The 57671-nt window shown below is 68.9% G+C and carries 50 protein-coding genes (2 of these 50 only partly in view); 35 read left to right on the forward strand and 15 right to left on the reverse strand.

Going from position 1 to position 57671, the window contains the following annotated elements; genetic code table 11:
- The 14 genes from E8D38_RS16685 to E8D38_RS16750 form a co-directional block, all read left to right on the forward strand.
- Positions 1 to 216, forward strand: the final stretch of a protein-coding gene (locus E8D38_RS16685) for an XrtA-associated tyrosine autokinase (RefSeq protein WP_140633306.1). It extends 705 nt beyond the left edge of the window; 216 of the gene's 921 nt are visible here — the last part of the coding sequence; its start codon lies beyond the left edge, outside the window; the stop codon is at positions 214 to 216.
- On the forward strand, positions 188 to 1774 hold the full coding sequence (locus E8D38_RS16690; protein WP_140633309.1) for a TIGR03016 family PEP-CTERM system-associated outer membrane protein: 1587 nt from the start codon (positions 188 to 190) through the stop codon (positions 1772 to 1774). Before E8D38_RS16685 ends, E8D38_RS16690 begins: the two co-directional genes overlap by 29 nt.
- 79 nt (positions 1775 to 1853) lie before the next feature.
- Positions 1854 to 3023 carry a non-hydrolyzing UDP-N-acetylglucosamine 2-epimerase gene (gene wecB, locus E8D38_RS16695; protein WP_140633312.1) on the forward strand — a complete coding sequence of 390 codons (1170 nt, stop codon included), beginning with the start codon at positions 1854 to 1856 and terminating at the stop codon, positions 3021 to 3023.
- Entirely contained in the window at positions 3020 to 3871 is an 852-nt protein-coding gene (locus E8D38_RS16700; RefSeq protein WP_140633315.1) for an XrtA system polysaccharide deacetylase, read from the forward strand. The genes wecB and E8D38_RS16700 overlap by 4 nt, the downstream gene beginning before the upstream one ends.
- Before the next feature lie 41 nt (positions 3872 to 3912).
- Positions 3913 to 4932 (forward strand): FemAB family XrtA/PEP-CTERM system-associated protein, encoded by a 1020-nt coding sequence (locus E8D38_RS16705; RefSeq protein WP_219851776.1) that lies wholly within the window; start codon positions 3913 to 3915, stop codon positions 4930 to 4932.
- A gap of 4 nt (positions 4933 to 4936) precedes the next feature.
- Positions 4937 to 6121 carry a TIGR03088 family PEP-CTERM/XrtA system glycosyltransferase gene (locus tag E8D38_RS16710; RefSeq protein WP_140633318.1) on the forward strand — a complete coding sequence of 395 codons (1185 nt, stop codon included), beginning with the start codon at positions 4937 to 4939 and terminating at the stop codon, positions 6119 to 6121.
- A gap of 17 nt (positions 6122 to 6138) precedes the next feature.
- Positions 6139 to 8088 carry an XrtA/PEP-CTERM system amidotransferase gene (locus E8D38_RS16715; protein WP_140633321.1) on the forward strand — a complete coding sequence of 650 codons (1950 nt, stop codon included), beginning with the start codon at positions 6139 to 6141 and terminating at the stop codon, positions 8086 to 8088.
- Positions 8089 to 8115: 27 nt separating this feature from the next.
- A complete protein-coding gene (locus E8D38_RS16720) occupies positions 8116 to 9369 on the forward strand; it encodes a TIGR04063 family PEP-CTERM/XrtA system glycosyltransferase (protein WP_140633324.1) in 1254 nt (417 codons plus the stop codon).
- A 26-nt stretch (positions 9370 to 9395) separates the two neighbouring features.
- A complete protein-coding gene (gene asnB / locus E8D38_RS16725) occupies positions 9396 to 11321 on the forward strand; it encodes an asparagine synthase (glutamine-hydrolyzing) (RefSeq protein WP_140633327.1) in 1926 nt (641 codons plus the stop codon).
- Positions 11318 to 12541: a TIGR03087 family PEP-CTERM/XrtA system glycosyltransferase gene (locus E8D38_RS16730; protein ID WP_140633330.1), complete on the forward strand. Its 1224-nt coding sequence runs from the start codon at positions 11318 to 11320 to the stop codon at positions 12539 to 12541. The genes asnB and E8D38_RS16730 overlap by 4 nt, the downstream gene beginning before the upstream one ends.
- Positions 12538 to 13854 carry a nucleotide sugar dehydrogenase gene (locus tag E8D38_RS16735; RefSeq protein ID WP_140633333.1) on the forward strand — a complete coding sequence of 439 codons (1317 nt, stop codon included), beginning with the start codon at positions 12538 to 12540 and terminating at the stop codon, positions 13852 to 13854. Before E8D38_RS16730 ends, E8D38_RS16735 begins: the two co-directional genes overlap by 4 nt.
- Before the next feature lie 94 nt (positions 13855 to 13948).
- Positions 13949 to 15205, forward strand: a complete 1257-nt coding sequence (locus E8D38_RS16740) for a glycosyltransferase (RefSeq protein WP_246099534.1) — start codon at positions 13949 to 13951, stop codon at positions 15203 to 15205.
- A 7-nt stretch (positions 15206 to 15212) separates the two neighbouring features.
- Positions 15213 to 16604, forward strand: coding sequence for an O-antigen ligase family protein (locus E8D38_RS16745; protein ID WP_140633336.1), 1392 nt, complete (start codon positions 15213 to 15215; stop codon positions 16602 to 16604).
- Positions 16604 to 17563 carry a polysaccharide deacetylase family protein gene (locus tag E8D38_RS16750; RefSeq protein WP_219851768.1) on the forward strand — a complete coding sequence of 320 codons (960 nt, stop codon included), beginning with the start codon at positions 16604 to 16606 and terminating at the stop codon, positions 17561 to 17563. The genes E8D38_RS16745 and E8D38_RS16750 overlap by 1 nt, the downstream gene beginning before the upstream one ends.
- A 24-nt stretch (positions 17564 to 17587) precedes the next feature.
- Here E8D38_RS16750 and E8D38_RS16755 read toward each other — a convergent pair whose 3' ends face one another.
- The 6 genes from E8D38_RS16755 to E8D38_RS16780 form a co-directional block, all read right to left on the reverse strand.
- The gene (locus E8D38_RS16755; protein ID WP_140633342.1) at positions 17588 to 19429 is read right to left on the reverse strand and encodes an asparagine synthetase B family protein; all 1842 of its coding nucleotides are present in this window, start codon (positions 19427 to 19429) and stop codon (positions 17588 to 17590) included.
- Between the two features lie 8 nt (positions 19430 to 19437).
- Complete coding sequence (locus tag E8D38_RS16760) at positions 19438 to 20334, reverse strand: hydrolase 1, exosortase A system-associated (RefSeq protein WP_140633346.1); 897 nt, start codon at positions 20332 to 20334, stop codon at positions 19438 to 19440.
- On the reverse strand, positions 20327 to 21229 hold the full coding sequence (locus tag E8D38_RS16765) for a hydrolase 2, exosortase A system-associated (protein WP_140633349.1): 903 nt from the start codon (positions 21227 to 21229) through the stop codon (positions 20327 to 20329). The genes E8D38_RS16760 and E8D38_RS16765 overlap by 8 nt, the downstream gene beginning before the upstream one ends.
- On the reverse strand, positions 21226 to 21471 hold the full coding sequence (locus E8D38_RS16770) for an acyl carrier protein (protein ID WP_140633352.1): 246 nt from the start codon (positions 21469 to 21471) through the stop codon (positions 21226 to 21228). Before E8D38_RS16770 ends, E8D38_RS16765 begins: the two co-directional genes overlap by 4 nt.
- A 134-nt stretch (positions 21472 to 21605) precedes the next feature.
- Positions 21606 to 22862, reverse strand: coding sequence for a polysaccharide pyruvyl transferase family protein (locus E8D38_RS16775; protein WP_140633355.1), 1257 nt, complete (start codon positions 22860 to 22862; stop codon positions 21606 to 21608).
- On the reverse strand, positions 22859 to 23746 hold the full coding sequence (locus E8D38_RS16780) for a glycosyltransferase family 2 protein (protein WP_140633358.1): 888 nt from the start codon (positions 23744 to 23746) through the stop codon (positions 22859 to 22861). The genes E8D38_RS16775 and E8D38_RS16780 overlap by 4 nt, the downstream gene beginning before the upstream one ends.
- Positions 23747 to 23926: 180 nt before the next feature.
- On the opposite strand from E8D38_RS16780, the gene E8D38_RS16785 reads away from it, so the two are divergent.
- The 7 genes from E8D38_RS16785 (at position 23927) to E8D38_RS16815 (ending at position 31390) form a co-directional block, all read left to right on the forward strand.
- Entirely contained in the window at positions 23927 to 25210 is a 1284-nt protein-coding gene (locus E8D38_RS16785; protein WP_140633361.1) for an NAD(P)H-dependent oxidoreductase, read from the forward strand.
- A gap of 44 nt (positions 25211 to 25254) precedes the next feature.
- A complete protein-coding gene (locus E8D38_RS16790; RefSeq protein WP_140633364.1) occupies positions 25255 to 26049 on the forward strand; it encodes a sugar phosphate nucleotidyltransferase in 795 nt (264 codons plus the stop codon).
- A gap of 7 nt (positions 26050 to 26056) precedes the next feature.
- Positions 26057 to 26710 carry a PIG-L deacetylase family protein gene (locus E8D38_RS16795; protein ID WP_140633367.1) on the forward strand — a complete coding sequence of 218 codons (654 nt, stop codon included), beginning with the start codon at positions 26057 to 26059 and terminating at the stop codon, positions 26708 to 26710.
- Positions 26711 to 26840: 130 nt separating this feature from the next.
- Positions 26841 to 28160 (forward strand): glutamate-1-semialdehyde 2,1-aminomutase, encoded by a 1320-nt coding sequence (locus tag E8D38_RS16800; RefSeq protein WP_140633370.1) that lies wholly within the window; start codon positions 26841 to 26843, stop codon positions 28158 to 28160.
- Between the two features lie 36 nt (positions 28161 to 28196).
- On the forward strand, positions 28197 to 29276 hold the full coding sequence (gene rfbG, locus E8D38_RS16805; protein WP_140633373.1) for a CDP-glucose 4,6-dehydratase: 1080 nt from the start codon (positions 28197 to 28199) through the stop codon (positions 29274 to 29276).
- Positions 29277 to 29284: 8 nt separating this feature from the next.
- Positions 29285 to 29812, forward strand: a complete 528-nt coding sequence (locus E8D38_RS16810; RefSeq protein ID WP_140633376.1) for a dTDP-4-dehydrorhamnose 3,5-epimerase family protein — start codon at positions 29285 to 29287, stop codon at positions 29810 to 29812.
- Between the two features lie 318 nt (positions 29813 to 30130).
- The gene (locus tag E8D38_RS16815; RefSeq protein WP_181179182.1) at positions 30131 to 31390 is read left to right on the forward strand and encodes an apiosidase-like domain-containing protein; all 1260 of its coding nucleotides are present in this window, start codon (positions 30131 to 30133) and stop codon (positions 31388 to 31390) included.
- A gap of 29 nt (positions 31391 to 31419) precedes the next feature.
- Here the strand turns inward: E8D38_RS16815 and E8D38_RS16820 are convergent, their stop codons facing one another.
- From E8D38_RS16820 to E8D38_RS28325, 4 genes are all read right to left on the reverse strand, one after another.
- Positions 31420 to 33009 (reverse strand): lipopolysaccharide biosynthesis protein, encoded by a 1590-nt coding sequence (locus E8D38_RS16820; protein ID WP_342779552.1) that lies wholly within the window; start codon positions 33007 to 33009, stop codon positions 31420 to 31422.
- Positions 33010 to 33016: 7 nt separating this feature from the next.
- Positions 33017 to 34006, reverse strand: coding sequence for a hypothetical protein (locus tag E8D38_RS16825; protein ID WP_140633418.1), 990 nt, complete (start codon positions 34004 to 34006; stop codon positions 33017 to 33019).
- A 76-nt stretch (positions 34007 to 34082) separates the two neighbouring features.
- The gene (locus tag E8D38_RS16830) at positions 34083 to 34739 is read right to left on the reverse strand and encodes a hypothetical protein (RefSeq protein ID WP_140633421.1); all 657 of its coding nucleotides are present in this window, start codon (positions 34737 to 34739) and stop codon (positions 34083 to 34085) included.
- On the reverse strand, positions 34736 to 36715 hold the full coding sequence (locus E8D38_RS28325) for a hypothetical protein (protein ID WP_181179184.1): 1980 nt from the start codon (positions 36713 to 36715) through the stop codon (positions 34736 to 34738). Before E8D38_RS28325 ends, E8D38_RS16830 begins: the two co-directional genes overlap by 4 nt.
- Positions 36716 to 37403: 688 nt before the next feature.
- Between E8D38_RS28325 and E8D38_RS16840 the strand changes: the two genes are divergently transcribed.
- Positions 37404 to 38633 (forward strand): acyltransferase family protein, encoded by a 1230-nt coding sequence (locus E8D38_RS16840; protein WP_140633424.1) that lies wholly within the window; start codon positions 37404 to 37406, stop codon positions 38631 to 38633.
- On the opposite strand, the gene E8D38_RS16845 is transcribed toward E8D38_RS16840, so the two are convergent.
- Entirely contained in the window at positions 38557 to 39327 is a 771-nt protein-coding gene (locus E8D38_RS16845; protein ID WP_181179186.1) for an SGNH/GDSL hydrolase family protein, read from the reverse strand. The two genes, E8D38_RS16840 and E8D38_RS16845, sit on opposite strands and share 77 nt — an antisense overlap.
- Before the next feature lie 256 nt (positions 39328 to 39583).
- Here E8D38_RS16845 and E8D38_RS16850 point away from each other — a divergent pair, with 256 nt between their 5' ends.
- The 7 genes from E8D38_RS16850 to E8D38_RS16880 all read left to right on the forward strand — a co-directional run bounded on the left by E8D38_RS16850 (position 39584) and on the right by E8D38_RS16880 (position 48311).
- Positions 39584 to 40741, forward strand: coding sequence for an SGNH/GDSL hydrolase family protein (locus tag E8D38_RS16850; RefSeq protein WP_140633430.1), 1158 nt, complete (start codon positions 39584 to 39586; stop codon positions 40739 to 40741).
- On the forward strand, positions 40738 to 42159 hold the full coding sequence (locus tag E8D38_RS16855) for an MBOAT family O-acyltransferase (protein WP_140633433.1): 1422 nt from the start codon (positions 40738 to 40740) through the stop codon (positions 42157 to 42159). Before E8D38_RS16850 ends, E8D38_RS16855 begins: the two co-directional genes overlap by 4 nt.
- Positions 42160 to 42186: 27 nt before the next feature.
- Positions 42187 to 42903: a tetratricopeptide repeat protein gene (locus E8D38_RS16860; protein ID WP_140633436.1), complete on the forward strand. Its 717-nt coding sequence runs from the start codon at positions 42187 to 42189 to the stop codon at positions 42901 to 42903.
- Complete coding sequence (locus E8D38_RS16865; RefSeq protein WP_140633439.1) at positions 42900 to 44066, forward strand: GNAT family N-acetyltransferase; 1167 nt, start codon at positions 42900 to 42902, stop codon at positions 44064 to 44066. The genes E8D38_RS16860 and E8D38_RS16865 overlap by 4 nt, the downstream gene beginning before the upstream one ends.
- A gap of 41 nt (positions 44067 to 44107) precedes the next feature.
- A complete protein-coding gene (locus tag E8D38_RS16870; protein WP_246099535.1) occupies positions 44108 to 45376 on the forward strand; it encodes a glycosyltransferase in 1269 nt (422 codons plus the stop codon).
- A gap of 107 nt (positions 45377 to 45483) precedes the next feature.
- The gene (locus E8D38_RS16875; protein WP_140633442.1) at positions 45484 to 47082 is read left to right on the forward strand and encodes an acyl-CoA ligase (AMP-forming), exosortase A system-associated; all 1599 of its coding nucleotides are present in this window, start codon (positions 45484 to 45486) and stop codon (positions 47080 to 47082) included.
- Positions 47079 to 48311, forward strand: coding sequence for a pyridoxal-dependent decarboxylase, exosortase A system-associated (locus E8D38_RS16880; RefSeq protein WP_246099536.1), 1233 nt, complete (start codon positions 47079 to 47081; stop codon positions 48309 to 48311). Before E8D38_RS16875 ends, E8D38_RS16880 begins: the two co-directional genes overlap by 4 nt.
- Positions 48312 to 48352: 41 nt before the next feature.
- On the opposite strand, the gene E8D38_RS16885 is transcribed toward E8D38_RS16880, so the two are convergent.
- The 4 genes from E8D38_RS16885 to galE form a co-directional block, all read right to left on the reverse strand.
- On the reverse strand, positions 48353 to 49480 hold the full coding sequence (locus E8D38_RS16885) for a hypothetical protein (protein ID WP_140633445.1): 1128 nt from the start codon (positions 49478 to 49480) through the stop codon (positions 48353 to 48355).
- Between the two features lie 54 nt (positions 49481 to 49534).
- Positions 49535 to 50191 carry a hypothetical protein gene (locus E8D38_RS16890; protein WP_140633448.1) on the reverse strand — a complete coding sequence of 219 codons (657 nt, stop codon included), beginning with the start codon at positions 50189 to 50191 and terminating at the stop codon, positions 49535 to 49537.
- Positions 50188 to 50547, reverse strand: coding sequence for a hypothetical protein (locus E8D38_RS28330; protein WP_181179188.1), 360 nt, complete (start codon positions 50545 to 50547; stop codon positions 50188 to 50190). Before E8D38_RS28330 ends, E8D38_RS16890 begins: the two co-directional genes overlap by 4 nt.
- A 491-nt stretch (positions 50548 to 51038) precedes the next feature.
- Entirely contained in the window at positions 51039 to 52064 is a 1026-nt protein-coding gene (gene galE / locus E8D38_RS16900) for a UDP-glucose 4-epimerase GalE (protein WP_140633614.1), read from the reverse strand.
- 109 nt (positions 52065 to 52173) lie between these two features.
- Between galE and E8D38_RS16905 the strand changes: the two genes are divergently transcribed.
- The 6 genes from E8D38_RS16905 to aspS all read left to right on the forward strand — a co-directional run.
- Entirely contained in the window at positions 52174 to 52671 is a 498-nt protein-coding gene (locus E8D38_RS16905) for a hypothetical protein (RefSeq protein ID WP_140633451.1), read from the forward strand.
- A gap of 11 nt (positions 52672 to 52682) precedes the next feature.
- Positions 52683 to 54254, forward strand: a complete 1572-nt coding sequence (gene ubiB / locus E8D38_RS16910) for a ubiquinone biosynthesis regulatory protein kinase UbiB (protein WP_140633454.1) — start codon at positions 52683 to 52685, stop codon at positions 54252 to 54254.
- Between the two features lie 106 nt (positions 54255 to 54360).
- Positions 54361 to 55812, forward strand: a complete 1452-nt coding sequence (locus E8D38_RS16915) for a high affinity choline transporter 1 (protein ID WP_140633457.1) — start codon at positions 54361 to 54363, stop codon at positions 55810 to 55812.
- Positions 55813 to 55917: 105 nt separating this feature from the next.
- Positions 55918 to 56262: an FmdB family zinc ribbon protein gene (locus tag E8D38_RS16920; protein WP_140633460.1), complete on the forward strand. Its 345-nt coding sequence runs from the start codon at positions 55918 to 55920 to the stop codon at positions 56260 to 56262.
- 24 nt (positions 56263 to 56286) lie between these two features.
- Positions 56287 to 56967, forward strand: a complete 681-nt coding sequence (locus tag E8D38_RS16925) for a DUF502 domain-containing protein (protein WP_140633463.1) — start codon at positions 56287 to 56289, stop codon at positions 56965 to 56967.
- A gap of 130 nt (positions 56968 to 57097) precedes the next feature.
- Positions 57098 to 57671, forward strand: partial view of an aspartate--tRNA ligase gene (aspS, locus tag E8D38_RS16930; protein ID WP_140633466.1) — the 5' portion only. The gene runs 1226 nt beyond the window's last position; the window shows 574 of its 1800 coding nt (coding positions 1–574); its start codon is at positions 57098 to 57100; its stop codon lies beyond the right edge, outside the window.

Raw genomic sequence — 57671 nt, forward strand, 5'->3', positions numbered from 1 at the left:
GCCCCCCCCTTGCTGCCCTCCACCGAGTCGCGCGTGCTCGCTTCGCGCATGGGGCAGGTCATCATGGTCGTCGAGGCCGACCGCACGCCGCAGCGCTCGGTGGCGCAGGCCCTGGCGACCATCGAGGCCTGTCCGGTGGTGATGACGCTGCTCAACAAGACCAGCCGCTCCGAAGTCGGCTCCTACCATGGTTACTACGGACCGCTCGAAGACTGACCGGGCTTCGCGGCGGGCCCTGCGCCGGCAGCGCCGCTGCGGCCCGGCGCTGCGCCTGGCAACGGTGCTGGTGCCGGGCTGCCTGGCCGCGGCACCCGCCCTCGCGCAGACCTGGAACGCCGAGGCGGCCGTCTCGTCGCAGCTCACCTGGACCAACAACTCGGCCCTGGGCGTGACCGAAGGGCAGGACGACACCGTGCTGGCGGTGCGTCCGCGGATCTCGCTGTTCCGCGAAGGCGGGCGGCTGCGCGTGGCCGGGTCCGCCCAGCTCAACGCGGTCACCTATGCGAACGGCACGCAGCCCGACCGGGTGCTGCCCGAGGTCAGCCTCACCGCCAACCTGGAGGCCATCGAGCGCTTCTTCTTCATCGATGCCGGCGTGCGCGTGCTGCAGACGAGCGAAGACCCGTTCGGCACGCCGGCCAACCCCGACACCCCGACCGGCAACACGATCACCACCCGGGTCACGCGGCTGAGCCCGTACATCGAGCGAGCCGCCACGCCCGACCTGCGCTACGGCCTGCGCAGCGACAACGTCAAGACCAGCGACAACGGCTCCACCTTCGGCCTGGCAGCCTCGTCGGCCACCGGCTACTTCGGCCACCACGTCGGCTACATCGAGCACGACCCGGTGCCCTTCGGCTGGCGGCTCGAGGCCGAGCGCACCGAGACGCGCTACGACGACAGCGCGCAGCCGCCGCAGGAGATCGACCTGGCGCGCGCCAGCCTCAACTTCGCGGTCGGGCCGGAGCTCTCGCTCGGGCTTCGCGCCGGCTACGAACGCGACAGCTTCCTCGCCGGCGACGAACAGGACAACACCATCTACGGTGCGCAGCTGCGCTGGCGGCCCACCGAACGGACCCTGCTCACCGCCTTCGGCGAGGAGCGCTTCTTCGGGACGAGCTGGCGCGTGGCGTTCGACCACCGGATCTCGCGGCTGGCCTGGAACATGTCGTTCTCGCGCACCGTCGAGACGGCGCCGCAGCTGCTGTTCGCGCTGCCGGCCGGCGGCAACGTGGCAGCGCTCATCAATGCGCTGCTGCCGGCCGAGCTGACCGGGGCGGCCCGCGAGCGTGCTGTGCGCGAGGCCATGGCCCGCTACGGCCTGCCTGCCACCACCACGAGCCCGGTCACCATCTACTCGCAGCGCCTGTCCATCGTCAACAGCCGCAACGTCACCGTCGGCTACATCGGGCCGCGCAGCTCCATCACGCTCACCGGCTACAGCTGGCGCACCGAAGATGCGCTGCCCCGCACCGGCCTCGGCCCCGACCCGACCCTCAACAACAACAAGCAGCACGGCGCGACCCTCATCCTGAGCCATCGGCTGACGCGGTTGTCTACCGTGATGCTGTCGATGGACTACAGCCGCATCCGTGCACTCGAGGCGGTGGGCAACGACAACACGAGGCAGGCCGAGGCGTCGCTGCGGTTCACCACGCAGGCTTCGCGGCAGACCAGCGCCTTCGGCGGCGCCCGCTACCGCAAGCTCGGTTCCAACGTCATCCTGGGTGGTGACGAAACCGCCGTCTTCGCGGGGCTGGACCACACGTTCTGAAGCGGCCGCATTGCGGTGCGAGGTACCTGTTCAACCCCCTTTGCGTGCCAGCCGACGGCAGCACATCGAAATGAGCAACATGACTGATCAAAACAAGCTTGGCCCGTTGATCTGCGTGGTGGGCGCACGCCCCAACTACATGAAGATGGCACCGCTGCTGCGGGCCTTCGGTGCGCAGGCGGGCCTGCCCAAGGCGATGCTGGTGCACACCGGCCAGCACTACGACTTCGCGCTCAACGACCGCCTGTTCGCCGACCTCGAGCTGCCGGCGCCCGACGTGAACCTCGAAGTCGGCTCGGGCTCGCATGCGGTGCAGACGGCCGAGGTGATGAAGCGTTTCGAGCCTGTGGTCACCGAGACGAAACCTTCCTGCGTCATCGTCGTGGGTGACGTGAATTCCACCATGGCCTGCACCCTCGTCGCTGCCAAGCTCCACGTGCCGGTGGTGCACGTGGAAGCGGGCCTGCGCAGCTTCGACCGGGGCATGCCCGAAGAGATCAATCGCGTCGTCACCGACCAGATCGCCGACCTGCTGTACACGACCGAGCGCACCGCTCACGACAACCTCGCGCATGAAGGCATCGCGCCCGAGCGCGCGCACTTCGTCGGCAACCTCATGATCGACTCGCTGCAGTCGGCCATGAAGAAGGCGGTGCCTCCCGAGCAGACGCTGGCCCGAGAAGGCGCCGACGCAAGCCTGCTGGCCGACCCGAACGGCTTCGGCGTGGTCACCATGCATCGGCCTTCGAACGTGGACGACCCGGCCAACCTGGCGGAGCTGCTCGACATCCTGCGCGTGGTCAGCACGCGGCTGCCGCTGGTGTGGCCGATCCACCCGCGCACCCGCGCCAACATCGAGCGCCTGGGGCTGGCTTCCAAGCTGGAAGGCGTGCGCATCGCCTGCCTGCCGCCGCAGGGCTATCTCGAGATGGTGGGGCTGCTCAGCCGCGCCAGGCTCGCGCTCACCGACTCCGGCGGCGTGCAGGAAGAAACCACCGCGCTGGGCGTGCCGTGCCTCACGATGCGGCCCAATACCGAGCGGCCCATCACGGTGGAGCACGGCACCAACACCCTGGTGCCGCGCGACCTGTCGCTGATCCTGCATCTCATCGACGACATCCTGCAGACCGGCGGCAAGCGCGGCCGCACGCCCGAGCTGTGGGACGGCCACGCCGCCGAGCGCATCGCCGCGCATCTGGCGCAGTGGCTGCCCGCGGCCTCGGCACGCAGGAAGGGCGAGTCGGCATGAAGCCGGCAGCCGTCATGAACGCGCTCACCGTCGACGTGGAGGACTACTTCCAGGTCTCCGCGCTGGCGCCGGTGATCGACCGCGCTTCATGGGACTCGCGGCCCTGCCGTGTCGAACGCAACGTGCAGCGGCTTCTCGCGCTGTTCGAACGCCGGGGCGCCCGCGCCACCTTCTTCACGCTGGGCTGGATCGCCGAGCGCTACCCGCAGCTCGTGCGCGACATCGTGGCCGGCGGCCACGAACTCGCCAGCCACGGCTACGGCCACCTGCGCGCCAGCGACCAGAGCCGCGACGAATTCCTGGACGACATCCGGCGCGCCAAGTCGCTGCTCGAAGACATCGCCGGCCAGCCGGTGCTCGGCTACCGGGCGCCGAGCTTTTCCATCGGCTACGGCAACCCCTGGGCCTTCGACGTGCTGCAGGAGGCGGGCTACCGCTACAGCTCCAGCGTCTACCCGGTGCAGCACGACCACTACGGCATGCCGGACGCGCCTCGCTTTGCATACAGCGCCCGGCCCGGCCTCACCGAGGTGCCGGTCACCACGACGCGGCTGCTCGGCCGCAACCTGCCGGCCGGCGGCGGCGGCTACTTCCGCCTCGCGCCCTACGAGCTCAGCCGCTGGGCGATCCAGCGCGTCAACCGCATCGACCGGCGCCCGGCAATCTTCTACATGCACCCGTGGGAGATCGACCCCGAGCAGCCGCGCGTGCCCGGCACCAGCCTCAAGACGCGCTTTCGCCACTACGTCAACCTGCACAAGACCGAAGCCCGCCTCGACCGCCTGCTCGGCGACTTTTCCTGGGGCCGCATGGACGAGGTCTTCAACCTGAAGCACAACGCCTCGTGAACCTCGTGGACCTGCCTTCTTCCGCCACCGCCGGCCTCTCCGTGCGGCCCTACCGCGACGGCGACCGCGAACGCTGGGAGCGTTTCGTCTACGCCTGCCCGCAGGCCACGTTCTTCCACCGCATCGGCTGGCGCGACGTCTACGAAGACGTGTTCCGCCACCGCACGCACTACCTGCTGGCCGAACGCGGCCAGCAGATCGTCGGTGTGCTGCCGCTGGTGCAGTTGAAGAGCCTGCTGTTCGGGCATTCGCTGGTGTCGCTGCCCTTTGCCGTGTACGGCGGCGCCGCAGCCACCGAAGAAGCAGCGACCAAGGCGCTGCACCAGGCAGCGGTGGAACTCGGCCGCGAGCTGGGCGTGTCGCACCTGGAGCTGCGCAACCGCGAGGCGGCCGAACCCGAATGGCCGCGGCAGGACCTGTACGTCACCTTCCGCAAGGAACTGCTGCCTGAAGTGGAGGCCAACATGCTGGCCATTCCGCGCAAGCAGCGCGCCATGGTGCGCAAGGGCATCCAGCGCAACCTGCGCAGCGAGATCGACACCAGCACCGACCGCTTCTTCGAGCTGTACGCCGACAACCAGCACCGCCACGGCACGCCGCCGCAGTCGCGCCGCTATTTCCAGGCGCTGCACCGGGTGTTCGGCGACGACTGCGAGATGCTCACCATCGTGAGCGAGCAGGGCAAGGCGGTGTCTGGCGTGCTGTCGTTCTATTTCCGCGACGAGGTGCTGCCGTACTACGCGGGCGACCTGACCGACGCGCGCGACCTGGCGGCCAACGACTTCAAGTACTGGGAGCTGATGCGCCGCGCCTGCGAACGCGGGCTCAAGGTGTTCGATTACGGCCGCTCCAAGCGCGGCACCGGTTCGTTCGACTTCAAGAAGAACTGGGGCTTCGAGCCGGCGCCGCTGCACTACGAATACAGCCTGTTCACCCGCGACAGCGTGCCCCAGAACAACCCGAACAACCCGAAGTACGCCAAGGCCATCGAAACCTGGCGCAAGCTGCCGCGCGGCGTGGTCAATGCGATCGGGCCGATGCTGGCGCGGCATCTGGGTTGAGGGCATGGGTGCTGACTCGAGGGTGCTGGTGGCCCATGTGCTGCACCGGTTCGATATCGGCGGCCTCGAAAACGGCGTCGTCAACCTGATCAACCGGCTGCCGGCCAGCCGCTTCAGGCATGCCGTGATCGCGCTCACCGAAGTCACCGACTTTTCCAGGCGCATCGAGCGCGACGACGTGCAGCTGTTCGCGCTGAACAAGCCGCCGGGGCAGGGCCTGTGGATCGCGCCGCGCATGCGCCGCCTGCTGCGCGAGCTGCGTCCGGCCATCGTGCACACCCGCAACCTGGCGGCGCTGGAGATGTCGCTGCCGGCGGCCTGGGCAGGTGTTCCCATCCGCGTCCACGGCGAACACGGCTGGGACAGCACCGACCCCGACGGCAGCAGCCGGAAGTACCGCCTCGTGCGCCGTGCCTACCGGCCTTTCGTGCACCAGTACATCGCGCTGTCGCGCCACATCGAGCATTACCTGTCACAGCACGTCGGCGTGCCGGGGCCGCGCATCGCGCAGCTGTACAACGGCGTCGACACCCGGCGCTTCCACCCCGCAACCGGGGGGCGGGAGCCCATCGCCGCTTCGCCTTTCGAAGGCCAGGGTGACCTTTGGCTGGTGGGCACGGTGGGCCGCCTGTCGGCCATCAAGGACCAGGTGCTGCTGGCCCGCGCCTTCGTGCGGGCCGTGGCGTCGTCGGCTGAGGCGCGGCGGCGCATGCGCCTCGTGATCGCGGGCGACGGCCCGCTGCGCGCCCAGGTCGAGCAGGTGCTCTCCGAGGCGGGCATGGCCGGCCTCGCCTGGCTGGCCGGCGCGCGCAACGACGTGCCGCAGGTGCTGCGCGGGCTCGACGCCTTCGTGCTGCCGTCCATCTCCGAGGGCATCTCCAACACCATCCTGGAGGCCATGGCGACGGCCTTGCCCATCGTGGCCACCCAGGTGGGGGGGAATGTCGAGCTGCTGTCAGACCCCGCGACTGGGCGGCTTGTGCCGGCGCAAGACGTGGATACGATGGCTCGCGCGCTGCTCGACGACTTCGAGCACCCGCAGGCGGCCCGCGAACGCGGGCAGCGTGCGCGGGCCGATGTCGAGGCGCGCTTCAGCCTGGATGGCATGGTCGCGGCCTACGGCGACGTTTACGAGAGGCTGCTGGCCCAGGCAGCGGCCCGCGGGGCGATCGAGCCCCGCCACAGCTAGGACGGTCAGAGAAGAACATGTGCGGCATCGTTGGCATCTGGGATTCACGCGGCACGCGCTCCATCGAGCGCGGCCAGCTCGTGCGCATGAACGAGTCGCAGCATCACCGCGGGCCCGATGAAACCGGCACCCACCTCGCGCCCGGCGTGGGGCTGGGCCACAAGCGGCTGTCGATCATCGACCTGGCCACCGGCCAGCAGCCGCTGTTCAACGAAGACCACTCGGTGGTGATCGTCTTCAACGGCGAGATCTACAACTACCAGGAACTCATTCCCGAGCTGCAGGCCTTGGGCCATCAGTTCCGCACGCGCAGCGACACCGAGGTGATCGTGCACGCCTGGGAAGCCTGGGGCGAGGCCTGCGTGGACCGCCTGCGCGGCATGTTCGCCTTCGCCATCTGGGACGAGAAGAAGCAGACCCTCTTCCTCGCGCGCGACCGGCTCGGCGTGAAGCCGCTGTTCTACGCCATGCTGCCCGACGGCATGTTCGTGTTCGGCTCCGAACTCAAGGCCCTGCTCGCGCACGGCAACCTGTCGCGCCAGATCGACCCGCGCTCGGTCGAGGACTACTTCGCGCTGGGCTACGTGCCCGAGCCCCGCACCATCTACACCTCGGCACTGAAGCTGGCGCCGGGCCACACCCTCACGCTGCGCCGCGGCCAGCCCGCGCAGCCGCCGCGCCGCTACTGGGACGTGCGTTTCACCGGCGACAACCCGATCACCCCCGAAGACGCGCAGGCAGAGCTCGTCGAGCGCCTGCGCGAGAGCGTGCGCCTGCGCATGATCTCGGAGGTGCCGCTGGGCGCCTTCCTGTCCGGCGGCGTCGATTCGAGCGCGGTGGTGGCCATGATGGCCGGCCAGTCCGGCGGCCCGGTCAACACCTGCTCGATCTCCTTCGACGACCCCAAGTTCGACGAAACCGCCTTCGCGCAGCAGGTGGCCGACCGCTACCAGACGCGCCACTTCGTCGACCGCGTCGAGACCGACGACTTCGACCTCATCGACACGCTGGCCGCGCTGTACGACGAGCCCTATGCCGACAGCTCGGCCATCCCGACCTACCGGGTGTGCCAGCTGGCGCGCCGGCACGTCACCGTGGCGCTGTCGGGCGACGGCGGCGACGAAAGCTTCGGCGGCTACCGGCGCTACCGCCTGCATCTGAACGAGGAGCGCATGCGCGCGGCGCTGCCGCTGGGCCTGCGCCGGCCGCTGTTCGGCACCCTGGGCCGCCTGTACCCCAAGGCCGACCGCGCGCCGCGCTTCCTGCGGGCCAAGTCCACCTTCCAGGCGCTGGCGCGCGACTCGGTCGCGGCCTATTTCCACAGCGTGTCGATCTTCCGCGAGGACATGCGGGCCATGCTGTTCTCGCCCGAGCTGCGCCGCCAGCTGGGCGGCTACCGTGCGGTCGACGTGTTCCACGATCACGCCTCGCGCGCCGGCACCGACGATCCCTTGTCGCTGATCCAGTACCTGGACATGCAGACCTACCTGATCGGCGACATCAACACCAAGGTCGACCGCGCCAGCATGGCCCATGCGCTCGAGGTGCGCGAACCGCTCATGGACCACAAGCTGGTCGAGTGGGTGGCCGGCTTGTCGTCGCGCGTCAAGATCAGGAGCGGCGAGGGCAAGTGGCTGCTCAAGAAGTCGATGGAGCCGCACCTGCCCCACGACGTGCTGTACCGCCCCAAGATGGGTTTTGCCGTGCCGCTGGCGCGCTGGTTCCGCGGGCCGCTCCGCCAGCGCGTGCGCACCGCGCTGCTCGAAGGCCAGCTCGGCCAGACCGGCTTCTTCAACCGCAAGTACCTGGAGCACCTGGTCGACGCGCATGCAGCGGGCCAGCGCGACTACAGCGCGCCCCTGTGGACGCTGCTCATGTTCGAGGCCTTCCTGCGCGTGGGCGAACCCGCCCGTGCCGCCGTGCCTGCCGCCAGCGCCGCGCCGCAGTCGGCCCTGGCCGCCGCCTGAGACCGCTCGCACGCACCGCCCGCCAGCATGCGCATCCTGCACGTTCTCGATCATTCCCTGCCGCTGCACAGCGGCTACAGCTTCCGCACCGTGTCAATCCTGCGCGAGCAGCGCGCTCTCGGCTGGGACACCCACCACCTCACCACGCCGAGGCACTACGGCGGCTCCGGCGCGCCGGAGGAATCGGCCGACGGCTGGACCTTCCATCGCACACCGTTCAAGCCCGGCCTGCTGTCGAAGCTGCCGGCCGCGGGGCCCTACTTCGACGAGATGCGCGCCACCGCCGCCCGGCTCGACGAACTGGTGGCGCGGCTGCAGCCAGACGTGCTGCATGCCCACTCGCCGGTGCTCAATGCGCTGCCCGCGCTGCGCGTGGGGCGCCGCCGCGGCATCCCGGTGGTCTACGAGATGCGCGCCTCCTGGGAGGACGCCGCGGTGGACCACGGCAGCACCCGCGAAGGCAGCTTGCGCTATCGCCTCTCGCGCGGCCTCGAAAGCCACGCGCTCAAGCGCGTGGACGCCATCACCACCATCTGCGAAGGCCTGCGCGCGGACATCATGTCACGCGGCATCGATGCCTCGCGCATCACCGTCATCCCGAACGCGGTGGATGTCGCTTCCTTCACCTATGGCGCACCTGCCGACGCAGCGCTGCGCGCCAGGCTGGGGCTCGACGGCGCCACGGTGCTCGGCTTTGCCGGCTCCTTCTACGGCTACGAAGGCCTCGAGCTGCTGCTGGAGGCCGCGGCCCGCCTCGCGCCGGCGCGGCCCGAGCTGCGCGTGCTGCTGGTGGGCGGCGGCCCGCAGGAAGCCGCCCTCAAGGCGCAGGCGCTGCGGCTGGGCATTGCCGAGCGGGTCGTGTTCACCGGCCGGGTGCCGCACGCCGAGGTGCAGCGCTACTACGAACTCATCGACGTGCTGGCCTATCCACGGCAATCGATGCGCCTCACCGAGCTGGTCACGCCGCTCAAGCCGCTGGAGGCCATGGCGCAGGGCCGCATGTTCGTCGCCTCCGACGTGGGCGGCCACCGCGAGCTCATCCGCGACGGTGACACCGGCGTGCTGTTCCCGGCGGGCGATGCGCAGGCGCTGGCCCAGGCCATCGCCGGCCTGCTCGACCAGCGCGCCGGCTGGGACGCGATGCGCCAGCGGGCGCGCCGCTTCGTCGAGACCGAACGCACCTGGGCGCGCAGCGTGGCCCGCTATGCCGACGTCTATGCCCGCGTGTGCGAGCGGCAGCCGGGCGGCGGCGCGATCAAGTCGTCCGTCGCGCGCGGCTGAGGCTCAGGGAACGGAGCAATTTCCACATGTGTGGCATCCACGGTTTCTTTCAGCTCGACGGTGCGCCCGCCCAAGGCGAGTGGCTCAACCGCATGGGCAACGTCACGGTCCATCGAGGGCCCGACGACGCCGGCGGACATGTCGACGGGCGCTGCGCCATCGGCATGCGGCGCCTGTCCATCATCGACCTCTCCGGCGGCCACCAGCCGCTGTCCAGCCACGACGGCTCGCTGGTGCTGGTGTGCAACGGCGAGATCTACAACTACCGCGAGCTGCGCGCCGAGCTCCAGGCGCACGGCCACCAGTTCAAGACGCACTCCGACAGCGAGGTGGCGCTGCACGGCTATGCGCAGTGGGGCGAGCGTTTCGTCGAGCGCCTGAACGGCATGTTCGCCTTCGCGCTGTGGGACAAGCGCCGCCAGACGCTGCTCGTCGGCCGCGACCGCCTGGGCATCAAGCCGCTGTACTGGCTCAACGACGGCAAGCGGGTGGCCTTTTCCACCGAGGCGAAGGCGCTGCTCGAGCTGCCCGGCGTGGGCCGCGAGGTCGACCCCGCCGCGCTGGCCAGCTACCTCGACCTGGGCTACGTGCCGGCGCCGCTGTCGATGTTCCGCGGCATCCGCAAGCTGCCCATCGCGTCGCTGCTCAAGGTGTCGGCGGCCGGCGTGTCGGTCGACACCTACTGGCAGCCGCCCACCGCGGTGGACGCGAGCGTGAGCGCCGCCGAATGGGTGCAGCGCGTGCGTGCGCGGCTCGAGGAGTCGGTGCGCATGCAGATGGTGAGCGACGTGCCGATCGGCGCCTTCCTGTCCGGCGGCATCGACTCCAGCGCGGTGCTGGCCTTCATGGCCCGGCACAGCAGTGGCCCCGTCAAGACCTACTCCATCGGCTTCGACGGCGGCGCCGCCGAGCGCTTCTACAACGAGCTCGACTACGCGCGCCAGGTGGCGCAGATGTTCGGCACCGACCATCACGAGATCCTGGTCAAGCCCGACGTCGTGCGCCTGCTGCCCAAGCTGCTGTGGCACATGGACGAGCCCATCGCCGACAGCGCCTTCGTCACCACCTACCTGGTGTCGGAGTTCGCGCGGCGAGACGTGAAGGTCATCCTCTCCGGCGTGGGCGGCGACGAGCTGTTCGGCGGCTACCGGCGCTACCTGGGCGAGCACTACATGCGCTACATGAACTGGCTGCCGCAGCCGGCCAGGCGCAGCGCCGCCTGGCTGGCCGACCTGCTGCCCAGCGATCGGCATTCGAAGTGGCTCAACTACTCGCGCCTGGCCAAGAACTTCCTCGGCGCGGCGGCCTCGCCCTTCACCGAGCGCTACCGAGCCTACGTGGGCGTCTTCCCGCATGACGACACCGCGCAGCTCATGAAACACGCGCCGCACGAGCGCTTCGATGCCATCGCCGCGGCCTTCGAGGCCTCCGGCGGCGAAGACGCGCTGGCCCGCATGTTCGCGGTCGATGCGCGCACCCAGATGCCCGATGACCTGCTGATGCTGACCGACAAGATGACGATGGCCGCCTCGCTGGAATGCCGCGTGCCGCTGCTCGACCACGAGCTGGTGGAGCTGGCCGCGCAGATCCCGGCGCAGCACAAGGTGGCCGGCGGGGAGCTGAAGTCCCTGCTGAAGAAGGCGCTGGCCGACGTGCTGCCGCGCGAGGTGCTGTACCGCCCGAAGCGCGGGTTCGGCGCGCCGATGGGCGCCTGGATGAAGGGCGCGCTCTCCGAGATGCTCGAAGGCGCGCTGTCGCGCGAGAGCATGGAACGGCGCGGCCTGCTCCACCACGCGCCGGTGGCCCGCCTGATCGAGGACCATCGCGCCAGCCGGGTCGACGGTACCGACAAGCTGCTCGCGCTGCTCAATCTGGAGGTGTGGTGCCGCGTCTACCTCGACGGCCGCTCGTCCAGCGACGTGGCCGACGAGCTCGAGGAGGCCGTGGCATGAGGATCCTCTACGTCTGCCACCGCTTCCCGTACCCGCCCAAGCGCGGCGGCACCATCCGGCCGTTCAACATGATCAAGCACCTCGCGCAGTCGCACGAGGTGGTGGTGTGCTCGATCACCCGGTCGGACCAGCAGACGCAGGACGCGCAAGGCATCGCGCCGTACTGCCACGAGTTCCACATCGGGCAGGTCGACGACCGGGTGCAGACGCTGCGCATGGTGGCCACGCTGCCCACGCCGCAGTCGGCGTCGGAGTCTTACTTCTACAGCGGCAAGCTGCGGCGCGACATCGACCGCCTGCTCGCCGAGCAGCGCTTCGACCTCATCTTCGTGCACTGCTCGTCGGTGGCTCAGTACGTCGCGCATGTCAAGGGCATCCCGAAGATCCTCGACTACGGCGACATGGACTCGGCCAAGTGGCTCGAGTACGCGCAGCACAAGCCCTGGCCGCTGTCGTGGGGCTACTGGTGGGAAGGCACGCGGGTGCGCTCGCTCGAGAAGCGCCTCGCGAGTCGCTTCGATTTCCTGAGCACCATCACCCGCTCCGAGCACCAGACCCTGCTCGACCTGGGCGCCGACACGCCCAGCGACTGGTTCCCCAACGGCGTGGACAACGACTTCTTCGCGCCGGTGCCAAGCGTCGAGTACGACCCCGACACGGTGGTCTTCATCGGCCGCATGGACTACTTCCCCAACCAGCAGGGCATGTTCGACTTCTGCGCCGACGTGCTGCCGCTGCTGAAGGCGAGGCGCCCGTCGGTCAAGCTGCAGATCGTGGGCGCCGACCCGTCGCCGGCGGTGTGGAAGCTGGGCGAGATCCCGGGCGTCACCGTCACCGGCTCGGTGCCCGACGTGCGGCCCTATGTCACCAGGGCCGCGCTCACCGTGGCGCCGCTGCGCATCGCGCGCGGTACCCAGAACAAGATCCTCGAGGCCATGGCGATGGGCGTGCCGGTGGTGGCGAGCCAGATCGCCGCCGGCGGCGTGGACGCCGTGCCCGGCGAGCACCTGCTGGCCGGCGACACGCCGCAGGAGCAGTGCGACGCCATCCTGAGCATCCTCGACAACCCGGCCGAGCGGGCCCGGCTGTCCAGGGCCGGCCGCGAGCGCGTGCTGGCCAACCACGCCTGGCCCAATTCCATGAAGCGGCTCGACGCCATCATCGAACGCTGCGTCAAGTCCTACGTTCCCGATTCCAACCTCACCCCTCAATCGCCATGAACATCAGCATCTTCGGTCTCGGCTACGTCGGCGCCGTCTCGCTCGCCTGCCTGGCACGCGACGGCCACCATGTGGTGGGTGTCGATGTGGACCCCGCCAAGCTCAAGCTCATCTCCGACGGCAAGACCCCGGTCGTCGAGGAGGGCATGATCGAGCTGATGGCCAAGGTCGTCGGCAGCGGCCTGGTGAGCGTCACCACCGACGCGGCCCAGGCCCTGCGCGACAGCGAGGTGTCGCTCATCTGCGTGGGCACGCCGTCGGCCGCCAACGGCAGCCAGGACCAGTCGGCCGTGCTGCGCCTGGCCGAACAGCTGGGCGTGGCGCTGCGCGACATCGACCGTCCGCACACCTTCGTGTTCCGCTCCACGCTCGTGCCAGGCACGGTGGAAGACGTGCTGCGCCCCATCCTCGAGAAGGCCTCGGGCAAGCAGGAAGGCCGCGACTTCTTCGTCTGCTTCCAGCCCGAGTTCCTGCGCGAGGGTTCGTCGATCCGCGACTACGACCACCCGCCGTTCACCATCGTCGGCGCCAACAGCGCCGAGCCTGTGGCCCGCCTGAAGCAGCTGTTCGGCCACCTGCCGTGCGACTTCCACACCACCTCGGTGCGCGCCGCCGAGACGGTGAAGTACTGCTGCAACAACTTCCACGCGCTCAAGATCACCTTCGCCAACGAAACCGCGCGCCTGTGCGAAGTGCTCGGGGTGAACCCGTTCGAGGTGATGGACCTGGTGTGCCGCGACACCCAGCTCAACATCTCGCGCGCCTACATGAAGCCCGGTTTCGCCTTCGGCGGCTCCTGCCTGCCCAAGGACCTGCGGGCCACGCTGTACCTTGCCAAGCAGCACGACGTGGTGCTGCCCATGCATGCCGGCATCCTGGCATCGAACCGGGTGCACATCGACCATGCGGTCGACAAGGTGCTCGAAAGCGGCCGCCGCCGCGTGGGCATGGTGGGCTTGGCCTTCAAGACCGGCACCGACGACCTGCGCGAGAGCCCGCTGGTCACGGTGGCCGAGCGCCTGATCGGCAAGGGCCTGTCGCTGCTGGTGTACGACCCGGAAGTGCACCTGTCGAGCCTCCTGGGCGCCAACCGCCGCTTCATCGAGGAGCACCTGCCGCACATCGGCGCGCTGGTACGCAGCGACCTGGAGGCGGTGGTGGCCGAGTCCGACGTGCTGCTGATCGGTTCGTCGGACAAGCGCACCATCCAGGAGGTCAAGCGCCTCGCGCGCGCCGACCAGATCGTGGTGGACCTTGCCAACGTCGGCGAGTCCCAGGGCATGGCCGCGCAATACGTGGGGCTGACCTGGTAATGAGGCACGCGCGGGCCGAGCGCCGGGCCGCTCCCAAGCCGGCCCGCATCCCCTTGGGGGATCGTCCGGCGTACTCGCCGGACGAGGGGCAGACATGACCAGCGCGGCTGTGCTGGCTCGTGGCGCGCCGCGCGCCTGCGCACCGGCTGCTGCCGGCAGCGCGACGCTGCGCGTGCTGACCCTCACCTCGCTGTTTCCGAGCGTGGCCCGGCCGCGCCACGGCATCTTCGTCGAGACGCGGCTGGCACACCTGCTGCGTGCCCGCCCAGAGGTCGATGCCCGGGTGGTGGCGCCGGTGCCCTGGTTTCCGTTCCAGGGCAGCGCCTTCGGCCAGTACGGCCGCTTCGCCGCGACGCCGCGGCGCACCACGCGCGACAACGGCCTGCAGGTGTTGCACCCGCGCTATCTCATGCTGCCCAAGCTCGGCGTGGCGATGCAGCCCGACAACATGGCGCGCGCCGCGCTGCGCGACATCGCGGCGCTGGCGCGCACCGGCTGGCAGCCCGACCTCATCGACGCGCACTACTTCTACCCTGACGGCGTGGCCGCTGCCATCGTCGCGCAACGCCTGGGCCTGCCCTTCGTCGTGACCGCGCGCGGCACCGACGTCAACGTGCTGGGCCGCCTGCCCGGCAGCGGCGAGCGCATCCGCTGGGCGGCGCAACGCGCCGCGGCCGTTGTGGCGGTGTCCACCCGGCTGAAGGAGGCGCTGGTCGAGCTGGGCGTCGAGGCGGCCAAGGTCACCGTGCTGCGCAACGGCGTCGACTTCGAGCTGTTCCAGCCAGAAGACCGCAGCGCGGCGCGGCAGGCGCTGGGGCTGGCAGGCCCGGGCCGGCTGGCCGCCTGCGTCGGCAACCTGGTGCCCGAGAAGGGCTTTGCGCTGGCCATCGAGGCGCTGCCATCGCTGCCGCAGTGGCAGCTGGTGCTGGTCGGCGAAGGGCCGCAGCGCGGCGAGCTCGAGGCGCTGGCGCAGCGCCTGGGCGTGGCCGGGCGGGTGAGCTTCCGGCCGTCGATGCCGCAGCAGGCGCTGCGCCGCGTCTACTCGGCAGCCGACGTGCTGCTGCTCACTTCGTTGCGAGAGGGCTGGCCGAACGTGGTGCTCGAGGCCATGGCCTGCGGCACACCGGTGGTGGCGGTGGACGTGGGCGCGGTGGGCGAGATGATCACCCGGCCCGAGGTCGGCCGCATCGTCGCCACGCGCGACCGCGACACGCTGGCGGCCGCGGTGCAGGAGCTCTTCGTGCAGCCGCAGGCGGCTGCACTGGTGCGCACGCATGCCGCGCAGTTCGACTGGGCCTCGGTGTCGCAGGGCCAGTGGGACCTCTTTTCCGCGCACGCACGCGGCCGCTGAGCGGGCGATGTTCTACGCAGCGGCCTTCGCGATCTTCGCCGTCGTCTGCACGGTGTTCGCCTTCAAGCGCCATCCGGTCTGGGGCCTGTACTTCTACATGGCCACCATCTTCGTGTTCCCGCCCGGGCGCTGGTGGGGCGTGTTCTTCGGCGGCATGCGCTGGGCGCTGTTCTCGGCACTGGTCACCGCACTCGCCATCGCCTTCCACAAGGGCAAGCTGCGCGACAAGCCGCTGTGGCTGTCGAACGGCGCGGCGGTGCTGCTGGCGCTGTATGCCGCCTGGATGTGGCTGCAGACGCCGCTCGCGCTCGACGTGCCCGACCACCTGAACGGCACGGTGCTGTACAGCAAGTACCTGCTGGCCTTCTGGTTCGTCTACCGCATCGCCGACACCAAGGAGAGCCTGCGCGACGTGATGTTCGGCCACCTGATGGGCTGCGCGCTGCTCGGCGTCTTCGCGTACACCACCGGCCGTGACGGCAACCGCCTCGACGGCGTGGGCGGCCCCGGCATCGACGACTCCAACACGCTGGGCATGTACCTCGTCACCGGGCTCATGGTGGGGGTGGGGCTCGTGCTCACGCAGAAGGGCTGGCGGCGCTGGTTCGCGCTCTTCTGCATGGCCCTGGCGGCCGAAGGCTTCGTGCTGGCCAACAGCCGCGGCTCCTTCCTCGGCCTGGTGGCTGGCGGGCTGGTCATCATGATGTGCAAGGCCAAGACCCACCGCCGCCTGTTCTGGGCTTTTGCGGCCGCCGGGGTGGTGGGCCTGTTCTCCATCCTCGACGAACACTTCATCGACCGCATGTTCACCATCGGCGATGTCACCTCGCAGGAAGAAGACGCCGACACCAGCGCCCGCTCGCGCGTGGTGGTGGCCGAGGCGCAGCTGAAGATGTTCGCCGACCATCCCATCGGCGTGGGGCACCGCGGCACCGCGGTGCTCAGCACGAAATACCTCGACCCGAAATGGCTCACGGTGGACGCGAGCGGCGACCCGTCTTCGGCCGCCCGGTCGTCGCACAACACCTTCCTGAGCGCGCTGGTCGAGCAGGGCATCCTCGGCGCCATCCTGTTCCTGAGCCTGGTGCTGTGGATCGTGGCGGCCGGCCTGCGGGTGCGGCGAATGCGCGGGCCGCAGCACGACCCCGAGCTCGCCACCCTGGGCGCTTCCATCGTCGGTGGGCTGATGGTGATCCTGGTGTCGGGCAACACGGCCGACTACCTGCTCGCCGAGAACCAGTTCTGGCTGCTCGCGTTGCTGGTGTCGGTGCTGCAGATGAACTCACCCGAAAGCAAGCGGTCCGGCTTCGCGCGTGCCGCGCCAGCCGGCCAGCGGCCGCCGGCCCCGACGCGAACTCCCGAGTTCGCCCGACCGCAACACCAGCCACAACAACGATGATGCTGCGCCTTCCTCTTTCCGTCGCCTCGCCCGCCGGCGCGCGCGGCCGCCTGAGCATCCTGATCTTCCATCGCGTGCTGCCCGCACCGGACCCGCTGTTCCCGGACCTGCCCGATGCCGCCGCGTTCGAGACCCGCATGCGCTGGGTGCGCGACTGGTTCAACGTGCTGCCGCTGGGCGAAGCGGTCGAGCGGCTGTATGCCGGGACCATCCCGCGGCGCGCACTGGCCATCACCTTCGACGACGGCTATGCCGACAACGAGGAGCTGGCTGCGCCGATCCTGAAGCGGCTGGGCATGAGCGCCACGTTTTTCGTCTCCACCGGCTTCCTGGGCGGCGGCTGCATGTGGAACGACCGGGTCATCGAAGCGGTACGCGCCTGCGAGCAGCCGGTGCTCGACCTGCACGCCATCGGCCTGGACGTCTATCCGGTGGCCACTGCCGCCGAGCGGCGGCAGGCCATCGACTTGGTGCTGGGCCGCATCAAGCACCTCGACCAGGCGCAGCGCCAGGCCACCGCCGATGCCATCGTGGTGGCCGCCGGCAACAAGCCCTCGCCGCCGCTGATGATGCAGCCGCAGCAGGTGCGCAGCCTGCGGGCCATGGGCATGGAGGTGGGCGCGCACACTGTGACGCACCCTATCCTCACCCGCCTGGGCGCCGACGCGGCCTGGGCCGAGATGCATGAAGGCAAGGCCGCTCTGGAGGCCATGCTCGGCGAGCCGGTGGAGCTGTTCGCCTACCCGAACGGCGTGCCGCAGCAGGACTACGCGGCCGAGCATGCGGCCATGGCCAAGGCCTGCGGCTTCAAGGCCGCGGTGTCCACCGCCTGGGGAGCGGCCTCGATGCGGTCCGACCGCTTCCAGCTGCCGCGCTTCACGCCGTGGGACCGCAGCCGGCTGCGCTACGGCGCACGGCTGCTGACCAACTTCAAGCGCGCGGAGGCGCGCGCCGCCTGACCCTGCTGCGCCCCGCCGGGCCGTTCAGAGCTTGCGGGAGTCGAGCCACAGGCCCAGCATCATGAGGATCCACACCATGGTGCCGAAGTAGCCCGGGTGTTCCTTCAGCTTCACGTCGAGCAGCTGGTTCACGAACTGCGGCCGCACGATGCCGCGCGGCTTGAGCAGGTTGATGCTGTCGACCGCGAGGTCGAGCAGCGGCTTGTGCTCCAGCAGCCAGTGGCCCACCGGCAGGCCGAAGCCGTGCTTCTGCTTGGTGATGATTTCCGGCGGCAGGAAGTCGAGCAGCGCCTGCTTGAAGAACCAGCGCAGCTTGGTGCCGCGCAGCTTGAGGTCCGAAGGCAGCTGGCGCGAGAAGTCGATGATGCGGTCGTCCAGCAGCGGGAAGGTCACGTCCACGCCGGCCAGGTTGCACATGTGCGTCACCTTCGGCAGGTCGCCGTCGGCCAGGATGAAGCGCAGGTCGATGCCCAGCATCTGGTTGATGAGGCTGTCGCCGGCGAACGGGGCATGTGCCTCGGTGAGCAGCTGGCGAGGGTGGCCGGTGTCGATGGCTGCCTGGAACTCCGGCGTCAGCACCTCGCCCACGCCCAGGTGCTGCAGCAGGTTGTAGGACTCGTAGCGCGCCGGCATGGCGGGCCTGGCCTGCTCGACGTAGCTGCGCAGCTTGCGCAGCGGGGCCAGGGCGCCCACGCCCGGCAGCGACACCAGCGGCTCGATCAGGCCGCCGCGCAGCGCCGAGGGCACGCGCCCGTAGAGGCCGAGCAGGTGGTGCTTCGCATAACGCTCGTTGCCGCCGAACAGCTCGTCGCCGCCGTCGCCGGCCAGCATGCGCATCACGCCGTTCTCGCGGGCCACGCGGGCGCAGTGGTAGGCCGGCACCGCCGATGCGTTGCCGAACGGCTGGTCGTAGGAGGCTGCCACCTTGGGCAGCGTCTCGACCACGTCCTTCGGCGTCACGTAGTACTCGCGATGGTCGCAGCCGAAATGCCGGGCGGCGATGCGGGCGTAGGCGGTCTCGTCGTAGCCCGGCACGTCGAAGCCGATCGAGAAGGTGCGTGCGGGCTGGCCGCTCACCCGACCCAGCGTGCCGCTCACCGTGGAGCTGTCGGTGCCGCCGGACAGGAAGGCGCCGCTCGCAGCGCCGTCGGCCGCCTCGCGCACCGACGCCTGCAGCAGCTCGGTGAACTGGCGCTTCAGCTCGTCGACCGGCAGGTCGAGTTCCTCGGTGAAGCGCATGCGCCAGTAGGGCCGCGGCTGCGCCGCGGTGGAGCCGGCGCCGAACTCGATGCAGTGGCCGGGCGGCACACGTTGCATGTCGGCATACACCGTCTGCGGGCCCGGCACCACGTGGTAGTAGAGGTAGTCGTACAGCGCCTGCGACGACAGCGTGCGTTTCGCGCCGGGGAAGCCCGCCAGCAGGTCGAGCGTGGTGGCAAAGGCCAGCGCGTCGCCCACGCGGGTGTAGACCAACTGGTGCACGCCGATGCGGTCGACGGCCAGCAGCCCGCGCTGCCTGCGGCCGTCCCAGGCGGCGAGCGCGAAGTCGCCGCCGATGTCGGCCAGCGCCTCCTTGCCGCGGGTGATGAGGGCACGGGCCAGTTCGGCCAGGTCTGCATTGCGCGAGCCGCCCCCGCCCAGCAGTCGCGGGTGCCCGGCCACCGCGAGGAACAGGCCGTCGACCTCGACCAGGCGCGGCCGCGCCACGCTGCCGAAGACCGCCAGGCCTGCCGCCGGGAAGGCGCGGGACTCCACCGACTCCACCGGGATGGGGCTCGCGCCGAGCATGCGCTGCAGCACCTCGCCGGGTGCTGCGCCTGCGCCGTCGGCAGCGCCTTCCGTGAACCAACCGCAAAGCCCTCTCATGCTCGCCCTCACTGAGTTTGTTGTCGCGTGCCCAGCGTCCTGAGCCAGGCCAGCGTTTCGTCTTCGACGCGCTGCAGCCAGCTGCGGGTCGAGAAGGTGTGATCCGACTCCGGCAGGTCCACGCGGTGGATGTTGGGCTTGTCCAGCAGGCCCTTCCAGGCGGCATCGGAGGCCGCGTACTGCAGGAACTCCTTGGCGGTCAGGTCGTTGCCGCTCAGCACCAGCAGCACCCCGCCGCGAAAGCGCGCCAGGCCGCGTGCCATGCGCGTCTGGAACGAGGCATGGTCCGCCGGGCTGCTTTTCAGGTAGTGCCGGCGCGCGCCTTTCAGGTTGTCGAGCAGCGAGCGCAGCGAGTCGCGCCAGTCGATGCCGCCGCGCAGCAGCTTGGCCCAGAACTCGCGCTGCAGCAGCCGCGCGCCGTAGTAGTGCTTGACCTGCGCCACCGCCAGCGTGGCTTCGCTGCGGGCCCAGGGGTTGGCGGCCACGATGCCCGCCACGCGCGCGTCTTCGGTGGCGAACATCAGCGCCGCCGAAGCGGCATCGCACAGCCCCCACACCACGACCTGGCGCACGCCGGGGCAGGTGCCCCACATCGCGTCGACCGCTGCGCGCAGGTCAGGGCCGGCGCCTTCGAAGCTGCGCTGGTCACCTGGGCTGTCGCCCATGCCGCGGTAGTCGAAGCGCAGCACCGGGTAGCCGGCGGCGGCCAGCCGGCGCGCGAGCAGCACGAACTGCCGGTGACTGCCCACACGGTATTGCGGCCCGCCCACCGCGATGACCACCGCAGTGGTCGCCTGCGCCACGCCCGCCGGCGGGCGCGAGACGATGCCCCACAGCGAGCAGCCCTCGCATTCGAAGCCCAGCACTTCCTCGATCGGGCCGGCTGATGGCGTTGCCTCAGCCATGAGCAGCTCCATGGGCCAGCCCGCCGCTGCCGGCGGCGAGCAGCGTTGCCGCCCCGCGCGACGAGGGCGGCGCGGCATTCATGCAGGCGCGGCTGCGTTGCAGCAGCGCCTCGCACGCCTCGATTTCCTGGGTCTGCCAGAACAGCGGCCCGTGCAGCGCCTCCAGCTCCACGTTCACGCCGCGCTCTCGCAGGCGGTCAGCGGTGCGGGTGGCGGCAGGGGAGGGCTCGGGGTGTTCGTCGGCCGACAGCTCGAACCACACCACGCGAGCGGCAAAACCTGCCGGCAGGTCGAAGCCCGCCTGGTCGAGGCCGCCGGCGAGGGCGGGCGAGAGTTCGTAGCCGCCCACCTCCACGGTGTGGCCGGAGCGCAGCATCTGGGCCGGCGTCTGCTGTTCGCCCGAGCCCTTGGCCGAACCGACGATGCGGGCGCCGGCATGCAGGCGCAGGAACTGCTGCAGGTGCTGTGCGCCCGACACCGCGGGCTGCCACAGCAGCAGGTTCACCTGGGGGCGCCGCGCCAGCAGGGGCGGCGCGAGCAGGGCTCCGCCGCGCAGGCACCACAGCCAGGTGGGCGCCGCGGAGCCGTCGAGGGGTGAGAGCTCGGCCTCGAGGTCTTCGATCCATTCGGCCCAGCTCGCATCGCGGAATTCGCCGGCGCTGTCGCCGCAGCCGGCGAGGTCGCGTTGCACCACGCGCCACCCGTCGGCGGCGAGGCCGCGGGCGAGCAGCGCGCACATGCGCCGCGACTTGTTCATCTCTTCTGCGAAGGCATGCGCCAGCACCACGGTGCCGCGCGCCTTGCCGCCGGCCGGCTCGCTGACCAGCCTGAACCGCAGGCCCGTGGCGCCGGCGACGAAGGCCGCCGACTGGACCACCGGTTGCGCGGGATTCACAGCTTGGACTGCACGAAGTCGACGAGGCTGCTCACCGACGCGAAGGTGCGTCCGTCGACCTCGTCGTCGTCCACCACGATGCCGAAGCGTTCTTCGAGCGCGGTGAGGATGGACACCACCGCCATCGAGTCGAGCTCGGCGATGCTGCCCAGCAGCGCGGTGCTGCCGGTGAGCTCGACGCCCGAGGCTTCGAGGTTCAGAACCGACCGCAAGGTCTTGATGACTTCCTGTTCGACGTTCACAGCGTGGATCCAATCGGTTGCCTGGCGAGCCCCGCGCCGGGCGCTGCGGTGCAGCGGTTTGCAGGGCCTTCAGAAGAGCGAGATTGTAGGGAGCCACCCCCTTGCGACCACCCCTCGCACGGGTGGTGCGGGTGTCATCGGCCGGCGGCCGGAATGAGTGCAGCGAGCCGGTCGAAGCGCAGGTCGAGCTGCGCACGGAACTCGGCGGTCTTGTAGCGGATGTGGGCGCGCAGGGCGTCCTGTTCGTGCAGCGCCCGGTCGATGCGGGCCTGCAGGTGCTCGGCCTGCACGTCGTGCATGTCGAGCAGGTAGTCGCCCAGGCCGATGTCCAGCATCTGGCGCTGTACCTTGCGCGCGTAGGACACCGCCACCACCGGCGCGCCGGCCACCAGCGCGAGGATCACCGCATGCAGCCGGGAGCCGACCACCACCAGTGCATCGGCCACTTCATGCATGTATTCGTCCACCGTCCTCGCGTCCATCACGCGGGTGGCGGCAACGTCGCCCTTCATGCGTTCCTTCACGCGATCGATGATGGGCGGGTCCATGCGGGTCTGGGAGCAGACGAAACGCACCTCCACCGATTGGCGCTGCAGGTGGTCGGCCGCGGCGGCCAGTGCCGCGAGATAGGCCTCGTAGGGCTCTATGCCGCCTGGCCAGGCGTTGCGGGCGATCGGGCTGATGACCGCGAAGCGGCCGGAGGCCGCGTGCGCCGGGGGCGGCTGCAGGTGGAAGGCCGGGTCGGGACAGACGTCGATGTCGGCCTGCAGGCCCATCGCACGCAGGGCGTCGAGCGAGCCGGCGTCGCGCAGCACCCGCATCTGCGCGCGCTGCAGGGCCTGCTTGCAGAAGGCGGTGCCCAGCCGCGTGAGCAGCTGGTCGACGCCGACGCCGAACACCGCAGCCGGCTTGTGCTGGCGCTGTGCCGCGGCGGTCCAGGCGAGCAGGCGGAAGGGCTGTTCCCAGGGGCCGCCCCAGAAGTCGTCGATCTGCCCGCTGCCCGACACCAGCAGCATGTCGAGCTCGCGCATCTGGCGGTGGATGCGCCAGGCGGACAGGCAGCGCGCCACCGGAGCGGGCAGCCGATCGAAGGTGATGCCGGCATCGGCGGCGGCCGGCACCGCCTGCACCGAGCCGTTGACGTGCGGCACCAGCATGCCGTGCTCGCAGGACAGGTGGCGCGCACGGATGCCGAAGGTGCGCACTGCGTCTTCGGGCGCGGTGCACAGCCCTATGAATTCGAGCTCGGGACGGCGCGCGGTGAGCGCCTGCATGACGGCCATCTGGATCGCGGTGTCGCCCAGGTTGGCGCTGGCATACATGCCCAGCAGGCCGACGCGCACGCGCGCCTCGGGCCGCGGGCCGGCCGACAGTTGAAGAGGGTGGATCATGGTGCGGGCTGCGGGCCGACCGCCGAGCGCATTTCGCGCCACAGGTGGGTGCGGTCCCAGGCCAGGAGCCGCAGCGCGGTGCGGAACGCCTTGAGCTTCTCGTTGAACCCGATCGGCGCACGCGCGATGCAGCAGAAGTTGTCGAGGTGGCGCCGGCCGTGGATGAAGCGCATGGGCGCCCGGGCCAGCGGGTCGTAGACCCGCTGGATCTGCAGCGGCGTCAGCATGGAAGTGAAGGTGCCCTTGCCCTGGCGGCGGTGGAGCAGCACGTCGGGCAGGAGCTTCAGGCGGCCGTGCAGCGCGAGCTCGGACATCAGCGCCATGTCGCCCGACGGGTAGAGGCGGTCGAGCCCGGTCTTGCGCAGCACCTCGGTTCGCACCACGCCGCACATCGCGTTGTTGAGCGTCATGCCGGTGCACACCGCGGTGAAGCGCTCGCTGGGGGCGGGCATCTGCACGTCGATGTCACCCTGGAACACCTCGATGGGGCGTTCGGTTTCATCCATCAGCTGCGTGTGGCCATAGCACAGGACGATGCCCGGGTCGGCCTCCAGCACGTCGACGCAGCGCTGCAGCATGGTGGGTGCGTGCAGGTCGTTGGCGGTCGCCCATTTGAAATAGCGGCCGCGCGCCAGCTCGACCAGGCAGTTCCAGTTGCGGGGGGCGCCGATGTTCTGCGGGTGGCGCACGTAGCGCACGCGCGCGTCGCGCAGCGCCAGCGCCTCGCACAGCGCCTGGGTGCCGTCGGTTGAGGCGTTGTCGGCAATGATGAGCTCGAAGTCCGGCAGCGACTGGGCCAGCAGCGACTCGACGGCCCGCGCCAGGAAGCGCTCGCCGTTGTAGACGGGGATGCCGATGGAGACGAGCGGAGCCGGGGACGTCATTGTTCTTGCGACTTTCGCTCGCGGGAAAGCCTGTCAGCGAAGACTGCTTCGATATGAGTTCAGTCTAGCAAGCGACCCCGCCAGGAGTGCACAAAACAAGGGGGTTGTCCCCCGACTCCGGGGGGAGCGATGCGCTATCGCATTTGAGATAGTCACGACTCGAATGAGAGAGGGGCTCCGATGATCATCGTCGACACCGCGCTGGCGAAGCGCGCTGCAGCGGGCAACCCCGTCCGAGTGGCGCTGGTCGGCAGCGGCTACATGGCCCGGTGCATCGCGCTGCAGATGGTCACGGCCGTGCAGGGCATGCGCCTGGTGGCCATGGCCAACCGCACCCTCGAGAAGGCCGAGCGCGCGTACCGCGACGCCGGCGTGGACGACGTGGCGCGCGCCTCGACGGCGGCACAGCTCGAGCAGGCCATCGCACGCAACCAGTATGTGGTGACCGACGACGCGTTCGCCCTATGCCAGTGCGGCCTGGTCGACGTCATCATCGAAACCACCGGCCATGTCGAGTTCGGCACCCAGGTGTGCTTCGAGGCCATCCGCAACGGCAAGCACGTCATCCTGCTGGGCGCCGAGGTCGATGCGTCGGTCGGCCCCATCCTCAAGACCTATGCCGACCGCGCCGGCGTGGTCTACAGCTACACCGACGGCGACGAACCCGGCGTCGGCATGAACCTGTACCGCTTCCTCGACAGCATGGGCTACGAGCCGGTGCTGATGGGCCAGCTGAAGGGCTTCCTCGACCGCTACCGCAACCCGGACACCCAGCGCGAGCTGGCTGCGAAGCTGGGCCAGAACCCGGCGGTGCTGGCCTCGTTCGCCGACGGCTCCAAGCTCGCGCTCGAGGCGGCCATCATGGGCAACGCCACCGGCTTCGTGCCGCAGGTGCGCGGCATGAAGGGCTACCCCTGCGCCGACATCAAGGACATGCTGAAGATGGTGTCGCCCGACGACTTCGCCCGCGAGGGCCTGGTCGAGTACGCGCTGGGCGCGGCGCCGCACACCGGCGCCTTCGTCATCTGCCGCAACGAGCACCCCGAGAAGCGCAAGCTGATGGCCTATCTCAAGATGGGCGACGGGCCGCTGTACATGTTCTACACGCCCTATCACCTGCCGCCCTGGCAGATCCAGCACTCGGTGGCACGGGCGGCGCTGTTCAACGACCCGACCATCACGCCGCGCGGCGCGCCGGTGTGCGACACGGTGGCCTATGCCAAGCGCGACCTCAAGGCGGGCGAGCGGCTCGACGGCATGGGCGGCTTCACCTGCTACGGCCTGGTGGAGCGCTACGAGGTCTGCCAGCGTGAGAACCACCTGCCGATCGCCGTGTCGCTCGACTGCCGGCTCAAGCGCGACATCGCACGCGACCAGCCGGTCACCTATGCCGATGTCGAGCTGCCGAAGGACCGGCTGGTGGACCGCCTGCGCGTCGAGCAGGTCCAGCGTTTCGGCCGCTGACCCCACGGGCCGCGGCCCATTGTTCAAGAAGTACGGGAAGCACCATGAAAGTCGTCTTGTTCTGCGGGGGTCTGGGAACCCGCCTGCGCGAGCACTCGGACACCATTCCGAAGCCGCTGGTCAACATCGGATACCGCCCGATCCTGTGGCACCTGATGCGCTACTACGCGCACTTCGGCCACAAGGACTTCATCCTGTGCCTGGGCTACCGCGGCGACATGATTCGCGAGTTCTTCCTGAACTACAACGAGTGCCTGACGAACGACTTCGTCATGTCCGAAGGCGGCAAGAAGGTCGAGCTGCTCAAGCGCGACATCGACGACTGGCGCATCACCTTCGTCGACACCGGCCTGCATGCCAACATCGGGCAGCGCCTGTTGCGGGTGCGCAAGTACCTCGAGGGAGAGGAAGCCTTCCTGGCGAACTACGCCGACGGCCTGACCGACCTGCCGCTCGATGCGCACATCGCCGACTTCAAGCGCCAGGAGAAGGTCGCCAGCTTCCTGGCGGTGCGCACCTCGCAGAGCTTCCACTGCGTGCACTCGAACGACGACGGCCTGGTCACCAGCTTCGGCCAGCTGAGCGGCTCCGAGTTCTGGATCAACGCCGGCTACTTCGTCTTCCGCCACGACATCTTCGACTACATCGAAGAGGGCGACGAACTGGTCGAGCAGCCGTTCCGCCGGCTGATCGACAGGCAGCTGCTCACCGTGAACCGCTACAGCGGCTTCTGGCAGCAGATGGACACCTTCAAGGAAAAGATCACCTACGACCGCATGGAAGCGCAGGGCAACTGCCCGTGGATGGTCTGGAAGGGAAACGGCCCCAACGGCCGCTGATCCGCGCATGCTCGACCTTCGCTTCAACCTCCCCGGCGGCCGCGCGCCGCGTTTCCTGTTCATCGGCGCGCACTGCGACGACATCGAGATCGGCTGCGGCGGCACGGTGGTCGAGCTGCTGCGCCGCTACCCGGGCGCCGAAGTGCACTGGGTCGTGCTGAGCTCGGGGGCCGAACGCGCCGCCGAAGCCCGCGAGGCCGCCGCCCTGATGCTCGAAGGAGTGAAGAACCCGAACGTGGTGGTGAAGGACTTCCGCGGCGCCTACTTCCCTTCGGAGGCGCCCGCCATCAAGGACTACTTCGAGGAACTCAAGGCCCTGCAGCCGGACGTGGTGTTCTGCCATGCCCGTGAGGAGCTGCACCAGGACCACCGGGTGGTCGGCGAGCTGGCCTGGAACACCTTTCGCAACCACGTCATCCTCGAATACGAGATCCCCAAGTACGACGGCGGCCTCGGCTCGCCGTCGGTGTTCGTGCCGCTGTCGGCCGACACGGTGCGCCGCAAGGTCGAGGTGCTGATGCAGGTGTTCAGGACGCAGCACTCGAAGCAGTGGTTCACGCCGTCCACCTTCGAGGCACTGATGCGGCTGCGCGGCATCGAGTGCAATGCGCCGAGCGGCTATGCCGAGGCCTTCTACTCGCGCAAGCTCATGCTGACATGACCACCCGCGTAGCGCCTGCGGCGCACCCCCTCGAGGGGGCGCCCCCTGTGGACCGGCGAAGCCGGATCCACGGCGGCCACTTGCTTGGGGCGCAGGCGTTGTGCGAAATGTTTGGCAATGGATCACTGAGATGACCAACCGCAAGACCTTCGACCGCTCCAACGAGCTGCGACCGCGCTTCCACCAGCTGATTCCCGGCGGCTGCCACACCTATGCCAAGGGCGACGACCAGTACCCCGAAGGCATGGCGCCCTACATCGTGCGCGGCGAAGGCTGCCGGGTGTGGGACGTCGACGGCAACGAGTTCATCGAATACGGCTCGGGCCTGCGCGCGGTGACGCTGGGCCATGCCTATGCGCCGGTGGTCGAGGCGGCGCGGGCGCAGCTCGGGCTGGGGGCCAACTTCGTGCGGCCGGCCGCCATCGAGCTCGAATGCGCCGAGGCCTTCCTGGAGTTCGTGCCGCGCGCCGAGATGGTCAAGTTCTGCAAGGACGGCTCCGACGCCACCTCCGGCGCGCTCAAGCTCGCGCGGGCCCACACCGGGCGCGACATGGTGGCCATCTGCGCCAACCACCCGTTCTTCTCGGTGGACGACTGGTTCATCGGCGCCTCCGGCATGCCCGGCGGCATTCCGCAGGCGACCCGCGAGCTGACCGTCAAGTTCAACTACAACGACCTCGCGAGCCTCGAGAAGCTGTTCGAGCAGCACCCTGGCAAGCTGGCCGCGGTGGTGCTCGAGGCCGAGAAGGAGACCGCGCCCGCGCCGGGCTTCTTCGAAGGCATCCGCAAGCTGTGCGACCGGCATGGCGCGGTGTTCATCCTCGACGAGATGATCACCGGCTTTCGCTGGCATGCCGGCGGTGCGCAGGCCCGCTACGGCATCGAGCCCGACCTGTCCACCTTCGGCAAGGCCCTGGCCAACGGCTTTTCGGTGTCGGCGCTGGCCGGCAAGCGCGAGCTGATGCGCCTGGGCGGCGCCGACCACGACCGCGAGCGGGTGTTCCTGCTGTCCACCACCCACGGCGCCGAAACCCACGGGCTCGCCGCCGCACTGGCCACGATGAAGGTCTACCGCGACGAGCCGGTGATCGACACGCTGTGGCAGCGCGGCAGCCGGCTGGCCGCCGGCCTGCGCGAGGCTGCGGCCTCGGCCGGCGTGGCCGAGCAGGTGCCCATCCTCGGCCAGCCCTGCTGCCTGGTGTTCGGCTCGCGCGATGCGTCGGGTCAGCCCTCGCAGCCCTTCCGCACGCTGCTGATGCAGCAGCTCATCCACCGCGGCGTGCTCGCCACCTCGCTGGTCGTGAACTACTCGCACACCGAGGCCGACATCGACCAGACCGTCGATGCCTTCGCCGCGGCCTTCCAGGTCTATCGCCGCGCGCTCGACGAAGGCATCGACAAGCACCTCGTCGGCCGCCCGGTGCAGCCTGCCATCCGGCGCTTTGCCTGAGCCGCTTCCTCTTTCCCCTGATCCCTCACCACAACCATGCTGAACCCCGCATTCTGGAAAGGCAAACGCGTGTTCGTCACCGGACACACCGGCTTCAAGGGAAGCTGGCTGTGCCTGTGGCTGAACCACCTGGGCGCCCAGGTGACCGGTTACGCGCTCAACCCGCCCAGCGATCCCAACCTGTTCGAGATGGCCCGCGTGGCCGAAGTGTGCGACTCGCACCACGGCGACGTGCGCGACCTGGCATCGCTCGAGGCGGCGCTCACCGCAGCCAGGCCCGACATCGTGATCCACATGGCGGCCCAGTCACTGGTGCGCTATTCCTACGAGCACCCGGTCGAGACCTTCTCGACCAACGTGATGGGCACGGTGCACCTGCTCGACGCGGTGCGCCGCGCGCCGTCTGTGAAGGCGGTGGTGGTGGTGACCTCCGACAAGTGCTACTACAACGAGGAATGGGTCTGGGGCTACCGCGAGGACTCGCGCCTGGGCGGCCACGATCCCTACAGCGGCAGCAAGGGCTGCGCCGAACTGGTGGTCACCTCCTACCAGAACTCCTTCTTCAGCGCCGAGCGCCACCAGGGGGCGGCGGTGGTGGGCAGCGCACGCGCGGGCAACGTGATCGGCGGCGGCGACTGGGCCCTCGACCGGCTGGTGCCCGACATCATGCGGTCGCTGCTGAAGGACGAGCCCACGCTGATCCGCAACCCGCAGGCCACGCGCCCCTGGCAGCACGTGCTGGAGCCGCTGCACGGCTACCTGATGCTGGCCGAGCGCCTGTTTGCCGACGGCCATGCCTTCGCCAGCGGCTGGAACTTCGGCCCGCCCGAGGAAAGCGAGCGAACGGTGGGCTGGATCATCGAGCAGCTCTACGACATGTGGGGCGTGGGCTTCGAATGGAAGCGCGATGCCAACCCGGGTCCGCCCGAAAGCACCTTCCTGAAGCTCGATGCATCGAAGGCGCGGGCCCACCTCGGCTGGCGCCCGAAGCTCGACCTCAAGACCACGCTGCGCTGGATCGTCGACTGGACCCGCCGCTACCAGGCCGGTGACGACATGCGCCAGGTGAGCCTGGCCGACATCGAGCGGTTCATGGCCATCGCGCCCAACGCCTGAAGGCGGCCATGATCTTCACGCCCATCCCCATCGCCGGCGCCTACCTCGTGGACCTGGAGCCGCGCGTGGATGCACGGGGCTCGTTCGCCCGGGCCTTCTGCCAGCGCGAGTTCGAGGCGCAGGGCATCACCTTCCATGTGGCGCAGTGCAACCTGGCGCGCACGCACCAGGCCGGCGTGGTGCGCGGCCTGCACTACCAGGAACACCCGCACGAGGAGCAGAAGCTCGTGCGCTGCGTGGCCGGCGCGGTGCATGACGTGCTGGTCGACATGCGGCCGGCGTCGCCCAGCTACCGGGCGGTGTATTGCGCGCGGCTCGATGCCGCGAACCGGCAGGCGCTGTTCATCCCGGCCGGCGTGGCGCACGGCTACCAGGCGCTGGAAGACGGCACCGAGTTCCTCTACATGACCGACGCGTTCTACGTGCCGGGCGTCGAGAAGGGCGTGCGCTACAGCGACCCGGCCATCGCGGTGGCCTGGCCGCTGCCGCCGCGCGACGTGGCCGAGCGCGACCAGCAGTGGCCGCTGCTGGCCTGAGCTGAACCCCCTGCCGAATCACCGATGAAGAACAGCACCCGCCGCCGCCTGTCGATGGCTGCGGCCCTGTTTGCCGCCACTCGCGGGCTCGTGGCCTGCGGAGGATCTTCGCCCGCGGAGTCCGAAAAGCCTTCGCCGCCGCCGACGCCCACGCCGGTGCCCTCTCCCACACCGACGGCCACACCAGCGCCGTCGCCGACGCCTTCACCGACGCCCTCGCCGACGCCGTCGCCTACCCCCGGGCCGACGCCATCGCCCGCGCCGTCGCCCACCCCCTCGCCGACGCCGTCCCCCACGCCAGCACCGCCTCCCGGGCCGGTGGCCTTCCCGCTCGCCATCTCGCCGAACCGGCGTCATCTCGTCGATGCGAACGGCCAGCCGTTCTTCATCCACGGCGACACGCCGTGGTCGCTCGAAGTGCAGTGCACCCATGCGCAGATCGACACCTACCTGAACGACCGGCAGGCCAAGGGTTTCAACGCGATCCTGTTCGAGTGCTTCGAGCACTACTTCAGCAGCCAGACGCCGCCGTGGCGCAATGCGCAGTCCGGCGCGAATCCGTTCACCACGATGACGGACTTCACGAAGCCGAACGAGACCTACTGGCAGACGGTCGACTACATCGTCAACGGCGCCAGGTCTCGCGGCATCGTGTGTTTCATCACCCACACCTACCTCGGCTTTGGCGGCGGCTCTGGCGCGCCGGGCGACCAGGGCTGGGACGGCGAGGTGCGGCAGGCCCCCAATGCGAGCCTGCAGGCCTTTGGCGCCTTCCTCGCCAACCGCTACCGCCAGGGCAACATCGTCTGGGTGGCCGGCGGCGACTACAACCCGCCGGATCCGGCCAAGCAGTGGAACATCCACACCGGCATCCGCTCGGTGCGCACCACCGACCTCATGACCGGCCACGGCGGTCGCAACACGGAAGCCTGGACGGTCTGGAACGGGCAGCCGGGGTTCAACCTCAACAACATCTATTGCGGCGGCGACGGCATCAGCTACGACGATGCGGCCGCGGCCTATGCGCGCAGCGGGCCGGTGCCGTTCTTCCTGATCGAGGGCGCCTACGGCAACGCACAGACCGATGCGCAATGCCGCCTGCAGGCCTACCAGGCGCTGTTGTCGGGCGCCTGCGGGCACTTCTTCGGTACCTTCCCGCTGTGGGGCTTCGGCGAGCCCAATGCCAACGGCGGCATCGGCGCGGCCGCCGCACTGCGCGACTTCCTCAGCACGCCGGTCACGCTGCAGATGGGCCATGTGAAGGCGCTGTTCACCGCCTACCCCTGGCAGCTGCTGGTGCCGCGCACCGACAGCAGCCTGGTCACCAGCGGCCTCGGCTCGGGCGCCTCGCGCATCTGCCCGGCACGTGCCGGCGACGGCAGCTTCGCGATGGTGTGGGTGCCCGGCACGGGCAGCATCACGGTCAACATGGCGGCCCTCGCGCCGGCGAACGTGCGCGCCCGCTGGTATCGGGCCACCACCGGCACGTATGCGGCGGTGGGCAGCTTCTCGAACACCGGTTCCCGCAGCTTCACGCCGCCGGGTGCCGAGTCGGTGCTGGTGCTGGACGCCGGCTGAGCGCGCTTTCCTGCCGGCGTCACGGGCCCCTACGCGCCTTCCTGCGCCGGCTTGCGCAGCAGCTCCTGCAGCTTGCGCACCACCAGGGTCTCGACCGACTCCGGCTTGCCCGACAGCAGCCACAAGGCGGCCACGATCAGCGGGTACAGGACGGCGCCCACCGGCACGGCCACCATCAGCGCGACCACCGCGCCGCTGAGGCTGTCGCCGCTGCCGGCGGCCTGGGCGGCGGCATGCACGCCCCAGCCCATCAGGCAGCTGGCCACCAGGGGGCGCCAGAGGTTGGCCAGGTAGCCGGCCACCGGCAGGTGCAGGGTGCGAAAGAGGATGGGCAGGCTCACCGCCAGGCTTCCCAGGGCGGCGATCAGCTCGGCATAGGCCACGCCCATCAGCCCGTAGTCGCCGACGAACAAGGCCACCATGGCGGCCAGCAGCGCCAGCCGCGTGAGCAGGATCACCGTGGTGAGGCGCGGCCGCCCGAGCGCGATGTAGGCGGCGATGTTGTTCGACGTGATGGCCGACACGGCCCCGGCGAACGCGAGCACCTCGATCACCGGTGCTGCCTCGCCCCACTGTTCGCCCAGCAGGAGGCGCACCACCGGGCCTGCCAGTACCGCCACCCCTACGCACACCGGCAGCACCAGCATCAGGATGGCTGCGGTGGCGTCGATGCAGGTGCGGCGAAAGGCGGGCAGGTCGTTCACCAGCCGCGAGTAGCCGGGGAACATGGCGCGGTTGATCGGCGCCACGAGCTCGGTGTGGGCCAGCTGCGCGATCTCGGAACCCACCGTGTAGGCGCCCAGGGTCTGGGCGCCGAAGGAGCGGCCGACGAAGAAGTGCGGCACCTTGCTCAGCACCACGCTCGCGATGTTGTTGACGAGCAGCCAGCCGGAAAACGAGAACAGCTCGCGGGTGCATTGCAGCGACAGGCGCGGACGGAAGGGCTGCATCGCATAGCTCAGCACCACGCCGACGATGCGGCCGGTGGCCATGCCGATCACCAGCGCCCAGTAGGAGCGGAACAGCAGTGCGGCGCCGATGGTCACGCAGAAGGTGACCATGCGCTTGGTGGCCAGCAGCCGGAATTCGGTGGCGAAGTCCATGTTGCGGCGGAAATTCACCGTGCCGACGTTTTCGAAGCCCGACAGGAACCAGGCCGCGCCGATGGCCAGCATCACCGCGACCAGCCGCGGGTCGCCGTAGAAGGCCGAGGCAGGAAGGGCCAGTGCTGCTGTCACCACGGCGCCGCCCGCGGCCACCAGGATGTTGAGCGTCCAGGCGGTGTCGTAGTGCTCGCGCTGCGGGTCGGCCTTCTGGATGAGCGCGATCTCGAAGCTGAAGGCTGTGGCGAGCTCGATGACCGCGATGATGGACATCGCCATGGCCACGAGTCCGAAGTCGGCCGGCAGCAGCAGGCGCGCCAGGATGATGGTGCTGACGATGCCGATGGACCGATCGACCAGTCGGAAGAGCACCATCCATGCGGCGCCCTTGGCAATTTCTCCTCTCACACCAGCGTTCCTCTGAGTCGATCGACGAAAGAGCGGCGAGCGTAGCAGCGATGCGGCTCGCAAGTGTGTACGGCACGGCGACGTTGCCCCCGCGATCGGGGGATGCACCGTTCGTTCAGGGGTCCTGGATCTTCTGGCGCGAGACGATCAGTTCGTCGTACCAGGTGTACGCCGGCGCATGGACCTGCGACGAGCTCTTGCCGGTGTTGTAGGGCAGCAGCCAGACCTTGCCGAACTTCTGCCCTTCGCCGGGCGGGCCGGCGGTCAGGTTGTACGGGCCCCACTCGACCACCAGCTGCGAGGGTTTGCCCTCGCGGGCGATCCACAGCGACACCTCGCTGCCGATGAACTCGTTGCCCACGCGCGGGCCCGGCTTGATGCGGATCTGGAAGGTCATCCATTCGTCGGCCGCGTAGCCGACGCAGTTGCCCGCCGGTGCGAAGAAGCTCTTCGGCGTGCTGCGGCCCTGCGAGTAGAGGCAGTAGGGCGCCGGGCGGCCGTTCTGGATCTTGAAGTCGGAGCCGCCGAACGGCTGGTAGAAGCCGTCGTAGGGGCCGTGCGAGGCCGAGCCGGTGCAGGAGTTGTAGAGCACCGGCACGCCTTCTTGCGCATAGTTGAACAGCACCACCTCGAGCGGCGAGCAAGACGGCGCAATGCGTCCCGGACGGTCGCCGGTGCCGATGATCACCTGCTTGAAGCCGCCGCCGCCCTGGTACCTGGCGGCGAGCAGTTCGGGGCTGAAGCGTTGGCGCCACTGGACGAAGAACTCCTCGCCGTCGGCAAACTGCACCGACAGGTCGTTGGCGAAGTTGGTGAAGTAGCTGCCCGAGGTGTTGGCGCCTGACTGCGGCGGGATGGTGAACTTCAGCGAGCCCGAGCCGGAGGCCTTGACCGTGGTGTCGATGGCCGGCGTGGCCGCGCCGGTGAGGATGCCAGAGGCATCGCCCGAGCGTCCGGCAATGGTGGCGGGCTCGTCGAAGCCCACGCACTTGACGACCCCGGGTTGGGCACAGCGGGCCTGGAAGTCGGGGCCTGCCGCCGCGGCTGCGGCCATTGCGCCGCAGGCCGCGAGGCTCGCCGCGAGGGCTTGCGTGAATCGCTTCATGGCGTGCGATCGTACAAGCACGCCCAAGAAAAAAGCCCCCGCATCGCGGGGGCTCCGGTGGTCAGGGCCGGGCCGGTCAGTTGGCCGTGCGCAGGAACCACAGGTTGCCGTCGTAGGTGGGCGCGTACACCACACCCTTGAGCTGCGGCACGTACTGGAAGCGCGACCACACGCCGTTGGTGCTGGCCGGCACGCTGGTGCCGTTGGTGGTGGTCATCACGTCGACCGCGAAGGTGCTGGCGTTGATGCGGTACACCGTGTTGCCGGAACCGGCCTTGCGCAGCAGGAAGGCGTCCTGCAGCGGGTCGTACACCATGCCGTTGCCGTCACCGGAGAGCGCGCTGGCGTAGGTGCCTGTCAGCGTGATCGTCTGCGTGGTGTTGGTGGCCACGTTGTAGATGCCGTGGTCGTTGGCGTTGCCGCCCAGCAGCAGGATGCGATTGCGCTTGGTGTCCATCGCCGAGGCGGCGTACTGGCCGTAGACCGACGCGTTGCCCACCACGGTGGACCACTGGTTGGTCGAGTTGCTCCAGCGCATCACCTTCCAGCTGGCGAACATGTACAGGTCGCCGGTGGTCTTGTTCTCGGTGACGGCAGGGCAGGGCGTGGAGCCCAGTTCCGTCGTCTCGTCCGGGTAGGTGCGAGCTGGATCCCAGTCGTTGGTGCCCAGGTTGAAGCCGTCGACGGTGCCGAGCATGTAGCCGTTGCCCCAGCGCGAGCCGCCCAGGATCATGACGCGGTTGCGGACCTGGTTGACGGTGGTGCCGTAGAGTGCGAGCCGTTCTGCGTGATCTGCGACACCGGGGTCGAAGCGCGGGGCTCGGTCCAGGTGGGCGCGTTGTCCAGCAGGCGGATGCGGTTCACTTCGTTGCCGGCGTAGTCGGTGTGGCCGCCGTTGGCCGCCGAATACAGCGAGCCGTCACGCGTGTCGAGCGCAAAGCCGTTCCAGGCAGTGACCTTCGACTGCGGGCCGTAGCCCAGCGTCGGGTAGGTCTTCACCGCCATCGGTGCGGCGGCGAGGGCCGAGTTCGGGATCTGCTTCCACTCGCCAACAGCCATGCCCTGGCGCCAGGTCGGCATGCCGGTTTCCGCGGGTACCGGTGCCGGCGACGGTGCCGGGGTCGGCGCAGGCGTCGGGGCGGGCGTGGGCGCGGGCGTCGGAGCCGGGGTCGGCGCAGGCGTGGGAGCCGGCGTCGGGGCGGGCGTGGGCGCGGGCGTCGGTGCCGGGGTCGGCGCAGGCGTGGGGGCCGGCGTGGGCGTCGGCGACGGAGCGGTCGTCGAGGTCGTCGGGTCGGCGATCTTGGTGCGCGAGACGATCAGCTCGTCGTACCAGGTGTAGGCCACCGGGTAAGCCGTGCTCGAGCTCTTGCCGGTGTTGTAGGGCAGCAGCCAGATCTTGCCGTAGCGCTGGTTGTCGGTCGCCGAGCCGGCGGAGATGTTGTAGGGGCCGTACTGGATCACCAGCTCCGACGGCTTGCCTTCGCGAGCCATCCACATGGTGATGTAGCTGCCCTGGAACTCGTCACCCACGCGCTGGCCGAGCTTCACATGGACTTGGAAGGTCATCCACTCGTTGGCCGCGTAGCCGAAGCAGTTGCCGCTGGGCGGGAAGTAGCTGGTGGACTTCTGCGAGTACAGGCAGCCTGCGCCGGTGCGGCCGTTCTGCAGCTTGAAGTCGTAGGCGCCATAGGGCTGGTAGAAGCCGTCGTACGGGCCGTGCGAGGCGGAGCCGGTGCACGAGTTGTACATGACCGGGAAGCCGTTCTGGCCGTAGTTGAACATCACCAGTTCAAGGGCCGAGCACGACGAGTAGATCTTCCCCGGCTGGTCGCCCGAGCCGATGATGATCTGCTTGAAGCCGCCACCGCCGGCGTACTGGTTGGCGATGAACTCCGAGCTGAAGCGCTGGCGCCACTGCACGTAGAACTCCTGGCCGGCGCCGAACTGCGTGTTCAGGTCTGCCGAGAGGTTGGTGAACCAGGAGCCGGAGGTGTCTGCCGCCGAGTTCGACGGGATGGTGAACTTCAGCGAACTGTTGCCCGAGGCGCGTTGGCCGGTGTCGCGCACGGCGCGGGTGTAGTCGGACGTGCCGTAGGGCGGCAGGATGCCGGAGTTGTAGCCGTAGGCGCCATTCTGGCCGCCGCTGCCGGTGCTGAAGTCGCCGACGTCGTCGAAGCCTACGCACTTGACCACGCCAGCCTGGGAGCAGCGGGTGCCGAAGTCCTGGGAGCCGCTGGTTGCGGGCGCGGGCGCGGGGGTGGGCGCAGGCGTCGGAGCGGGCGTCGGGGCCGCGGTAGGTGCCGGGGTCGGAGCAGGGGTCGGCGCAGGCGTCGGGGCCGGCGTGGGCGCGGGGGTCGGTGCAGGCGTGGCGGACGGGGCGGGTGCGTCGGCCGTGAGCACGGTCGTGGTGCTGGCCCGGTTGCCCGCGCCGTCGACGGCGGTCACCGTGATGGTGTTGGAGCCGGACTGCAGCTGGATGCCGGTGGCCGTCCAGGTGGCGGCGGTGGTGGTGCCGCTCAGCGTGGCACTGCCGGAGCCGCCGCGATCGTTGGCCCAGCGCACGCGGTACAGCCGGCGGTTGTCGGCGGCCTTGCCCGTGAGGCCCACCACGTTGGCGGAGCTGCCAGGCAGGGTGCCGGTGATGCTGACGGTGGGCGCGGTGGTGTCGCCCCAGCTGCCTTTCTCGAGGTTGGCCTCATCGTTGAGCAACGACGCTTCGGGGTCATCAGAGCCGCCAGCTCCTCCACACGCAGCGAGTGCCAAGCAAGTGATTGCCTGCGAAACCGCCAGGGCGGTTCTGTTCATCCGGAAATTCATTCCCAACTTTCCAAGTCTGATTCGTCACCCTCCGCTCCTGCGAGGAGCGGGGCACTAGGGCAGTGTTCGGGCGATCAACCGACAGGAGAAAGTCAGTGGGACGCTGGTGCGTGTTCGCGCTGCACTGCCAATTGGCGTTTGCCAGACGGGGATCTGGGCTTTGAGACGCCAAAGGCACGGTTTGCGGGGTGAACAGTACCGGCCGGCGGAAGAAGGGGCGTAACGAGCCTGGGCGGATGTAACGAGGCCTTTTGTGACAGCCGGATCAAGCGAGTCACGTCTTTCAACCCCCTGTTCGCGGGGTTCCGCTAGGGAAAGCGAGCATTGCTACAGGTGTGACAGCAACCCGTCCCGGCGGTCGTATTTCACAAGCCCGTTTTACAAAGAAGTACGAGTCTGCGGCCACCGTTACAGCGCTGGCAGCCGCGCCGCGGAACTCCGGCTTCAGCGCAGAGGGCACGGCGGGCACCGTTCACTTGAGGGGGAGGCCTGCTGTCGCGCAGGGAAGTTGAGGCATCATCGCCCATTCGCGGTCGAATGAGGCCCCGAAATGCGCAGATATTGAAGGCGGAGCCATCTGATGAAACCAGCGGCAACAGGCGCCGTGGTCGGCGATATCACCAAGGCACATTATGTGCAGTTGGACGGCCTGCGCGGGTTGGCTATTTTGCTGGTGATGATCTATCACTTCTGCCTGCCGCACCCTGAATTTCATGGCCGAGATTCCGGGATATTGCTTCAGCTCGGTCAGGCCGGCTGGATGGGGGTGGATCTGTTTTTCGTGCTTTCGGGTTTCCTGATCACCGGGATCCTCACTGAAACTCGCGACCAGAAGCACTATTTCCGCAATTTCCTCGGGCGCCGCTTTCTTCGCATCTGGCCGCTGTACTACCTGAGCCTGGTGGTGTTGCTGGTGCTGGTGCCCATGGTGCTGCCGGCGGTGCCTGCCGAGCTGAAGAGCATGCAGGACAAGCAGGCGTGGTTCTGGCTCTATGCCGCCAACTGGCTGTTCGCTCAGGAAGGCGGCTTCTCCCAGACCTCGGGCGGCTATTTCTGGTCGCTGGCCGTCGAGGAGCAGTTCTACCTGGTCTGGCCCTTCGTCGTGTACGCCCTGTCCAGCCGCATGCTGCTGCGGGTGAGCCTCGGGCTGCTGGCCGGGTCGCTGCTGCTGCGGGTGGTCCTCGTGCACCTCGGTGTGAGCACCGGCTCCCTCTACACCATCACGTTCGCGCACCTCGACGGCCTGGCGGTCGGTTCGTGCCTGGCGCTGTGCCTGCGCTCACCCGGGCTGCTGCCTCGCCTGCTGAAGGTCATGCCGGTGGCCGCGGCGCTGTCGGCGGTCGGCCTCGCGGCAGTGCGCCTGGCCGACCACGACCTCTTCTTCTGGAGCCGCCAGATGGCGACTTTCGGCTACACCTTCGTCGCAATCCTGGGTGGTGCCCTGCTGCTTTACGTGGTGCGCGGCGGGCAGGCCTTCGGTGTGGCGCGGCTGTTCTCCAGCCGCTTCATGGCCCAGTGCGGCAAGTACAGCTATGCGCTGTACCTGGTGCACGTACCGGTGGCCAGCCTGCTGTTCCCGGTGGTCTTCAAGCTGCTCGGCGGCTGGCAGCCGGTGATCGGCTACAACGGCGTCTTCCTGGCGTTTGCGGCGGTGTCGTTTGCCGCGTCGTGGGCCGTGTCGGTGGCGAGCTGGCACCTGTTCGAGAAGCGCATCCTCGCCTTCAAGCGCTACTTCAGCTACGACGAGCCGGCTGACGAGCGAGCAACTGCGCCAGTTGCTCATTCAGCCGCGCATAGGCTGCCGGGTTGACATGCAGGAAGAAGTCCGGGTCCTCGTAGCCCGGGTCGATGTGCGCGCCGCTGCCGCGCAGCAGCGCATGCGCATCTAGCACCAGCACCCGCCGGCCGTCGGCCAGGCCGCGAATCAGCTCGTTGGCCTGCTCGATATGGTCCAGCGTCCTGGCGTCCCAGCTCGCACGCCGCAATAACGGTGGAGGTGCGGGCGGAAATATGGTCGTGAAAATGACCACCTCACTGCGCTGCAGCAGGGCTTCACGAATGGCTCGGATATTGCCTTTCAGCCGATCGGTGATTTGCCGCTGGTAGCCGGGCAGCGCACCCAGCGGGTGAAGGTCGTTGATGCCGATCTGCACCACCGCATAGTCCGTCTTCGCGACCGGCCGGCTCTGCAGCTGGAGAAGCGTCTGGCTCGAGGTCTGGGAGCCATGGGCGAAATTCACCGGAACCCAGGGCTGGCCGCCCTTGGCCAGCGCCCAGCTGTAGGCCCGCGAATCTCCCCAGTAGGCCACCGATACCTGGCCTTCATTTGCCGGCGATACACCTTGCGGGTCGGCTTCTGAATAACCGAGCGGAAATATCCGCGAAAAATGCAGCTTGGCGAAGGAGCTCTGGGTCGCGAAGAGGAGCGCTGCGTTCGCGGCCAGGCTGGCCAGCAGCAGGGCCGCCAGCCACGGGAGGAGCTTCGAGGGGTTGTAGGAAGACACGCTCACCCTTTCCATCCAATGACGTGCGAGCCGGCCGCAATGTAGCGCAGCGCCAGTGCGCTTCGCAGTGTGCTGGCGAGCGTACAGAGGGGCACCGGGGCAGCTCACGCCCCCCAAGGTAGAGGATTCCAGGGGCACAGGCGCGTCATCAGAATCCGTCTGCGAAAAACGCCTCGCCGGCACACGCCGTGAGGCCTGCCGCCTCCGCAGCGACGCGGGCGTTCCGCGACCAAGCGCACTCTTGGCACCGACCTGCATGCAACCCTCTGACGTCTCTCAAGCCATCCTCGAATCCAAGGCGCCCGCGATGGGCGAAAGGGCGAAGGCATGGCTGAGGCTGGCGCTGGCCGTGCTCGTGGTACTCGCCGGCGGGGAAGTGCTGGTGCGCCTGTGGATCACCGGGCCGTCGATCCATGCGTTCGACCCCGACATCGGCTACAGCTACCGTCCCAACAGCGAGTTGTTCCAGGCGAAGGAGGGCGTGACCCGCCTGCATTTCAATGCCCTGGGCCTCAACGACACCGAGATCACCCCGAAAGACGGCCGCTGCCGCGTCATGGTGGTCGGTGACTCGTACACGACGGCGCTGCAGGTGCCGCAGGCGCAGAACTTCTCCTCGGTGGCCGAACGGCTCGACGGCCGCCTCGACGTCGTCAATGGAGGACGCGACGGCCTGTTCCTCGGCGACCTGCACAAGGTGTCGGCACGGCTGCTGCCCGCGGTGCAGCCGGACCTGGTGGTCTATGTGGTGAGCCAGCGCGCGGTCGAAGCCGACATCCGGCTGCCCGAGTTCAGCGTGGTCAGCGACCCCGCGACCGGCCGGGTCACCGACGCGGTCATGCGCGTCGAGGCCAAGGAAGCCCTGAAGGAAACCTTCGCGCCGCTGCTGCGCGAATCGGCGCTGGCCACGCGGCTGTCGTCGCAACTGCAGCCCGCTGCCGTGAGTGCATTGCAGATGGTGCAGGGCTGGCGTGCGTGGCTGAGCCCCGGCAGCACTGCCCGGGCGGCTGCACCGGCCGCTGCGCCCGCTGCCGCCGCGAGCCGACCGGCCGAAGAGGAAGTGCTGCGCTATGTGTTCCGCCGTCTGGGCGATGGTGCGCCGGCCGCGCTGCTGTACATCGACGCGCTGGCCTACAAGCCGCACCGGCAGGCGGCCGTGGCGCCCACATCGGCCAAGGCCGAGGCCACCGCTCGCCGCGCGGCCGAACGGGCCGGCGTTCCCTTCTTTGCCACCGGCGAGGAACTCGCCGCTTCCGTTGCGCGGACCGGCCAGCCGCCGTACGGCTTCCACAACGCCTTGCTGCCGGGCGGGCACCTCAACGTCCAGGGGCACGAGGCGGTCGGCCGCGCACTGGCCAGCCTCGTGCGTGAGGTCGGCCCCTCGCTTTCCGGCAGCGGCTGCAGCGCCAAATGATCTTCACTTCGATCACCTTCGTCGTCTTCTTCGCGGTGCTGATGGCCTTGTTCGGCCTCATCCGCGGCACGCCAGGCCGCCTGTGGATCCTGCTGGTGGCGAGCTACATCTTCTACGCCAACTGGAACGTCTACTACGTCATCCTCATCTTCCTGTACGGCCTGTGGGGCTGGGGGCTGGGGCTGGCCATGTACAAGGCGCGGCACCCGCTGCTGCGCAAGGCCTATTTCCTGCTGAGCGTGGTGCTGAGCCTGGGCACGCTGGCCTACTTCAAGTACGCCAACTTCCTCGGCGAGAACTTCGCGCACCTGCTGGGCTCGGGCGAGTGGAGCGCGGTCGACATCGTGCTGCCGGTGGGCATCTCGTTCTTCACCTTCCACACGATGAGCTACATCATCGACCTGTACCGTGGACAGATCGAGCCCTGCCGCAGCCCGGTCAAGTTCTTCCTGTTCGTCGCGTTCTTCCCGCAGCTGGTGGCCGGCCCGATCCTTCGGGCTTCGCATTTCCTGCCGCAGCTCGACCAGCCGGTGCGCCTGACCTGGCCCAACGCGGTGCGCGGCGCGCAGATCTTCATCGGCGGCGCGATCCAGAAGACCCTGTTCGCCGACCACCTGTCGATCTTCGTCGACCAGGTCTACCGCTCGCCCGAGATCTATTCGCCCGGCACGCTGTGGCTGGCGGTCGCCGCCTATGCGATGCAGATCTTCTGCGACTTTGCCGGCTACTCGCTCATGGCCATCGGCACCGCCAGGATCCTGGGCTTCGAGCTGCCCGAGAACTTCAACATGCCGTATCTCTCGCAGTCCATCGCGGAGTTCTGGCGGCGCTGGCACATCAGCCTGTCCACCTGGCTGCGCGACTATCTCTACATCCCGCTGGGCGGCAACCGCCATGGCGAGATGCGCACCCAGTTCAACCTCGCCGCCACCATGCTGCTGGGCGGCCTGTGGCACGGCGCGAGCTGGAACTTCGTGCTGTGGGGCGGACTGCATGGCCTGGCGCTGTGCGTCCACCGCAGCTGGAACCGCTGGCGCGAAGCGCGCGGACACAAGCGCGAGCGCGAGAGCGCGCCCTACCAGGTTGCGAGCTGGGCGCTGACGCTGCTGTTCTGCTGCCTCGCCTGGATCCCGTTCCGCAGCCCGTCGTTCGAGACCACCATCGTGTTCCTGCGCGGGCTGCTGCCCGGCTCGGGCGGATCGTTCGAATGGCACCACGGCCCGACGCTGCTCATCCTGGCTGCCGCAGTGGCATGGCACCTGCTCGACCGCTTTGCACCCGCGCTGGTGAAGCGGGTGCCATTTGCCTCGAACGAGCTGACGCGCTGGCCGGCGATGCTGGTGCTCGGCTATTCGGTGCTGCTGCTCGTGCTGCTGGTGCCGTTGAACGCGTCGCCGTTCATCTACTTCCAGTTCTGACCACCGCAGTGCTGCAAGGGAGAGACGATGAACACTGCCATCGTTGCGAAAGGATTCGTGGCGCCGCTGATCGCCTGCGCCGCCGCGCTGGCCGCAGGCTCGGCGACGGCCCAGGACATCCCGGGCTACCCGAGCTCCGTCGAGGCCTTCGACCGCCGCGAGATCGCGCTGCTGCCGCCGTACTGCGTGCACACCATGATCTTTCGCGAGCGCATCCCTGGCGGCAACAACCCCGAGGTGGTGCAGCGGTGGCGCTCCCTGATGGGTCCCAACAACTTCGACACGATGCACCACTATTGCTGGGGTCTCATGAAGACCAACCGCGCGACCTTGCTGGCCAAGAGCGCGTACACGCGGCAGTTCTACCTGAACAGCGCCGTCAGTGAGTTCGACTACGTGCTCGAGCGCGTCTCCAAGGACTTCATCCTGCTGCCCGAGGTGCTCACCAAGAAAGGCGAGAACCTCGTGCGGCTCGGCAAGGGCCCCGCGGCGATGTTCGTGCTCGAGCGCGCCGCCGAGGTGAAACCCGACTACTGGCCCTCCTGGGCCCAGATGGCCGACTACTACAGGGGCAGCGGAGACACGAAGAAGGCCCGCGAAGTGCTCGAGCAGGCCTTGTCCTACTCGCCCGACGCGGCGGCGCTCAAGCGCCGCCTGGCCGAACTGGACTCGGCGCCGCAACGCAGGAAGGCTCCGGAAGGCAGCGGCAGCAAGGCCTCCGCATCGCAGCAGGGCGAACCTTGAACGCGCCCTCCACCAGCCCGGCACTGCCCGGCGTCATCGCCTCGCCGCCCGCCGGTGCGACGAGCCGGCCTTCCATGGTTGTGCGCGTGTTCACGTCGTTCGGCGAACTGCCCGCGGACGTGCGGCAGGCGCTGTCGCATCCGGCCCAGGCCAACTTCTTCGTGTCGCTCGACTGGTTCGAGGTGCTGTTCCAGACGAGCCTGCGGGCCACGCTCGAGCCGCGCATCTACGTGTTGTTCGACGACGCCCGCCAGCAGGTGCAATGCGCGCTGTTCTGCGGTCGCGACAAGACACGCCCCGGCCGCGCGCTGGTGAGCCTGGGCAACTTCTACACGCAGGAATATCTGCCGTCCTTCCCTCACGAGACCGTGCAGCGGCGTGACGCCATTGCGCAGCTCGCGCGTTTCGTCGCGGCCGAGCGGCCGCGCTGGGACTGCGTGCGCCTGGGCCTGGTAAAGACGGACGCGCCCGAGTTCGCCTGGCTGCTCGAGGCCTTGCGCGAGCAGGGCTTCGGCACCGAGACCTTCTTCCAGTACGAGAACTGGCACCTGCCGGTGGCGCCCGGGACCTCGTTCGCGGGCTATTTCGCCGAGCGGCCTTCGCAGCTGCGCAACACGATCACCCGCCGCCAGAAGAAGCTCGAGAAGGCGCATACGTTCGAGATCCGGCTCGCCCGCGGCCACGACTGCGACTTCGCCGCGCTGGCGCGCGACTTCGTCGCCATCTACGAGGCGAGCTGGAAGAACCCCGAGCCTTTCCCCGAGTTCATTCCGTCGCTGGTGGCGCGCTGCGCGGCGCTCGGCATCCTGCGGCTGGGCGTGCTGTACGTCGAGGGCCGGCCGGCGGCCTCGCAGCTGTGGGTCACCGCCGGCGGCAAGACGCTCATCTACAAGCTGGCCTACGACGAGCGCTATGCCGAGTTCGGCGTCGGCTCCATCCTGTCCAAGGAGCTGTTCCGTATCGCGATCGACGAAGACCACGTCGGCGAGATCGACTACGGCGTCGGCAGCGAGCCGTACAAGAAGGACTGGATGCTCTCGGCGCGCCGCCTCGAGGGCATCGAGGCCCACAACCGCCGCAGCCTGCGCGGCCTGGTGCAGCTGTCGCTGGCCGGCGCCCGGCGCCTGGCCAGGCGTGTGCGCGCGCTGGCAAGGCGCAACTGACGATCCCCCACAGAACCCAACGACATGACGAGGAGCCGCGCGTGAAGCGAGTGCTGATGGTTGCGTTTCATTTCCCGCCGGCTGCCGGGTCGAGCGGGATCCAGCGCACGCTGCGGTTCGCGCAATACCTGCCCAGCCTGGGCTGGGAGCCCACCGTCCTTTCGGCGCATCCGCGTGCCTACGAACGCACCAGCGCGGACCTGCTGGCCGACGTGCCCGAAAGTGTGGGCGTGACCCGCTCGTTCGCGCTCGACGCCGCCCGCCATTTGTCCATCGCCGGCCGCTACCCGGCCTTCCTCGGGCGGCCCGACCGCTGGCAGAGCTGGCGGCTCGGCGCGGTGGCCGACGGCCTGCGGCTGCTGCGAGAGAAGCGCTTCGACGCGATCTGGTCCACCTATCCCATCGCCACGGCCCACCAGATCGCCGCGTCGCTGCACCGGCGCTCCGGCGTGCCCTGGGTGGCCGACTTCCGCGACCCGATGGCCCAGGACGGCTACCCCGAGGACCCGAAGACCTGGCGCAGCTTCCAGAAGATCGAGCAGCATGCGCTCCAGCACGCCGCCCGCTCGGTGTTCACCACCCCCGGTGCGGCCCGGCACTACCGCGAGCGCTACCCGGCGGTGCCTTCGGACCGCATCGTCGTCATCGAGAACGGCTACGACGAGAGCACCTTCACCGCCGCCGGCCCGTCGCATGGCACGCAGCCTGCACCGCTGGATGCGGGGCGCATCACGCTGCTGCACAGCGGCATCGTGTACCCGTCGGAACGCGATCCCACGCAGTGCCTGCAGGCGCTCGGACTGCTCAAGGCGAAGGGCGTGTTGAGCGCGGCCAACTTTTCGCTGCGCTTTCGGGCCAGCGCACACGACGGCCTCATTGCCGGCATCGCGAAGGAGCAGGGCGTGAGCGACCTCATCCAGCTGCTGCCCCCCGTGCCCTACCGCGACGCGCTCGAGGAAATGCTGCGTGCCGACGGCCTGGTCGTCATGCAGGCTTCCAACTGCAACGCGCAGATCCCCGCCAAGCTGTACGAGTACCTGCGGGCCCGGCGTCCGATCCTCGCGCTCACCGACCCGGCGGGCGACACGGCGCAGGTGCTGCGCGAGTCGGGCGTGCAGGACGTCGCCGCGCTCGACTCGGCCCCGGCCATCGCAGCGCTGATCGAGCGCTTCGTCTCGGCACAGGCCGAGGCCCGCGGTGTGTTCGTGGCGTCTTCGGAGGCGGTGCGGCGCGCGTCCCGCGAGTCCCGCACCGAGGAGCTCGCCGAACTGCTGAACGTGGCGAGCCGACGCGTGGCCGCCGCGGCCTGAAGCGCCTGCGCGGCCCCCCGAGCGGGGTGTGCTCAAGGCGAAGGGGCCGCTGTAGCATTCGCCGCGACCCGCATCCCACCCTGTATCGACGAACGGACGCACGACCGATGAGGCCCGAAGCCAACCTGTTGCACGAGCTGCCGCTGCTGGCGGCACAGCGGGCACCCGATGCCATTGCGCTCCATGACGACGGCGCAGCCATCCGCTATGCCGAGCTCGCCGAGGAGATCGGCCGCTTCTCGTCCGCGCTGGCGGCACTGTCGGTCGGCCGCGGCGAGCGCGTCGCGATCTACCTCGACAAGCGCCGCGAGACCGTGGTGGCCTCCTTCGGCGCTCCCGCGCACGGCGCGGTGTTCGTGCCGATCAACCCGCTCCTCAAGCCCGAGCAGGTGGGCTACATCCTGCGCGACTGCGGGGTGCGCGTGCTGGTCACGTCGCCCGAGCGGCTGCAGTCGCTCGCGACCACCCTGCCGGCCTGCCCGGAACTGCGCCACGTCATCGTGACCGGCGCTGCGGCCGCGCGGCCGCAGCTCGGCCCGATCGGCATCCATGCCTGGAGCGAAGCCCTCGATGCGCCGGCGGCCGCCGGCCACCGCGTCGTCGACAACGACATCGTCGGCATCCTCTACACCTCGGGCAGCACGGGCAAGCCCAAGGGCGTGGTGCTGTCCCATCGCAACATGGTGGCCGGCGCGAAAAGCGTCGCCTCCTACCTCGAGAACCGCGACACCGACGTGCTGCTGGCGGCCCTGCCGCTGTCGTTCGACGCCGGCTTCAGCCAGCTGACCACCGCCTTCCATGCCGGCGCCAGCGTGGTGCTGCTCAACTACCTGCTGCCCAAGGACGTGGTGAAGGCGGCCGCGAAGCATCGCGTCACCGGGCTCACCGCCGTGCCGCCGCTGTGGATCCAGCTCACGCAGGTGTCGTGGCCGGCCGAGGCCGGCGAGCACCTGCGCTACTTCGCCAACACAGGCGGCCGAATGCCCTTCGAAACCCTGAAGAGCCTGCGCACGCTGCTGCCCAAGGCCAGGCCCTACCTCATGTACGGCCTCACCGAGGCCTTCCGCGCCACCTACCTGCCGCCGGAGGAAGTGGACCGCCGGCCCGATTCGATCGGCCGTGCCATTCCCAACAGCGAGATCCTCGTGCTGCGCCCCGACGGCACGCCGTGCGACGCAGGCGAACCCGGTGAGCTGGTGCAGCGTGGCGCACTGGTGGCCCAGGGCTACTGGAACGACCCCGAAAAGACGGCCGAGCGGTTCCGCCCGCTGCCCGGGCGCGAAGGCGGCCTCGTGTTGCCCGAGATCGCCGTGTTCTCCGGCGACACCGTGCGCCGCGACGAGGAAGGGTTCCTCTATTTCATCGGCCGGCGCGACGAGATGATCAAGTCGTCGGGCTACCGCATCAGCCCCAACGAGGTCGAGGAGGTGCTCTACGCCACGCAGCTGGTGGGCGAGTGCGCAGCCTTCGGCGTGCCCCATGCAACGCTCGGCGAGGCGGTGGTGGTGGTGGTCACCGCTCGCGACGGCGGCGCACTCGACATGGCCCGCCTGAGCGCGCTTTGCCGCGAGAAGCTGCCCGCCTACATGCTGCCCTCGCGCATCGAGGTGCGAGACGGGCCGCTGCCGCGCAATGCCAACGGCAAGATCGATCGCAAGCTGATCTCCACCGAGTTCCGTGAAGCCATGGAAGGCGCGCTCCAATGAGCGCGGCGCCCCGGCATCCTGCGATGGAGCGTTTCCCGGTGGCCGGCGGTGAGCTGACGGTCGGCTCGGTGCCGGTGTCGCTGCTCGCGGCGCGCGCAGGCCAGACACCGTTCTATGCCTATGACCGGCGCCTGCTGAAAGAGCGTGTCGAGCTGCTGCGCAGCGTGCTGCCGCGCGAGATCAGCCTGCACTACGCCATGAAGGCCAACCCGATGCCGGCGGTGGTGGGCTGCATGGCCCAATGGGTCGACGGCCTCGACGTCGCTTCCGGCGCGGAGCTGCGGGTCGCGCTCGACGCCGGCATGGACCCGCGCGAGATCAGCTTCGCCGGCCCCGGCAAGTCGGAGGTCGAGCTGGCGCAGGCGGTGGCCTCGGGCATCCTGCTCAACGTCGAGTCGATGCGTGAGATCCACCTACTGGCCGGCGTGGTGCAGCGCCTGGGCCGCAACGCGCGGGTCGCGGTGCGGGTGAATCCCGACTTCGAGCTCAAGTCATCGGGCATGAAGATGGGCGGCGGCCCGAAGCAGTTCGGCATCGATGCCGAGCTGGTGCCGCAGGCCCTGGCCGAGATCGGCCGCCTGGGGCTTGGCTTCGAGGGCTTCCACATCTTCTCCGGCTCGCAGAACCTCAAGGCCGAAGCCATCTGCGAAGCGCAGACCAAGGCGCTCGCGCTGGCCACCCGCCTGGCCGAAGCGGCCCCGTCGCCGGTGACCACGCTCAACCTGGGCGGGGGCTTCGGCATCCCGTATTTCCCCGGCGAGAAGCCGCTCGACCTGGAGCCGGTGGGTGCACACCTGCAAGGCATCGTCGAGGCGGCGAAGGCGCAGCTGCCGCAGGCCGAGCTGGTCATCGAACTGGGCCGCTTCCTGGTGGGCGAGGCGGGCGTGTACGTCTGCCGCGTGCTCGACCGGAAGGTGTCGCGCGGCGAGGTCTTCCTCGTTACCGACGGAGGCCTGCACCACCACCTGGCGGCCTCGGGCAACTTCGGCCAGGTGATCCGCAAGAACTATCCGGTCGACGTGGGCAACCGTGCCGGCTCGGCGCAGCGCGAACTTGCCTCGGTGGTGGGGCCGCTGTGCACGCCGCTCGACCTGCTGGCTGACCGCATGGACCTGCCGGTGGCCGGGCCGGGCGACCTGGTCGTGGTGTTCCAGTCCGGGGCCTATGGCTACACCGCCAGCCCGCAGCGCTTCCTGAGCCATCCGGCGCCGGTCGAAGTGCTGGTGTGACCTCGATTCCCCGCCATGAACCGGGCGTCGAGCCCGGCTCGTCAGGGTGCGTCGGCGATCTTGTTGCGCGAAATGATCAGCTCGTCATACCAGGTGTAGGCCACCGGATATGAGGTGCCGGCGCTCTTGCCGGTGTTGTAGGGCACGAGCCAGACCTTGCCGTAGCGCTGGTTCTCGCCGGCCGTGCCGGCGGTCACGTTGTACGGACCCCACTGGATCACCAGTTCCGAAGGCTTGCCTGCACGCTGCATCCACATGGTGATGTAGCTGCCCTGGAACTCGTCGCCCACGCGGGTGCCGAGCTTCACGTGGACCTGGAAGGTCATCCATTCGTTGGCCACGTAGCCGAAGCAGTTGCCGAGCGGCGAGAAGTAGCTGCTCGAGCTTTGCGAATAGAGGCAGTACGGCGCGCCGCGGCCGTTCTGGAGCTTGTAGTCGTACTGGCCGAAGGGCTGGTAGAAGCCGTCGTAGGCGGGGTGCGAGGCGGAACCCGAGCAGGAGTTGTACATCGCCGGGAAGCCTTCCTGGCGATAGTTGAACATCACGATCTCGAGGTCGGTGCAGGACGAGTACGTCTTGCCCGGCACGTCGCCGGTGCCGATGATCACCTGCTTGAAGCCGCCGCCGCCGGCGTACTGGTTGGCGATGAATTCCGGGCTGAAGCGCTGGCGCCACTGCACGTAGAACTCCTGGCCGCCACTGAACTGGGTGTTCAGGTCAGCCGAGAAGTTGGTGAAGTAGGCGCCCGAGGTGTCGGCACCCGACACGGCCGGAATGGTGAACTTGAGCGAGCTGGCGCCCGATGCCTTGACCGACGTGTCGCGCACGGCACGGGTGTAGTCCGACGTGCCGGAGGGCGGAATGATGCCGGCGTTGTAGCCGTAGGCGCCGTTCTGGCCGCCGCTGCCGGTGCTGAAGTCGGCATCGGCGTCGAAGCTCACGCACTTGACCACGCCTGCCTGCGAGCACCGCGTGGAGAAGTCCTGGGACGGCGAGGGCGCCGGCGTCGGGGTCGGTGAAGGCGTCGGGCTAGGCGGAGCCGGCGTGGGGCTGGGGGTCGGGCCGCCGGACACCGGCGGAGGCGGTGTGTCGCCATCGCTGCCGCCACAGGCAGCCAGCGACGCCACGGCAACGGTCAGCAGCGCAGCTGCCCACAGGCGGTTTTTCATCATGCTCTTCGTATGAGGCGCGCGGGCCTGCAGGCTCACGCTGGGGCAGGCCGCTTACTCGGCAGTCCTCAGGAACCAGAGGTTGCCGTCGTAGGTCGGGGCATACACCACGCCCTTGAGCTGCGGCACGTACAGGAAGCGGGACCACACGCCGTTGGTGGTGGCCGGTACCGCTCCGCCGCTGCTGGTGGACAGCTCGTCGACGTAGAAGGTCTGGGCGTTGATGCGATAGATGGTGCTGCCCGAGCCCTGCTTGCGCAGGAGGTAGGCGTCGAGCAAGGGGTCGTACACCATGCCGTTGCCGTCACCGGAGAGCGCGCTCGCGCCGGGACCCGTCAGCGTGACGGTCTGCGTGGTGTTGGTCGACAGGTTGTAGAAGCCGCGGTCGTTCGCATTGCCACCGAGCAGCAGGATGCGGTTGCGCTTGGTGTCCATTGCCGAGGCGGCGTACTGGCCGTACACCGCGGCGCTGTTCACCAGCGTCTGCCAGTTGTTGCTGGCATTGCTCCAGCGCATGACCTTCCAGCTGGCGAACATGTAGAGGTCGCCATTGGCCTTGTTCTCGGTGACGGCCGGGCAGGGGGTCGAACCGAGCTCGGAGGTTTCGTCCGGGTAAGTGCGGGCCGGATCCCAGTCGTTGGTGCCCAGGTTGAAGCCGTCGACGGTGCCGAGCATGTAGCCGTTGCCCCAGCGCGAGCCGCCCAGGATCATGACGCGGTTGCGGACCTGGTTGACGGTGGTGCCGTAGCGTCGGCGTAGTGGGTGCCGTTTTCGCGCACCTGGCTGGCGGGCGTGGCTGCACGCGGCTCCGTCCAACGGGGAACGTCGTCGGTCAGCTTGATGCGGTTGACCTCGTTGCCGGCGTAGTCGGTGTGCCCGCCGTTGGCCGCGGAATAGATGGAGCCGTCGCGGGTGTCGATCGCGAAGCCGTTCCAGGCGGTCACCTTGGATTGCGGACCGTAGCCCAGCCCGGGGTAGGTCTTGACCAGCATCGGGGCCGACGCCAGCGCGGAATTCGGGATCTGCTTCCACTCGCCCACGGCCATGCCCTTGCGCCACAGCGGCATCGAGCTCTCGGCAGGCGAAGGCGCCGGCGTCGGCACCGGGGTCGGTGCGGGCGTGGGGGCAGCCGTTGGAGCGGGAGTCGGCGCCGAGGTCGGCGCGGGCGTCGGTGTGGGCGCCTGCGTCGGGGCGGGCGTGGGGGTTGGCGCAGGGGTGGGCGTCGGGGCCAGGGTGGGTGTGGGCGTTACGCCGACGGGCGGGGGCGCATCACTGGCGGCATCTGCGCCGCCGCAGGCCTGCAATGCAGCCACGGCAGCGCTCAGAAGCGTCAAGGTACACAAACGATTCCCTGTCATGTTGTCCTGCCCAACGAATTGGTGGTGGGGCTCTTGGCCCGGAACGCCGCTTGCCGGCGCGAACGGGCCAGATCATCCCGTGTTCGGAGGGGCTACTTGTAACAGGACCACCCCAATGTCCGGGCGGCAGGTGACAAATGGTTGCAACTGCGCGTGGCAATCGCGAGAGTGTGTGAAGCGTTACACGCCAAGGACTTGGCTCAACCGGCCTGTTCGACGAAGCCGTGCGGGTTCGCCTCTTGCCAATGCCACGCGTCGGCGCACATCTGCGGCAGCCCCCGGCTGGCCGACCAGCCGAGCAGGCTGCGAGCCCGTGCCGGATCGGCGTAGCAGGCCGCCACGTCGCCGGGCCGCCGGCCCACGATCTGGTAGGGCACCCGGCGGCCACTGGCCGCTTCGAAGGCCTTCACGACGTCGAGCACGCTGTAGCCCTGGCCAGTGCCGAGGTTCACCGTGAGCGACTCGCCGCCGGCCAGCAGGTGGCGCAGCGCGGCGACGTGGCCCTCGGCCAGGTCCATGACGTGGATGTAGTCGCGCACGCCGGTGCCGTCGGGCGTGTCGTAGTCGCCGCCGAACACCTGCAGGTGGGCGCGCTTGCCGACCGCGACCTGGGTCACGTAGGGCATGAGGTTGTTGGGCACGCCGCGGGGGTCTTCGCCGATGGTGCCACTCGGGTGGGCCCCCACCGGATTGAAGTACCGAAGGTAAGCCACGCGCCAGGCCGGGTCGTTGCGCTCCACCTCGCGCAGCAGCTGCTCGCCCATCAGCTTGGTGGCGCCGTACGGATTGGTAGCGGCCAGCGGCGCGTCTTCGGTGATGGGCAGGCGTTCCGGCTGGCCGTACACCGTGGCCGAGGAGCTGAACACGAAGCGCGTGGCGCCATGCTCCTTCATCACCTGGGCCACGTTGATGAGTCCCCCGATGTTGTTGCGGAAGTACTCGATCGGCTTCTGGGTCGATTCGCCCACCGCCTTGTGCGCCGCGAAATGCACCACTGCGTCGATCGAATGGGCGGCGAAGACGCGCCGCATCGCCGGCGCATCGCAGACGTCGGCTTCCACGAACACCGGCTCACGCCCGGCCAGTGCAGCCAGGCGCCGCAGCACGAGCGGAGAACTGTTGGCGAAGTTGTCGACGCCGACCACTTCGTAGCCGGCGGCCTGCAGAGCAAGCCAGGTGTGCGAGCCGATGTAGCCGGTGGCGCCGGTGAGCAGGATGCAGGGCATGGAGGGAGTGATGGGCAGGGGAGTCGAATTCATTGTGGCAAACAAAGGTGGCGCGACCATGCCCTCCACACGAGGGGTAACAACCTCGGCTCCTACAATCGCGCCCACCATGCTCGACGACATCACCACCGCGCTGGGCCGTGCCGCCCTCGATCGCCTCACGCTGCTGATCAACCATGTGCTCGACGGCGAGCCGGCCGCCACCCAGCGCCTGCGCCCGCATGCCGGTCGCTGCATCGAGGTGGTGTGGCAGCAATGGCCGGCGCTCCTGCCGCGTCCGCCCCTGATGGTGTGGATGGTCACCCCGGCGGGGCTGCTCGAGCGGGTCGACCAGCCCGCCGGCACGGGCCTGAGCGTGGCGCTGCGCTTCGACGAGCTGCCGCGCTGGCTGGCCGCCGCCGCCCATAGCGGCGAACACCCGCCGATGGAGATCCACGGCGACGCCCAGTTCGCTGCCGACGTGAGCTGGCTGGCCGACAACGTGCGCTGGGACATCGAGGCCGACCTAGCGCGGGTGATCGGCGACGGGCCTGCCCACCAGATCGCACGCGTCGGCCGAGGGGCTCTCGAAGCGCTGCGGCGCTTCGTGGCCCGGCGCGGCAGTTGAAGGGCCCGGCGGTGGCCCATCTCCTGCGGCTCGTCTACATCGGCTTCATCTTCCTGCGCTACGGCCTGGACCAGCTGGCGCTGCACAGCCTGCGCCAGCCGTGGCTGCGGGTGCTGGCCCGCCTCGTCACCATCGGCCGCCGGCTCGACGCGCCGCGCGGCGAGCGCCTGCGCCGGGCACTGGAACGGTTGGGCCCCATCTTCGTGAAGTTCGGCCAGGTGCTGTCGACCCGCCGCGACCTGCTCCCTCCTGACCTCGCCGACGAGCTGGCCAGGCTGCAGGACCGCGTGCCGCCGTTCGAGGGCGCGCAGGCTGTGCGCATGGTGGAGCTGGCGTTCGGCCTGCCGCTGGCCGAGGTGTTCGAGAGCTTCGACACCGAGCCGGTCGCCAGTGCGTCGATCGCGCAGGTGCACTTCGCCGTGCTGAAGGACGGCCGCGAGGTGGCGGTGAAGGTGCTGCGGCCCGGCATGCTCAAGATCATCGACAACGACCTGGCGCTGCTGCGCACCGGCGCCGCCTGGATCGAGCGGGTGTCGGCCGACGCCCGCCGCCTGAAGCCGCGCGAAGTGGTGGCCGAGTTCGACAAGTACCTGCACGACGAGCTCGACCTGGTGCGCGAGGCTGCCAATGCGACGCAGCTGCGCCGCAACATGGAAGGGCTGCGCCTGGTCATGGTCCCCGAGATGATCTGGGAGCTGTGCACGCCCAACGTGCTGGTGATGGAGCGCATGAAGGGCGTGCCGATCAGCCAGCGCGCGCGCCTGGAGGCGGCTGGCGTCGACATCCCCAAGCTGGCGCGCGACGGCGTGACGATCTTCTTCACCCAGGTGTTCCGAGACGGCTTCTTCCATGCCGACATGCACCCGGGCAACATCCAGGTCAGTATCGAGCCGGCCACCTTCGGCCGCTACATCGCGCTGGACTTCGGGATCATCGGCACGCTCACCGAGTTCGACAAGGAATACCTGGCGCAGAACTTCATCGCCTTCTTCCGGCGCGACTACAAGCGGGTGGCCGAGCTGCACATCGAAAGCGGCTGGGTGCCGGCGGGCACGAGGGTCGACGAACTCGAAGGCGCGATCCGCGCCTGCTGCGAGCCGCACTTCGACCGGCCGCTGAAGGACATCTCGCTCGGCCAGGTGCTGCTGAGGCTGTTCCAGACGTCGCGCCGCTTCAACGTCGAGATCCAGCCGCAGCTCGTGCTGCTGCAGAAGACCTTGCTCAACGTCGAGGGTCTGGGCCGCCAGCTCGACCCGGAGCTCGACCTGTGGAGCACCGCCAAGCCCTTCCTGGAACGCTGGATGCACGAGCAGATCGGCTGGCGCGGCCTGGTCGAGCGGCTCAAGAACGAAGCGCCGCGCTACGCCAAGCTGCTGCCCGAGCTGCCCAGGCTGCTGCACGATGCCCTGCAGGCGCGCGCGCACCCGGTGCCACGGGGCCCCGACCCGCTGCTGGCCGCCTTGCTGCTCGAACAGCGACGCACCAACCGGCTGCTGCGGGCCCTGGTCTATGGCGGCCTGGGCTTCGTGCTGGGCTTCGCCGCCGTGCAGCTGTGGGGCCGCTTCCCGCTGTGGTGGCTCTGACGACAACCAGGGCCGGCCCCGGTTTTGCTTCGGCCCGATGTCGCGATAATCCCCGGTTACCGTTGGGAAAACGTCGTCCTTTTCTGAGCACCGAGGTCATGTCCGCATGAACACCACCCTGCTTGTCTTCGTCATCCTCTACCTGGTCGGCACCCTGGCCCTGGGCGTCTGGGCCGGCACCCGCATCAAGAGCACGGCCGACTTCGCGCTGGCCGGGCGCAGCCTGCCGCTGGTGATGATCATCACCACCACCTTCGCCACCTGGTTCGGCGCCGAAACCGTGATGGGCATCCCGGCCAAGTTCGTGCAGGGCGGGCTCAATGCCATCGTCGAAGACCCGTTCGGTGCCGGCACCTGCCTCATCCTGGTGGGCATGTTCTTCGCGGCCAGGCTTTACAAGATGAACCTGCTGACGATCGGCGACTTCTATCGCGAGCGTTTCGGCAAGGGCGTCGAGGTGTTCTGCTCGGTGGCCATCATCCTGAGCTACCTGGGGTGGGTGGCGGCGCAGATCACCGCCCTGGGCCTGGTGTTCAACGTGCTCTCGGCCGGCGAGATCTCCGAAACCACCGGCATGGTCGTGGGCACCATCGCCGTGCTCATCTACGTCGTGGTCGGCGGCTTCCTCGCGGTGGCCTGGACCGACTTCATCCAGATGATCGTGCTGGTGATCGGCCTGGCGGTGATCGCCATCTTCGCCAGCGACCTGGCCGGCGGCACGGGCAAGGTGGTCGAGGTGGCCACGTCGGCCAACCTGTTCAAGTTCTTTCCGGAGCCCTCGTTCAACGAGATCATGTTCTTCATCGCGGCGGCCATCACGATGATGCTGGGCAGCATCCCGCAGCAGGACGTGTTCCAGCGGGTGATGTCGGCCAAGGACGCCGACACCGCCAGCCGGGGCGCCATGATCGGCGGCTTCGCCTACATCCTGTTCGCCTTCGTGCCGATGTTCATCGTGTCGGCCGCGGTGGTGGTGATGGGCGACAGCGCGATGGAGCTGGCCAAGAACGACTACCAGAAGCTGCTGCCCAGCTTCATCATGACCCACATGCCGCTGGTGATGCAGATCCTGTTCTTCGGCGCGCTGCTGTCGGCCATCAAGAGCACGTCGTCCGCCACGCTGCTGGCACCGTCGACCAGCTTCGTCGAGAACATCCTGCGCAACCTCTATCCGAACATGACCGATCGGCAGCGCCTGCTTTCCATGCGCATCACGATCTTCCTGTTCTCGGTGATGGTGCTGGTCTACGCCATCGCGATGAAGGGCACGTCGATCTACGACCTGGTGTCGTCGGCCTACCAGGTCACGCTGGTCGGGGCCTTCGTGCCGCTGGTGATGGGGCTGTACTGGAAGCGCGCCACCACCCAGGGCGCAGTCCTGTCCATCGTGATGGGCATCGTCACCTGGCTGCTGTTCTTCCCGCAGGTCACCACCTGGGGCGAAAGCTTCCCGGGGCAGCTGGCCGGGCTGATCGCGGCGTTCGCCGGCATGCTGGCCGGCTCGCTGCTGCCGCAGCTGGTGCCCAACCATCACAACCGGGCGCCGCACCTGGCCTGAGCGTCATGGGCGGCGCGTGACTTCCTGCGCGCCGCTTGAAATGGCGCGCAGCCGTCCCGATCTGTGCCCACCTATAATTTCACCTTTTAAATCAAGGGCTTAGCCATGCCGATCTACGCATACCGCTGTGAGTCGTGCGGCCACGCGCAGGACGTGCTCCAGAAGATCTCCGACCCGGTGCTGACCGCCTGCCCCTCGTGCAAGGCCGAAAGCTTCAAGAAGCAGCTCACCGCCGCCGGGTTCCAGCTGAAGGGTTCGGGCTGGTACGTGACCGACTTCCGCAATGGCAGTTCGGGCAACAGCAGCAGCACGAGCGGCAGCAGCGGCTCGGCCGCCAAGCCCGCCGACGCGCCGGCGCCAGCCCCCGCGGCCAGCGCCGACGGTGGCGGTGGCAGCACCACCTCGAGCGGCGGCGGCACGGCTTGCGGCGGTTCCTGTGCCTGCCACTGAGCCCGGCAGCTCCCAAGGACATCAGTGAAGAAATACATCATCGCCGGCCTGCTGGTCTGGCTGCCGCTGGCGATCACCATCTGGGTGCTGAGCTGGGTCCTGGGCCTGGCCGACGGTGTGTTCGACGGGCTGCTGCGCGTGCTGCAGGCGGTGCTGCCGGCCGGTGCCGCGCCTGCGCTCGAGCGCCTGCAGCGCGTGCCCGGCCTGGGTGCGGTGCTGGTGCTGCTGGGCATGCTGCTCACCGGCATGTTCGTCACCAACATGTTCGGCCAGTGGTGGCTCGTGCGCTGGAACCGGCTGCTCAACAACATCCCGATCGTCAAGTCGGTCTACAGCTCGGTGAAGCAGGTGAGCGACACCTTGTTCTCCAGCAGCGGGCAGGCGTTTCGCGAGGCGGTGCTCGTCCAGTACCCGCGCAACGGCTCCTGGACCATTGCCTTCGTCACTGGCCGCCCCGGGGGGGAGGTGGCAAACTACCTGCACGCCGAGGACTACCTCAGCCTCTACGTCCCCACCACCCCCAACCCCACGTCCGGCTTCTTCCTCATGGTTCCGCGCGCCGATGTCATCAAGCTCGACATGAGCGTGGACGAAGCGCTGAAGTACATCATCTCGATGGGCGTGGTGGCGCCGCGCTACGAGCCGCCCCCGCCGGCGCTGGAGCCGGTGGCCGCCCAGGCCGACGGGCGAAATCTCGGGGGCTGAACGCCCGGCACGCGTTCAGTCCTGAGGGCTTGCGAAACAGCTCCCGGCGCGCCGCACACAATCGACCGCTCGACGCTTCTGCCTCACTCGAAGCGCGGGCCCCATCAAAAGAATTCCTGGAGTGATCCCGATGCGAACCACCTACTGCGGCCTCGTCAGCGAAACGCTGATGGGCGAAACCGTCACCCTCATGGGCTGGGCCCACCGCCGCCGCGACCATGGCGGCGTGATCTTCATCGACCTGCGCGACCGTGAAGGCCTGGTGCAGGTCGTCTGCGACCCCGACCGTCCCGAGATGTTCAAGACGGCCGAGGGCGTGCGCAACGAGTTCGTGCTCAAGGTGGTCGGCAAGGTGCGCCCGCGCCCGGCCGGCACCGAAAACGCCAACCTCACCAGCGGCAAGATCGAAGTGCTGTGCCATGAGCTCGAGGTGCTCAACGCCAGCGTGACGCCGCCGTTCCAGCTCGACGACGAGAACCTGTCGGAAACCACGCGGCTCACGCACCGCGTGCTGGACCTGCGCCGCCCGTACATGCAGAAGAACCTCATGCTGCGCTACCGCGTGGCCATGGAGGTGCGCAAGTTCCTCGACGCCAACGGCTTCGTCGACATCGAGACGCCCATGCTCACCAAGAGCACGCCCGAGGGCGCGCGCGACTACCTCGTGCCCAGCCGCGTGCACGACGGCCACTTCTTCGCGCTGC

Origin of the sequence: Methylibium rhizosphaerae (genome assembly GCF_006386545.1) — a bacterium.
Lineage (GTDB): Bacteria > Pseudomonadota > Gammaproteobacteria > Burkholderiales > Burkholderiaceae_C > Pseudorivibacter > Pseudorivibacter rhizosphaerae.

Bases quoted from the DNA above. Each gene is read 5' to 3' on its own strand.
- E8D38_RS16690 (WP_140633309.1), top strand. From the start codon at position 188: ATGGTTACTACGGACCGCTCGAAGACTGACCGGGCTTCGCGGCGGGCC.
- wecB (WP_140633312.1), top strand. From the start codon at position 1,854: ATGACTGATCAAAACAAGCTTGGCCCGTTGATCTGCGTGGTGGGCGCA.
- E8D38_RS16700 (WP_140633315.1), top strand. From the start codon at position 3,020: ATGAAGCCGGCAGCCGTCATGAACGCGCTCACCGTCGACGTGGAGGAC.
- E8D38_RS16710 (WP_140633318.1), top strand. From the start codon at position 4,937: ATGGGTGCTGACTCGAGGGTGCTGGTGGCCCATGTGCTGCACCGGTTC.
- E8D38_RS16715 (WP_140633321.1), top strand. From the start codon at position 6,139: ATGTGCGGCATCGTTGGCATCTGGGATTCACGCGGCACGCGCTCCATC.
- E8D38_RS16720 (WP_140633324.1), top strand. From the start codon at position 8,116: ATGCGCATCCTGCACGTTCTCGATCATTCCCTGCCGCTGCACAGCGGC.
- asnB (WP_140633327.1), top strand. From the start codon at position 9,396: ATGTGTGGCATCCACGGTTTCTTTCAGCTCGACGGTGCGCCCGCCCAA.
- E8D38_RS16730 (WP_140633330.1), top strand. From the start codon at position 11,318: ATGAGGATCCTCTACGTCTGCCACCGCTTCCCGTACCCGCCCAAGCGC.
- E8D38_RS16735 (WP_140633333.1), top strand. From the start codon at position 12,538: ATGAACATCAGCATCTTCGGTCTCGGCTACGTCGGCGCCGTCTCGCTC.
- E8D38_RS16740 (WP_246099534.1), top strand. From the start codon at position 13,949: ATGACCAGCGCGGCTGTGCTGGCTCGTGGCGCGCCGCGCGCCTGCGCA.
- E8D38_RS16745 (WP_140633336.1), top strand. From the start codon at position 15,213: ATGTTCTACGCAGCGGCCTTCGCGATCTTCGCCGTCGTCTGCACGGTG.
- E8D38_RS16750 (WP_219851768.1), top strand. From the start codon at position 16,604: ATGCTGCGCCTTCCTCTTTCCGTCGCCTCGCCCGCCGGCGCGCGCGGC.
- E8D38_RS16755 (WP_140633342.1), bottom strand. From the start codon at position 19,429: ATGAGAGGGCTTTGCGGTTGGTTCACGGAAGGCGCTGCCGACGGCGCA.
- E8D38_RS16760 (WP_140633346.1), bottom strand. From the start codon at position 20,334: ATGGCTGAGGCAACGCCATCAGCCGGCCCGATCGAGGAAGTGCTGGGC.
- E8D38_RS16775 (WP_140633355.1), bottom strand. From the start codon at position 22,862: ATGATCCACCCTCTTCAACTGTCGGCCGGCCCGCGGCCCGAGGCGCGC.
- E8D38_RS16780 (WP_140633358.1), bottom strand. From the start codon at position 23,746: ATGACGTCCCCGGCTCCGCTCGTCTCCATCGGCATCCCCGTCTACAAC.
- E8D38_RS16785 (WP_140633361.1), top strand. From the start codon at position 23,927: ATGATCATCGTCGACACCGCGCTGGCGAAGCGCGCTGCAGCGGGCAAC.
- E8D38_RS16790 (WP_140633364.1), top strand. From the start codon at position 25,255: ATGAAAGTCGTCTTGTTCTGCGGGGGTCTGGGAACCCGCCTGCGCGAG.
- E8D38_RS16795 (WP_140633367.1), top strand. From the start codon at position 26,057: ATGCTCGACCTTCGCTTCAACCTCCCCGGCGGCCGCGCGCCGCGTTTC.
- E8D38_RS16800 (WP_140633370.1), top strand. From the start codon at position 26,841: ATGACCAACCGCAAGACCTTCGACCGCTCCAACGAGCTGCGACCGCGC.
- rfbG (WP_140633373.1), top strand. From the start codon at position 28,197: ATGCTGAACCCCGCATTCTGGAAAGGCAAACGCGTGTTCGTCACCGGA.
- E8D38_RS16810 (WP_140633376.1), top strand. From the start codon at position 29,285: ATGATCTTCACGCCCATCCCCATCGCCGGCGCCTACCTCGTGGACCTG.
- E8D38_RS16825 (WP_140633418.1), bottom strand. From the start codon at position 34,006: ATGAAGCGATTCACGCAAGCCCTCGCGGCGAGCCTCGCGGCCTGCGGC.
- E8D38_RS16830 (WP_140633421.1), bottom strand. From the start codon at position 34,739: ATGATCCTGGGCGGCTCGCGCTGGGGCAACGGCTACATGCTCGGCACC.
- E8D38_RS16840 (WP_140633424.1), top strand. From the start codon at position 37,404: ATGAAACCAGCGGCAACAGGCGCCGTGGTCGGCGATATCACCAAGGCA.
- E8D38_RS16850 (WP_140633430.1), top strand. From the start codon at position 39,584: ATGCAACCCTCTGACGTCTCTCAAGCCATCCTCGAATCCAAGGCGCCC.
- E8D38_RS16855 (WP_140633433.1), top strand. From the start codon at position 40,738: ATGATCTTCACTTCGATCACCTTCGTCGTCTTCTTCGCGGTGCTGATG.
- E8D38_RS16860 (WP_140633436.1), top strand. From the start codon at position 42,187: ATGAACACTGCCATCGTTGCGAAAGGATTCGTGGCGCCGCTGATCGCC.
- E8D38_RS16875 (WP_140633442.1), top strand. From the start codon at position 45,484: ATGAGGCCCGAAGCCAACCTGTTGCACGAGCTGCCGCTGCTGGCGGCA.
- E8D38_RS16880 (WP_246099536.1), top strand. From the start codon at position 47,079: ATGAGCGCGGCGCCCCGGCATCCTGCGATGGAGCGTTTCCCGGTGGCC.
- E8D38_RS16885 (WP_140633445.1), bottom strand. From the start codon at position 49,480: ATGAAAAACCGCCTGTGGGCAGCTGCGCTGCTGACCGTTGCCGTGGCG.
- E8D38_RS16890 (WP_140633448.1), bottom strand. From the start codon at position 50,191: ATGATCCTGGGCGGCTCGCGCTGGGGCAACGGCTACATGCTCGGCACC.
- E8D38_RS28330 (WP_181179188.1), bottom strand. From the start codon at position 50,547: ATGCCGCTGTGGCGCAAGGGCATGGCCGTGGGCGAGTGGAAGCAGATC.
- galE (WP_140633614.1), bottom strand. From the start codon at position 52,064: ATGCCCTGCATCCTGCTCACCGGCGCCACCGGCTACATCGGCTCGCAC.
- E8D38_RS16905 (WP_140633451.1), top strand. From the start codon at position 52,174: ATGCTCGACGACATCACCACCGCGCTGGGCCGTGCCGCCCTCGATCGC.
- E8D38_RS16915 (WP_140633457.1), top strand. From the start codon at position 54,361: ATGAACACCACCCTGCTTGTCTTCGTCATCCTCTACCTGGTCGGCACC.
- E8D38_RS16920 (WP_140633460.1), top strand. From the start codon at position 55,918: ATGCCGATCTACGCATACCGCTGTGAGTCGTGCGGCCACGCGCAGGAC.